This is a genomic window from Stenotrophomonas sp. FR024 (genome assembly GCF_047500745.2).
Lineage (GTDB): Bacteria > Pseudomonadota > Gammaproteobacteria > Xanthomonadales > Xanthomonadaceae > Stenotrophomonas > Stenotrophomonas maltophilia_A.
Genome location: NZ_JAXAXM020000011.1, coordinates 1 through 57,671 on the forward strand (window position 1 = coordinate 1; position 57,671 = coordinate 57,671).

A 57,671-nucleotide genomic window follows, 5' to 3' on the forward strand; every position below is an offset into this window, starting at 1 on the left:
GCGTGGGTCCACTGCCGAGCCTGCCCGCCGGGTGCGCTCCTGCACCCGGCGGCGCTGTGTCGGTGGTCCTCACCGCTGATGGCCGCTCCCTGCCCTCCGTGCCGTCCTGGCTGGGGCCGCTGCCGTTCCGTGGCGGCTGGCCCGATGCTGTCGGTTCCTGCGGGCGAACTGCATCCACGCATGGCGTGGATCTACTACCGGCCACGTTCGGCAACATTGCGTGCCGACCAAGGTCGGCACCTACCGGGGCGTGCTATGCCTATCGGCGCTGCGTGCCTTCGTCGCGGCTTGCCTGCGGGAACTGGAAGGCGCTGTTGGCGTCGTAGCCGCTGCTGGCGGTCGTGCCGCGCGCCGGCGGCGCAATGCTGCTGGTGCCGCTGCCGAAGCCGAGAATCTGCACGCTGATCACCGAGGGCTGGTTGCGCCGTGCGTCGTCCTGGCTCTTGCGCATCACGTCCTGTGCCGCCTGGCTGGCACTGTTCGCTACCGCACTGGCCGAAGCCAGCGCATTGACGTTCACCGTGGCCAGCACCGGCAGGCCCTTGCTCTCACCCTGCACCTGGATGTTGGCCGCGTTGAGCACCTGCAGTGCGGCGAGGTTGATGTTGCCCGAGACACGGATGCCCGCTTCGCCCGCATCGATGGTGCCCAGCGGCGCGATCAGGTCGACGTCGCCCGGCGGCACTTCGGCGATGGGGTTCAAGGTCGCAATGCCTGCGCCACTGGCGGGAGCCTGCGGCGACAGGATCACATTGCCCCAGCCGTCATAGAGGCGACGCGGTGGCGTGTACAGCAGCGTCGTCTGCGAACCGCGACCGGCATTGATGTCACCCTGCTCCGACCAGGCCAGGATGTCGCCGCCGAACGTGGTCATCACCCGCGACAGGCCCAGCAGGACGCTGTCCTGGCTGAACAGGCGGATATCGCCCTGCCCCTGGGTGACGAGGCCGGCGCTGGCAGGCGGCACCACGCCCTGTACGCCGACCACGATCTGTCCGCCCGGTGCCATCAGTTCGACGTTGCCGCCCGCCTCGGTGCGCACGCCGGAACCGCCGTACATCACGATATCGCCGGTACGGTCGATCGTCGCACCGGCCGCATTCCTGTCCGGCATCAGCGTGGCAATGGCTTCGCGCCCGCGCAGGTAGGAGCCGAAGCGGGGCCCTTCTGCATCGGTGTACTCACGCCCACCTTCGCGCAGTTCGGCGTAGTACACCTGACGCAGGAAGATGCGCTGCTGTTCCTGCGGCAGTGCGTCGAATGCAGCCAGCGCCCCGTCGCCGTCGGCAGCCACGCCGAAGCGCTGCTGCAGCCACTGCTTCAGCTCCTGGTTGTAGACCTTGACTGCCTTGCCCGGCTGCGACGCGAGCGATTGCGCGGGATCGGCAAGGTTGACTGGGTCCAGATAGCGGGCACGCAGGGCCGCGAAATCGATCTGCTGGTTGCCGGCCGTCAACGCGATGCTGGCGCCGGGACGGGCATCGCCCTGCACGATGCCACCGAGGCTGACGATGCTGCCCGCATCCTCCTGGCGCAGCTGGCGGCCGGCACTGACCTCGGTGTCGCCGGGGCCGGCGATGGTCGCGTTCAGATGCACGATGTCGCGGCCCGCCGCCACCACCGTGATGTCGGTGGGCGCGGTGTTCAAAGCGGTCATCGACACCCCGAGGATGTCCCGGCCTGCCCGCAGTTGCACGGCGCCGGCGGCCTCGAACCAGTTCAGCTGCGTGCGCCGCCCCCCGTTGGCATCCAGCGTGCGTTGGGCGCCGGTGGCCAGACCGATGATGTCGCCCTGCACCGCGTAGAAGCGGCTCGGTGCCAGTGCCGCAGAGACCGTGGACAGCGGTGTACCGGGGCCGAAGGCGAACAGCGGAAGCGATGCCTGCGGCGATGCAATGTTGCCGTCCACCGACAGGTTGTGACGCGAGCGGGTCACATTGCCGCTGGAATCCCCCTGCTCGGCCATGAATGCAGGGTCGAAGGGTCCCGGCAGGCGCGCGTCGCTGGCGGAGCGCGCGATCTGGGTCGCGCCACGCTGGGCGAAGATGCCGCCACCGGCCAGGACGTCCAGCCGTCCTGTCGCCGAGGGTGCCAGCAGGATCACATCCTGCGTCCCCGGCGTGGTGCTGATCCGGTGCAGCTTGACGTCGCCCTGCGCAGCAATGGCGCTGAAGCGCGAAGGATAGAGCCAGTAGTTCAGCAGCTCCTCCCGGCTCCCCGGTGCCAGCGCAACCTGCTCGGGCCACAGATTGCTGCCGGTCACGTTATCCGGCCCGGCCAGGCCCGGCGCCAGGTCGCCACCGGCACTGAACAGGTCCACGGCGGTCGTGTCGGTCCACAGGGAGAACCAGGTGCTGCCTGCAGCGCGGCTGCCGTTGTCGTGCACCACCGCGCTGTAGTTGGCCAGTGGAACCCGACCGGCATCGGCGACGCCGCCGAGCACGACGTCACCCCGCGCCTGCAGCTGCGCGACCGCATCGCCCAGCACCAGCACCGGCCCGCCCATCGGGCGAGCGGCGTCGGCGGCGAACAGATCGGCCGCACGCAGCTGGCCCAGCGTCGCGTAGCTTTCCAGGGTGACGCCCATTGCACCGATGCGTCCCGCATCCAGCTGCAGGCTGCCACGCAGATTGCTGAAGGTACCGTTGAGGTCGAGATTCTGTCCCGCCCTGGAGGCATTGAGGCTGGAGAACGTCGCCCGCAGATTCGGATTCAGTGCGCCACCGATACGCAGTTGCAGGTCGCCGCCGCCGGTCAGGTGCAGCTGGCCATCGCTGACCCGGCCGGTCGATCCCACCGCCGCGATGATCGCACCCGAGCGCGGTGCGATCGTCGAGTCCAGCGCGTCACCTATCGCATCGCGCACGCCGGCGTCACGCCCGGCCTCCAGCGTCAAGTTGCCGCCGCCCAATGTACCGAAGCCGGTGAAGCCGACCATCCGCGGAGAGGCGCCAGCAGCAGCGGACACGTTGGTGTAGGCGCCAAAGTTCACCCACCAGCTGGTCGGCACCGGCTCCACGCCGGTGGTGCTGCCGGTTCCCTGCCGCCACAGCCAATTGCCGACCGCGGCACTGGAGTACAGCGCCCAGTCACGCTCGCTGGTGCCCGACTCTGCGCGCCCGGTCCAGACGTCACCGACGATATCTCGCCCGGCTTCGACGCGCAGGTTGCCGCCATGATCGGGATACCAGGCCTGATAGCCGGCCAACGCGGCATCATAGCTGCCCGGCACCAGGTTCGGACCCAGCAGTGCGGTGTTCCTGGGGGCTGCTGCACGGGGCGAATTGAAGGCAGCGTCGCGGCCCTCGCCCAGCGTGGTGGGAGTGCCCGCCGTGTACACACCGAAGCCGGACTTCATCACGACATCACCGGCAGCGAGCAGTTCCAGGTCCCCCTTGCCGGTGCGCAGCACGCTCCAGGCCGGCGTGCCCGCGCGCTTGCCGTAGGTGGTCACTTCGGTCTGCGTGCCACCGCCGGCGCAGTAGCTGGGTGCGGTGCTGCAGAACTCGTCTTCGGTCATGCCGAACATCGCCGCGAAGTCCTTCGCAGGGGTGCCCACGTAGGACTCATCGCCCCAGTAATCCAGCGAGCCCTGCGCGGCCACCTGGCGGGGGGCCGGGCCGCAGTAGTCAGCCGACATCGCACAGAACTCATCTTCGGTGAAGCCGTACATGTCGGCCAGCTCCGCGATCGGACGGCCCGCATAGGAGGTGTCGCCGATCCAGTCCAGCGATGCCCGCTCAGTCAACGCACGATCACCCACCCAAATGATTTCGGTCTTGACCGTACCGATTGAGCCCTGGTGGGTGTCGGCCAGCACCACGCTGCCTTCGGCGCCCCAGCGCCGGCTGCGTGGATCGGCCGCCCCGGAATCGGCACCGGCAACCACGGTCAGGTCCCAAGATGTGGTGCCCTCGGCCAGCATCGGCGCCAGCGCCCAGTTGCGCCCCTGGTTGCCGTTGGCATCGGCCGGCCGCAGATTCACCGGCCCGTTGCCGGGCAGCTCCACCTTGGTCAACGATGGGATGTAGGCGCCCACCTTGAGCTCGACTTCGCGTGCCAGGCGCAGCGCAACCGGCAGCACCGCGCCGGCGGGCCACTCCTGTGCCGCCATCTGTACGGCGCTGCGCAGGCGGAAGCCGGCCCCCAGGCGCGCACCGGCCGCCAGCACCAGCGGCTTCTGCAGCACGGTGCCCGCCGCCAGCGTCTGCCCGGAGTCGGTGGTCACCGCCGCACCCAGCACCGTGCCCGCAGGCAGGCGCAGGGTCTGCGAGATCACCATCGGCGCGGGCAGCACGGTACCGACCGGAAGCGTTACCGATTCGACCGGCACGTCATAGTTCAGGCGGGTGCCGGCCTGGAACTCGGTGCCGGGCTGCAGCTTCACTCCGTCCACCGGCACCACCAGGTCGCCACCGAAGGGGGTGTGCCCGGCGCTGCCATTGCGAGCCTCATACAACTGCCAACCGCCCTCGTCCGGCGTGGACGGCGGCGGTGCGAAACCATCGTTGATGCTGCCATGGACGTTGATGTTGCCTTCGGCGCGCAGTACCAGCGAAGCCGATTCACCGAAGCCACGCCGCGATGGATCGGCGCGGTTGGCTTCGGGCCCGTAGCGGTAGCCGGACAGATCGATGTCGCCGGCAATGGTCAGGTCGCCCTCGGGATTGGCCTCGCTGCGCCGCGCCACCACCTGCACGCCGGGACGCAGGCGGACGTCGCCCAGCGCGGCGGTGCGCTGCTGCAGATCCGGATTGCCCAGCGCGCCATCGATCCAGGCCACGCTGTGCGGATCGACCACCTGGTCCAGCCACTGCTGGGTGACCAGCTGCGCGCGGTTGCCGCGCACATCAGCGGTGCTGGCCAGGGGCGCATCGTCGTAGCGACGGACACCATTGAGCTGGATGTCGGCCGCGCCATCGATGCGCAGGCCGCTGGCCGCAGCAATCGCCGCGTCGTTGCTGCCCAGCCGCGGCACATCGATCTTCAGCGAGCCCCGCGCCATGCCGTCGTTCTGTCCAGGGCCGTCACCGAGGGCAACGTCGCTGCCTGCACGCATGTCCAGGTGCGCCGCGCTGCCCAGACCAACGGCGCCTTCGGCGCTGCCCAGCGTGATGGTGGCCCGGTTCGGACTGTCGATGATCTTGCCATGGCTGTCCACGCGCAGGCCGGTACCGTGCGCGTCCAGCGTGCCGTCCACCTGCAACTGATCACGGGCGTACAGGCGGATGCTGCCGACCTGCTCGCCGCTGGCGTCGATGCGGCCGGCCACGGTCATGCTGCCCGCGTCGACACTGATGTCGACCCGGCGCGCCTTCACTTCGTCGCCGATCCGCAGATCGCCTTCACCGATCTGGAAGCTGCGACCACCGACGACGCCGCCGGCGGTCAATCGCTGGTTGAGGCCGGTGAAGTCTTGCAACTGGCGTGCCCGCACCACAAGTTCACCACCGTCGTAGGGCACCAGCGTGCCACCGGCATCGTAGCGGCCACTGGCGGTGCCCTGCAGATCACCCGCCAGATCGGCTCGGCCGGCCATTGCGGTGACCGTCATGCGCCCGCCGCGGTTGTTGCGGGCGGAAACATCGATGCGGGAGGCCGCATCGGTGCGGATGTCCCCCGTGTCGCTGGACAGCAGGACATCACCGCCCCAGCTGAACTTGTCCACGTCGTACAGCGAGACCTTGCGCCCGGCAAGGTCCAGCGCCGCCCGGCTGCCAAGCGTGATGCCCTCGCGCGCGTTCGCAGACAGCCGTCCTGAAGCCAGCGCGATCGTGCTGTCCAGCGTGATCCGGTTGGCGTCGATGCTCAGCTCACTGCCCAGTGCATCGCCACCCGCCTTACCGGTGCCCCCCTGCAGGCGGAAGTCGCCGCCGGTGCGCACGCGCAGCTGCGCGGCGGGATCGGCGGTCAACAGCGGTGTATCGATACCCAGGCTGCCTCCGCTGTACTGCCAGCCCTTGTCGGCCAGATAGTCGCCGCGCTGCTGGAACACGTCCAGCGTGCCCTGCGCGGAGAACGACAGCTGCTCCGAAGCACTCAGGTTCAGCGCACTAAATCCGAGTACCTGACGGTTGGCAGGCACCTCGGAGCTGGGACGGCTGAACGGGGCGCGCGCCAGCTGCAGGTTGCGGGTGACGATGTCCAGCTGCCCCGCGCCGAGCCGGTCCACCATCGGATCGGCCGGCGGCACCGACGCATCGCTGCCCGGCGCCTGCGTCGCCGCCAGCGAACCGTCCCAGACCAGTGTGTCCACCAGGATGCGCGCACGGTCGCTCGCCGCACCATAGCCATGGATGGCCTGCGCGCCCAGTACCAGCGTCTGCAGGCCACCGCGGCCGGTGGCACTGTCGCGCGCATCCAGGTCGACGCTGCCGAAGACGTTGACCGAATCCCGTGCGACCAGGCTCAGCGTATCCAGCGCCGGTGCGCCGGTGGCATCATTGCCGCGCAGCAGCTGCTGCAGCACGGACTGGTTCATGGTCATGCCATTTGGCAACGCCCCTGCGGCCGCCGCCTGCGCGATCGCCTCGGCGGTGCCGAGGTTGAGCGCCGCCATGCTCACGCCAAGCTGACGCGTGCCGTAACGGGCGGAATCGCGCATCTGCAGCACACCATCGGTGGCCACCCCGATGCTGCCATCGGACACCAGCCGTGCCTCGCCTTCGCAGTCGTTCTGGCAGCCGCCGATGTCGATCGCGACCGGCCCGGCCGCCACACCGGTCGTACCGGTGATCAGGTTCAGGCGCTGGTTCGAGACGGCCAGCAGGCCGCCATTGACCTGATAGGGCACGGTCGGCGCGGACGCGCTGTCGCGTGCGAAAGACAAGGTGTCGAGTGTCGCCCCGGCTTCGACCAGGATGCCGCTGCCACCGGACGCCGCAGCCACCAGTATCTCCGGTGCCTGCAGGGTCGCACCGGAGCGGATCGCCACATCGCGCACCGAGCCGGACACCGCCACCAGCGAAGCCGACTCGTTGAACTGTCCGCCGATCACCATGCGTTCCGGCCACAGCGCATTGAGTGCGTCGTCGGTGAAGGTTGCGCCGCGATCGTGCGCCTGCGACGGACTGCCGGCAGCAGCGACCTCCAGCGAACCCACGGCCGGGCTGGCGAGCGTGGCGACCAAGGTACCGCCGCGTCCCTTTTCATTGGCCGCGGAGAAACGCGCCGTGCCGGCGAAGTCGATGGCCGCGGTTCCCTCGCGACCAGCGCCTTCACCCAGTGCCAGGGTCAGGCCCAGCGCATCGATGGTCTGCCAGCCGCGCGCCTCGCCACGACGGTCGGCGGTGGCCTGCACGAAGCTGTTGTAGCTGGTTTCGTTGTAGCCGGAATGCCGGCGTACCACCGCCGCCGGCGTCAGCAGGATATCGGTGAGCAGCGGCGACGCCACCCCGCCCAGTGCCGATCCCTGCCGGCCGGACACGCGCCAGGTACCGGTGCCGGTCTGGATCGGCTGTGGCACGCCGGAGGTCCCCGTCGCGCCCAGCTCGACGCGGAATGCACCCGGCTGCAGCGCGAAGCTCGCCGGCAGCAATGTGTAGGTGCCCGCAGGCAGGCCGGGAACGCCGGCGGGTACGGTGATCTGCTGGCCCACCGCTGGAGCAGCGAAGCCATCATCACTGCTGGGTGCGAAGCTGCCGGCACGTCCCGGCACGATCGCGTACACCGGGTTGCCGGAGGCACTGAACGCATAGCGCGGGTTGGCATCGGCCAACGCGGTGCGCAGCACGTCGACGGAGCCACCGCGGCCTGAGACGAATGCCGCGCCGGTCAGTTCGCCGCCACCTGACACGTCCAGCAGCGCACCGGCATGCACATCCACGTCGTTGGCGGTAAGGGTCACGCCCTTGGACGCAATGCCGGCCGGCGTCAGTGACTCCAGGCTGCTGCTGCCCCTTCTCCACGACACACCGTCCACGGTACCGCCGTAGGGCAGCGCCAGACCTGCGCCACTGGTGGAGGTGATGCTGCTCGGCAGCAGCTCCACCCGGCTGGCGCGTGTGCCGCCCAGGACCAGGCCGCCCAGCTGCAGCGCCCCCATCGGCGCCTGCACGTTGCCGCCCTGCTGCACGGTGGCTGCCACCAGCTGCAACGCGCCCAGCGCTGACTCGGGCGGAGTGGTCGCCGCCGTACCCGTACCCCGGATGCGCAGCACCGCATCCGGATCTGACCAGTATCCGGGCGTCGCCACGGTCGCCGCAGACGCACCCGCGACCAGATAGCCCGTCGCACCGGAGGTGGGGTACAGCCGGGCGGCACTCACGTCCATCGACCCGCTCGCCATCAACGCACTGATCGATCCGCCGTTGGACACCGCGTTGAGCAGCCGCACGTCGCTGCGGCTGTCGAGCACGACCTGGTTGAAGCCGGGCAGCCAGGTGACATCACGGATGTCGATCAGATCAGCCCTCGCCGACAGCACGTGGTCGCCTTCCGCAGCCGACGCCACGGTATCGGTGACCACCAGGTTCTCACCCGGCAGCGACTGCCAGTGCGACTGTGCCAGCAGCAGGTGCGGAGCACTCAGCGAAATGCCGCTGGACTGCGGTGCTGCCACGGCCATGCCGAGGCTTGACTGCCCCTGTCCGTAGATGCGCAGGCTCTGGCCCATGCGCAGGTCGACATCGCCCTCCGCGCGGACGTCACCGAATACGGACAGGGTGTCGAAGCCACCGGCCTGGATCTGCTCCACCGACAGCGCCGCGTGCCCATACTCCAGCCGGTCCGGCAGCACCGCGTCGGCCGGGCTGCGCTGGCTGAGCGTAATGCCGCGCGCGCGCAGCACCTCCTTGCTCGCGCCGCGCGCATGAACACTGCCACCAAAGGCCACGCCCAAGGTGCCGCCATGCGCGCCACTGCCGCCGGCAGAGGCATCCATTGCGCCGTCCAGGTACAGAGCGTTGGCCGAACGCAGCACGATCTGCCCGCCGTCGCTGTCTACCCGGGTGCGCCCCTTCCCGTCGACATCCAACGGCGCCGAGGCGCCCGCTGCCCGCAGCTGCGCGCCACGCTCGAGCACGACGAAGGCTTCAGGCGGACGGTTGTCCACCGACGCGGAGCTCTCCCAGTCGAGCGCGCCGCCGATCTCGATGCGCCCCCCCGCCCGCACCTGTCCCTGCAGGCGGCCACCGGCGTCGGCCAGTGACACCGCATCCGCACTGGCATCCAGCAGCGCACCGTCGGCGAACCGCCAGGTCCGCTCGCTCCGCTGCCCGGCATAGAGCGTGGTCGGCAGGCGCACATCGTCGATGCTGATGCGTCCTCCCTGCGCACGCAGCGTGCCTTCCACATCGATGTTGCCGGCGCCGAGCAGGGAGATCGCCTGCCCCGGGTCGACCTCGATCAGTGCGGCCTTGCCCACCCGCAGGTCGCCGCCGACGCTGTTGCGATCCGAGCGCAGGCTCACGCTGGCACCGCTGCGCTGGCGGACCAGCCCGCTCATCGGATCGGCACTGTAGAGCGGTGCCAGCCAGCTCTCCAGTGCCTCCTTCCGGTCCGTCGCGACGCGCGCGTCTGCGGTCATCCGAAGGCCCGGCATGCGCGCTGCCAGCTGCGTGCCATCGGCAACCTCCAGCCCTTGATGGCCATTGATGTCGTACTGGGCAAAGCCACTGCCGAACAGGCCGGCATCCACCTGCAGCGCTGCTGGGTCCGCCGGATCCGCATCGCCCACCCGCACCCGGCCACCGGTGCCCAGCGAGAACGTGCCGCTGCCCTGGCCACGGCCACTGAACCGGCTCCCCTCGCCCAGCTGCACCCGGCCACTGCCGTCGGTCGCAACTGTGCTGCTGTTCGCCTGCAGGCTGACGCTGCCCCCTTTGCCGATGCGGCCCTTGCCGCGCAGGTCCAACGCGGCGCCGGCCTCCACGTCAACCGTTGCCTCGGCGCCCACGACCACGTCATGACTGTTGCTCAGGCTCAGGCGACCACCATCCGTCCAGGCACCGCTGGCGTCGAGCGGCATCGCCAGTGACGCATTGCTCCATTCACCGGAGAGATCGATCCGCGTGCCGTCGGCAATGGCGGTGCGGGCGCGGCCATCGTGCAGCAGCGCCGTCGGCCGGCCCTGGACATCCAGCAGGTTGCCCGCCGACAGCTGGCCGCCGGCAATGCCGATGTCGCCTGCCAGTTCCACCTCGCTGCCGGTCAGATTGAGCTGTCCGCCTGCCTGAAGGCGAAGGCTGCCATCGATGCGGATGCGATCGGCGGTCGCCAGGTCGATCCGTCCCCACTGCTGGGCACTCAGCTCTGCGGTATCCAGCCACACTGTGTCACGCCGCTCCTCGTTGACCGGCGCCAGCAGCGACCACGCCGCCTTCGTCGGAGCCTTGTCATCCAGGCGCACCTCCGAGCCGAACACACCGCTGCGGCCCTGGCCGTCGTAGCGCCCCAAGTACAGCTGCGCGTTGCGTGCGGCCGCCGTCTGCGCCTGCGCATAGCCCTCCAGCGCGGAATCCGGCCTGCGGTTCTGCTGCGCGCCTTGGAAGGTGGCAGTCTCAACCTGCCCATCCAGCACCGCGGTCGGTGCGGAGACGATCAGGCGTCCTGCGTCGCGGCCGACCGTGTACCCGTTATCGACACGCTGCGCCGCGAATACGATCGGATCACGGAAGGTCTCGGTGATGCCCCAGCGCTCCTGCTTTACTTCGTGGCCCCTGTACAACCCATCGAACAGCATCTCCGCCGGCGCATCATCGAGGCGGTAGACCTGGCCATCGACGCCGCGCACCCAGCTCTGCCGGATCACGCCGCTCTGCACATCCAGGCTGCCGCCGGCAAGGTTGATGCGTGAGCCGCCATGCGTGATCACTTCCCTGCCGCCCAGCAGGACGGTGCCTCCCTGCGCGGCCCATTCGCCGATCGAGTGCCCCTGGTTGTCGAGGTAGCCGCCCACTTCCAGCAGGCCACCCGCCGCGTACCAGCGCTCACCCTCGTAGCCCCCGGTACCGGCCGGAACGTGGACCAGCCTGCGGCGGTCGACCCAGATCTCGCTGCTGGTCAGCTTGCCGCTGTCGCGGTTGTCCAGGGCGTCGCGCAGTTCGTTGCCCTGCACCTTGACCTGGACATTGTTGCTCTCCATCGACACCTGTACGCCCACTGCGCCGGACACGTCCACGCGCGCGGCGTCGCCTACGTAGCTGCGGGCCGCCGCATCGGCGATGATCTGGCCGCCCGTGGCAACCGTCAGCGAATCCGCACTGAAATGGATGTTGCCACCCGAAACGATCTCCACCCGCGACTGGTCCCGGCGATCATTGTGCTGGGACAGATTGTCGAAGGTTGCCGAGCGCGCGCCGGCGCGGATCGCGTCCTGCTCTGCCGACTCCTTGATGAGGCTGTTGCGCTGGGTATCCAGCACCGTGGCCTTGCCATCGTCCTCGATCAGCACCGCCGTGGTGGCTCCATCGGCAAGCGTGACGCTGCTGCCGGCATCACTGGCCGAAGCCAGAAGATGCACGGTGCCGCGCTGCGCAAGCGTGGTGCTGGCCACGGCCACACCGGCCTGCTCGACGCTGCGCCCGGCCAAGGTCACGTCACCCTCGCGGGCGCGCAGCAGGCCGGTGTTGCGCACGCTGCCAGCCGTGCTGCCAGCGATGAAGCGCGGCGCGATTTCATTGCCGCGGGTGGTGGAGCTGGTATTGGTCGCCGTACCCACGCCGCGCCGGATCACGAAACTGTCACCGGCAGCGAGCTGCACCTGGCCTTTGCGCGCCTCGATCTGGCCGGCGTTCTCCACGCTGTGTCCCGCCAGCAGCACGTAGCCACCGCCGCGCGTCGCACTGGTCGGCTCATGGGTCGCGATGCGGGCGCCCTGCTCCACCATCACCTTGCCGAATGCATCGCTGAGCGCGCTGCTGCTGGCGTCGGGGCTGTACAGGCCGTTGTCGCGGAACTGCGCATCGCTGATCCGCGCTGCGGCTGCCAGCAGGTTGCGTACATTGACCTGGCTGTTGTTGCCGAACACCACGCCATTGCGGTTGGCCAGGAACACCGTGCCGTTGGCGTTGAGCTGCCCCAGGATCTGGCTGGGCCGCGCAGCCGGGTCGTTGACCCGGTTCAGCACGGCCCAGTCAGGGTTCTGCAGGAAGTTCAGCGTGGTGTTACCGCCGATGTTGAAGGTCTCCCAGTTCAGGATCGCCTTGTCCGCGGTCTGCTCGACCGTGACCTGCACCCGTCCGTCGCTGCCCTGCGACTGGATCGCCTCGCGCGCGTTGAGCCAGCCACGGGTCAGCGGGTTCTGGTCGACGCTCAGGCCGTCCTTGCCGAGGCCATCGGCAACGATGAAGCCAGCCTCGCGGCGCGCCTGCCGCGCCTGTTCCTGCAGTCGCTGCTGCAGGGCAATCGCCTGCGCTGCGGTGCCGAGATTGTCGATCGACTGCTGCAGCTTCTGCCGTGCTGCATCCTGCTGCTGGGCCGGCAACTGGAACTGGATCGGCACGCCGTTGGGCATGCGGCCACTCTGTGCCGCGCTGCCCTGGGCCGCACCGCGGTCGGCGAACCAGCCCGGGCTGAACGCCTGCTGCGCTTGGCTGGCCGGGGCCACCATGCTGCCCAGTGCGACCGCGATGGCCCACGCCATCGGATGATTGCGGCGCATCGGCGCGGCCGGATGAAAAGCGGACGGGAGCGGGTGCGACATCGGAACCTCATCAACCTGGTGGGCCGCGGCTGCGGCGACGATCGGGGAGGCACGCGCAACGCATGCCCTGCCACTGATAGACGGTTCACGTGACACGAAGCCGACAGCGAAGCGCTGCGGCGGCGGGACCGTCGCGGAAATGGCGACGCCGGCCCAGGGGGCCGGCGTCGGGTCAAACAGAGTTCAACCGGTGTTGCGGATTACAGCGGACGGCCGATGCCCGAGCAGGTGCTCGGATTGTTCAGGCCGGCTGTGCTGCTGGCCAGCACGAAACGGTTGCGGATCGCATCGCGCCACATCTTGGGCAACGGGGCGAAGCCATGGCCGGTGATCGATGCCTCGTAGGCTGCCGGGTAGGCCGCCGAATAGTGGCGAGCCAGGAAACCCCTCAGCTTATTGGCAACCGTCTGATCCTTGTAGCACTGACCAATCAAGAGGTACGTGTAGCCGATGATGGGGTAGATGACTGAAGGATTGCCCATGTAGGGAGCCCAGTTGGCAGGGTCCTGAGCAGCGATGCCGGACGGAGGATCGAAAACAGTCAGGATGAATTCCCATTGCGCCCGATCCGGCGAGAAGCCTCTGACCTTTGCGACCTTGGTCGCATCGGTCAGGCTCGGGATCACGTCCGGCCCGGCGTAGCCGATACGGCCTTCAAACGCGTAGACAGCGTTGTACAGCGAGGTGTCCCCGGTGGCCGGGGCGGCCACCAGGAACCCCGGCAGGCTGCCGTTGGCATCGCGCTTGTAAAGGTCGGCGAAGGTCGACTTGATGGCGAACGTGCCGCCCACCAGGTTCGAGGTCTCAGCCCGCTCACGGGCGCAGTTAGTGGCAAGGAATCGGGTGAGAATCTCGCTGGTTCCGCTGCTTTCCGGACGGTACACGACCTGGATCGGGCCGCTGCGGTCGGTGTCGATGGTCGACCAGTCGCTGATCGCACCCGAGAACACGCCGCAGATCTGCGCCACGCTCAGGTCCACCGCCGAACCGGCCTTGTTGAACGGGATGGTGACCGAGGTGGCCACCGACGGCACCTGGATCAGCGCGCCGTAGCGGTTGGCGTTGGTCGGCCGGTTGAAGTTGGTGGTGTAGGTACTCAGCTCGGCGCTGCTCAGCACCGAATCGCTGCCAGCGAAATGGACGGTGCCGGTGGTCGAGAACAGCGCCGAATTGTTTTCCAGAAACGCCTTCTTGCCGGTACCCGATCCGGTCACGGCGTAGCTGAAGTTCGCCGGCAGGATGCTGTCGGCCGAACCCTTGTAGAGGTCGGCGGGCAGCGAGGCACCGCCGCCGGTAACGGTCTGCGCCGAGGCGGCGCCCACGGTAGCGAGCAGCATGGTGGCAACCAGCGCGGCGAGAGTCTTGTACTTGTACATGATCTTCTCCTGAAGGGTTTACTGCGAAGGGAAACGCCAAGGGAGGTACCGTTACTGCACGCCCACTGTCATCTCCCAGCCCGCTGCATGAGGACACGTCCATCCTCATTCGTGCCTACGCGAGCTCTGCAGCGCAGCCCCGTGTTGCCGGACCACCAACCGCAGCTGGAGGCGTCCGACGCCGTGCATTCGCCTGATGCGAGTGACCGCGCACTGGACCGCACCGGCGGCGGTGATCGGAGACACGCGCAACGCATGCCCTGCCACTGATAGACGGTTCGCGTGACATGAAGCCGACAGCGTGCAGCGGACCATGACGTTGCACGCCGCACGGCGGAAATGGCGACGCCGGCCATAGGGGCCGGCGCCGGGTCAAGCTGGGTTCACGCGGTGCTGCGGATTACAGCGGACGGCCGATGCCCGAGCAGGTGCTCGGATTGTTCAGGCCGGCCGCGCTGCTGGCCAGCACGAAGCGGTTGCGGATCGCATCGCGCCAGGCCTTGGTCAGCGGGATGAAACCATGGCCGGTGATCGACGCCTCGTAGGCCGCCGGGTAGGTCGCCGGATAGTGACGGGCCAGGAAGCCGCGCAGGCTGGTGGCAACCGCCGAATCCTTGTAGCACTGGCCGATCACCAGGTTGGTGTAGCCGGCAATCGGATAGCCGGCCGACGGGTTGCCGAACACCGGCACCCAGTTGGCGGGGTTCTCGGCAGCGGTGCCGGTCGGCGGAGCGACAGTATCCAGGGTGGCCTGCACGCTCACCTGGTCAGGCGAGAAGCCCTTGACCTTGGCAACCTTGGTCGCATCGGTCAGGCTCGGGATCACGTCCGGGCCGACGTAGCCGATGCGGCCATCCGCCGCATAGACAGCGTTGTACAGCGAGGTGCCGCCCGTGGCCGGCGCGGCAACCAGGAAGGCCGGCAGATTGTTGTTGGCATCGCGCTTGTACAGGTCGGCGAAGGTCGACTTCACGGCGAACGTGCCGCCGACCAGGTTCGAGGTCGCAGCCGGCTCGGCGGCGCAGGCGGCAGCCAGGAAGCGGGTGAACATTTCGCTGGTTCCGCTGCTCTCGGTGCGGTAGACCACACGGATCGGACCGCTGCGGTTGGCGTCGATGGTCGACCAGTCGCTGATCGCGCCCGAGAACACGCCGCAGATCTGCGCCACGCTCAGGTTGACGGCCGAACCCGGCTTGTTGAACGGGATGGTCACCGAGGTGGCCACCGACGGCACCTGGATCAGCGCGCCGTAGCGGTTGGCATTGGTCGACTGGTTGTAGTTGGTGGTGTAGGTGCTCAGTTCGGTCGCGCTCAGCACCGAGTCGCTGCCAGCGAAATGGACGGTGCCGGTGGTCGAGAACAGCGCCGAATTGTTCTCCAGGAACGCCTTCTTGCCGGTGCCCGAACCGGTCACGGCGTAGCTGAAGTTGGCCGGCAGGATGCTGTCAGCCTGGCCCTTGTAGAGGTCGGCCGGCAGCGATGCACCGCCGCCGGTAACGGTCTGCGCCGACGCGGCGCCCACGGTAGCGAGCAGCGCGGTGGCAACCAGCGCGGCCAGGGTCTTGTACTTGGTCATGATCTTCTCCTGAAGGGTTTACTGCGAAGGGAAACGCCAAGGGAGGAACGGTCATTGCACGCCTGCTGTCGCCAGGGGCCTCCCAGCCCGCTCTGCGACGACGTGACTATGCTGGTCCGTGCCGATGACAGGCCGCTTAAGAAACCTGTGGAAGATCGAAAAAAGGTGTGGAGGATTGTGTGGAGAAATCCAGGCACCAGTAGATCCACGCCATGCGTGGATGTGCCGCCCATGTCGCGCGTCGGTTGATCCATCCACGCATGGCGTGGATCTACTGCACCAGCTGATTCATTTCCATGATCGGCATCAGCACGGCCAGCACGATGGTCAGCACCACGCCGCCCATCACCAGGATCATGGTCGGCTCCAGCAACGCGGTCAGTGCCATCGCGCGGCGCTCGATCTCGCGCGAGATCGTCTGTGCCGCGCGATCCAGCAGTGGCGCCAATGCGCCGGTCTTCTCGCCACTGGCTACCAGATGCACGAGAATCGGCGGATACACCTTCTGCACCTTCAGCGCAGAGCCAAGCGCGGCACCTTCGCGTACGCGCGCGGACACGTCATCAGCGCAACGCGCCAGCAGCGCATTGCCAAGCGTCTGCCGCGCCGCTTCCAGTGCACGCAGCAGCGGCACGCCGGCATCCAGCAGGATCGCTAGGGTCGAGGCAAAGCGCGCACTGTTCACACCCAGTACGAAACGACCGACCATCGGCACCCGCAGCAACATCGCGTCCCAGCGCAGGCGCAGCTCGGGCCTGCGCAGAGCCAACCGCCATGCCACCACCAACGCAGCGATGCCGAGCCCCGCCCACACTCCCCAGATGCGAACGAATGCACTGGCCGCCAGCATCACCTGGGTCAGCATCGGCAGCGTCTGCCGTGCCTGCACGAACGCGGTCACCACCTGCGGCACTACGTAGCTGAGCAGGAAGATCACGATCGCCACCGACACCAGGCTGATTGCCGCTGGGTAGATGAAGGCGGTCAGTACTTTGGCCTGCAGCGCGTTGCGTTCTTCGATGTAGTCGGCAAGGCGCTCCATCACCCGCGCCAGGTCACCGGAGTCTTCACCTGCGCCCACCAGCGCCCGATAGATCGGCGGGAAATCGCGCGGCCGCGCGGCCAGCGCAACGGTCAGGCGCTGGCCGGCACGCACGTCGGCGCGTACGGCGGTGAGTGCCTGGGCCACATGCGGGCGCTCGGCCTGTTCGATCACCGCAGTCAATGCGGCTTCCAACGGCAGGCTCGCGGCCAGCAGGCTGGCCAGCTGGCGCGTGGCCCAGGCCAGCTCGCTGGCAGACAGCCGGCGGGCGCCCCAGCCACTGCCCGCACCGCGCGCCGCGCTGACCTGCACGGGTGTCAGCCCGCGACCGCGCAGCAGCTGGCGTGCGCCGCGCGGGCTGTCGGCGTCCAGCTGACCCTTCTCGATGCGGCCCTGCGCGTTGGCAGCCTGGTAGTCGAACAGTGCCATGCAGGCCTCAGTCGTCGCCGGTGACGCGCAGGATCTCTTCCAGCGTGGTCACCCCGCTGTCGACCCAACGCTGGCCGTCCTGGCGCAAGGTCCGCATGCCGGCACGCCGCGCAGCCTCGCGCAGCGCAGGTTCACCCTGCCCTTCATGGATCAGCGCACGCACGCGATCGTCGACCACGAACAGCTCGTGGATGCCGGTACGCCCCCGGTAGCCGCTGTTGGCACAGGCCGCGCAGCCCACCGCGCGCCACACGGTACGGCCCTCGCCGTCCACCTCGGCGCGCCGGCACTGCGTGCACAGCCGCCGCACCAGCCGCTGCGCCAGCACGCCGCGCAGCGACGAGGCCAGCAGGAACGGTTCCACGCCCATGTCGGCCAGGCGGGTCACCGCCGAGATCGCGTCGTTGGTGTGCAGGGACGCCAGCACGCCATGGCCGGTCAGCGACGACTGCACCGCAATCTGTGCGGTTTCCAGGTCGCGGATCTCACCGATCATGATGGTGTCCGGGTCCTGGCGCAGAATCGCGCGCAGCGCCGTGCCGAAGCTCATGCCGATACGCGCGTTGACCTGGATCTGGCCGATGCCGGCGAAGTCATACTCCACCGGGTCCTCCACGGTGAGGATGTTGCTGGTGCTGCTGTCGAGCTGGCCCAGCGCCGCATACAACGAGGTGGTCTTGCCGCTGCCGGTCGGGCCGGTGACCAGCACGATGCCGTGCGGCTGCCGGATCAATCCGGTGAACGTAGCCAGGGTGTCATCGGCCATGCCCAGGCGCTGCAGCTGCAGACGGCCGGCATCCTTCTCCAGCAGGCGCAGCACAGCACGCTCGCCATGCCCGGTCGGTACCGTGGAGACGCGGATATCCAGCGGCCGCCCCCCCACCCGGATCGCGATGCGCCCGTCCTGCGGCAGGCGCTTCTCGGCAATATCGAGGTGGGCCATGATCTTGATGCGCGACACCAGCGCCGCGTGCAGTGCGCGCCGCGGCTGCACCATGTCGCGCAGGGTGCCGTCCACGCGGTAACGCACCACCGAGTGGGTCTCGAATGGCTCGATGTGCAGGTCGCTGGCGCCATCGCGTGCGGCCTGTGCCAGCAGCGCGTTGATCATGCGGATCACCGGCGCATCGTCCTGCGCGTCCAGCAGGTCGGTGACTTCCGGCATGTCCTGCATCAGCCGGTCCAGATCCACTTCACTTTCAGCAGCCCCGACCAGGGCAGCGGCATCGCCGCCGTCACGGTACTGCTCACCCAGCCGCTGCTGCCAGGTCGCTGCATCCAGCGCCTGGAACGGCAGCGGGCCATGCCGTCGGCGCAGTTCGGCCACAGCCCACGCCGCGGTGTCGGCGGTGCCCAGCAGCACCGACTCGCCGCCAACTTCGGACAGCATCACGCCATGGCTGCGCACCCAGGCGTACGGCAGTGGTGCGGCGGCGCTCACGGCCCGATCACCAGTTCCGGCGTGTAGCCCAGCCCGCGCAGCTGCTGCAGCGCCGGGTCCAGCGTCGCCGGATCGCGCGGCAATCGCACGCGCAGGCGTTGCCCGCTCTCGCCGGGCGTCGCTTCGGCATAGGCCTGCAGGCCCAGTGCCCGCACCTGCGCCACGCCCTGGCTGGCACGCGCCGGGTCCAGCCCCTGCGCGAACTGCACCAGCTGCGCATCGCCGTCACCAGACGGGTACAGCGCCGCCAGGCTGCTGTTCTGCAGCGGCTGGCCCTGGCCATCGCGTGCATTGCCCTGGCCGAGTACAGACAGGTCCTGCGGTGGCAGCTGCGGTGCCGACAGCGCCGGCAAGGCCCAGCTCTGTACCGGCTGCGCGCCGGCCTGCGCGTTGCGCATGTAGTCGTAGCGGTCGCGGGTCAGGCGCTGGCCGGCGGCCGGGTCACGCACCACGTGCGGGCGCAGGAACACCATCAGGTTGGTCTTGGCGCGCTTGCGCGTGTCGCTGCGGAACAAGGCACCCAGCACCGGGATCTTTCCCAGCCCCGGCACCGCATCACGGCCATGGCTGACGCTGTCTTCCAGCAGGCCACCCAGCACCATGATCTGGCCATCGTCCAGCAGCACGCTGGTATCCAGGGCGCGCTTGTTGGTGATGATGCCGGCCGTGCTGTTCGCGCTCTGCGCGTCGATGCTGCTGACTTCCTGGTAGATGTCCAGCTTCACCGTGCCGCCCTCGGAGATCTGCGGGCGCACCCGCAGCTTCAGGCCCACGTCCTCGCGCACGATGGTCTGGAACGGGTTGTTGCTGCCGCCGCCACCGTCAGTCACGTAGCGACCGCTGACGAACGGCACGGTCTGGCCGACCATGATGCTGGCCGCCTCGTTGTCCAGCGTCATCAGGTTCGGCGTGGACAGGATGTTGGCACCACCCTTGCTCTGCAGTGCGTTGGCCAGCGCCTTCATGTTGAGGATCTGGCCGACACCGGGCAGATTGATGGTGCCGTCGATCACCCCGATCTTCAGACCGTCCTTGGGCAGCACGTCCAGGGTGGTGCGCGCGGCGGTGTTCAGGCCGCTGCCGCCGGTGACACCACCGAAATGGGTGCCGCCGAAGGTGCGGCCATTGCCCAGCATCCACTGCACGCCCAGTTCGGCCGCGTCGGTCTGGTTGACCTCCACGATGAGGCTTTCCACCAGCACCTGTGCACGGCGCTGGTCGAGCTGGTCGATCACCCGCCGAAGGTTGCGGTAGACCGGCTCCGGCGCCGAGATCAGCAGCGTGTTGGTGGCCACGTCGGCCTGCACCGAAATGCCGTTCTGGCTGAAGCCCGTGCTTCCGGCGTCGATCGGGTCGCGGCGGTTCGGGTCCAGCCGCTGCGATTCCAGCGCATTGCCACCGGTCTTGGCCTGCTGTGGCTGCGACGGCTGCGCGGGTGTGGAACGGTTTGCATCGCCGGGCAGTGGCGTGATGCCTTCGTTGCTGCCCATTGCCGGTGCATCGCTCTGCCCGGCCACCACGCCGCGCAGCACACCGGCGAGCTGGTTGGCCTGGGCATTGCGCAGGTAGACCACATGCAGGTTGCCGGACTCGTCCTGGGCACGGTCCAGCTTCTCCACCAACTGCCGCGCCAGGCGCGTTCGGCCCGGGCTGCTGGAGCGCAGCAGCACGCTGTTGCTGCGGGGGTCGGCCATCACCACCACCTTCTGGCTGGGCTCGGCGCCCTGCGCATCCAGCAACGGCGCGACCATCGCCGCTACGTCAACGGCAATGCCCTGCTGCAGCTTCACCACATCGGTGTCCATGCCGGCCGGTGTATCGACGCTGGCGATCACGCGCGCGATGCGCTCCAGGTTGTCGGCATAGTCGGTGATCACCAGGGTGTTGTTGCCCGGGTTGGCGGTGATCGGATTGTCCGGGCTGATCATCGGCCGCAGCACCGCCACCAGCGCGGCCGCGTTCTCGTAGCGCAGCGCGAAGGTACGCGTGGCCACCTCGCCGCCGGCCCCGCCCGCGCCCACACGGCCACCGAGCAGCTTGGCCTCGGCCTGCGGCACCACCCGGCTGACACCGCCGTTCTCGACCACGGCAAAGCCACGCATGCGCAGTGCGCCCAGCAGCAACTGGTACGCCTGGGTACGGCTGACCGGGCCATCAGAGACCACGTTCATCTTGCCCGTCACCCGCGGGTCGACCAGGAACTGGCGACCGGTGAAGCGCGCCGCCATGCGCAGTACGCCGCCGATATCGGTATCCACCAGGTTCAACTGCACCGGTTCATCGGGGGCCTCCTGCGCCTGTGCCGGTGCAACAACGTGAGCGCCACCCACGATCAGGGCCAGTACAGTGCTGCAGGCAAGGCTGCGCATCGCCCTCATGAATGGCCACCCGCAGTGAGTGCCATCACGATGTTTCCGGATATCCGTGCCGCCGGCATGTTCGCATCCCCTGTGCGTGTCAGTTGCAGTTGCTGCAGTTCGATGGCCGGATCGGCCAGCACGGGCAGCAGCCAGTTCCACAGTGCGTCAGCAGGTACGGCCTGCACCTGCAGGTGCCAACGCCCGTCGCGTGCTTCGACATGCAGTCCATCGGCGAGGCCGGCGGACTTGATTCCATTACGCAGCGCGGCCAGCGTCGGGCGCTGCCCCTGCACCTGCTGCTGGCGTTCGCGTGCACGCAGCAGCGGCGCCAGTGCGCGCGCCTGCGCCTGCAGCCGCGGCAGCTCAGCCTGCCAGTGCGCACGCTGTTTCAGCAGCGGCTCCAGCCAGAATGACCACAGCCCCGCTGCCAGCAGCGCCAGCACCATCACCCACAGCATCCAGCGGTCGCGCGGCGGCAGGTGCTGCCAGCGTCGCTGCAGGCCGGCCACACCCTCGCCCAGGCGCACGGCTCTGGCGGTCACTGTCCGCCCCCGCTCACGCGCAGGCGTCCACCGGCCTCGCGCGCCATCTGCAGGCCCTGCGCCTGCGCCGCCTGCTGCCACTGCTCCAGCCGCTGCGCGTCATCGGCTACCGCCTGCGCATCGGCGTCCAGCTCCAGTTCCAGCTGGCCGGGTTGATAGCGCAGGCCGCGCACCTGGCCGCCCAACTCCGGAATCGCCTGCAGCGTCGTTGCGACCTGCCGCTGTACCGGTGGCAACGGCGGCGCCGGCAACGGCACGGCCAGCGCGCGCCGCGCCTGCAGCACCGGGTCCACCACATCGGTGATCTCCGGAAAGTGCGAGCTGAACTGCCGCGCCATGTCCTGCTGCAACGCCTCGCCCTCGCTGCGCCAGCGCGAGACCTGCAGCTGCAGCCCAAGCGCAGCCAGCAACACCGCCGCTAATGCGAGGCCGATCGCCACGCGGGGTGCCTGCCTGCTGCGACCCGGCAGTGGCAACGACCACGCTGGCACGGGTCCGCATGCATGCCGTTCATGCGCGACCACGGTGGCCGGCAGGTTCTCCGGCCACGCCGACGGCACGCTATCGATCCACTGCACGGCCTGCACCCCGGATTGCTGAAGACGCGCCGCGAGCGACTGCAGTACCGCCGCTGTGTCGCGCCCACCGCACCACTGCACAAACCCACGATCGCGCCCGCAGCGCACCAGCAGATGCTCACCGGCAGCCTGCAGCGTTGCCTGACCGTTCTGCCACGGCAGCAGCAGCGGGGTCGGGTACAGTGCCTGCAGCTGCAGTGCACATGAAGCCAGCAGCTGTTGCGCCTGCAGGACGGCCTGCTGGCCAAGCCACGCCACAGGAACCGTGCCGTCCGCCGCCTGCACACCGTGTGCCAACGCGACCTCCTGCAGGTCATCCAGCAGCATCGCCTCTACTTCGCCCTGCAATGCGGCCTGCAGCCTGCGGCCCGACAGTGGCGGCAGCTGCAGTTCCAGCAGGATCAGGTCCTGCGGATCGAGACAGGCCAGCACCTCGGCCTGCGGATGACGTTGCCCGAGCACGGCCAAGCCCTCGCGGCCATGGGCCAGCACCCCACCCTTGTGCATCTGCGCCCACTCGACCGTACTGTCGGCGCGCAGGTGTTCCAGCGCCGGCAGGCGCACCCTCAGCTGCACGCTCATGTTCCAATCCTCGTCCACACACGCTGCACGCGCACACTGTCATCGCGATACTCGCGCCAGATCAGGGCCCTGAAGTCGACCGCATTGCCATCGGCCTGTACCTGGCCGACGGCAAGGAACCACTCGCTATGAATGCCAAGCGGCACCACGGCCATCTGCGCGTTGCTCAGTTGCAGTCGATTGGCGATATCGCCGCGGTTGAGCAGCCAATGGCCACCATCGCGCTCACCGAGCAGCGCCTGCAGGCGCCCGGGTTCGACACTGGGTACGACCGCCTGCAGGACGCTGAGATCGCTGGTGTTGGCGTTGACCAGGGTCTGCGCAGGCAGGACCACGGTGCGCCGTGCCAACGCCTGCACGGCCATTGGATCGGAACCCGCGAAGGCCTGCTCGATCAGTGATTCACGCGGCAGCGGGGCCTGCGCCTGGACATCGCCATCGCGCAGGCGCGCCTGGATGTGATCCGCCGCAGACGCACAGGCACCCTGCCCCAGGCCCTGCCCGGAGCACAACGCGATGAACGCGCGCCGCGCTTCCGGGTCCGGCTTGCCGTAGGCCAGCAGGTTGCGCAGGTTGAACATGGACTGCGCATCGACCAGCTGCAGCTGCACTGGCAACGGCGCCTGCAGCTGCAATGGCCGCGCCCAGCGCCCGTTGCTGACCGTCGTCAACTGTTCCCGCACGTCCTCACGCAGCTGCTGCGCGGCACGCTCCAGCGTCGCATCCACGGCCATGCGCACCTGGGCGCGCAGCTGGTCGCCACGCAGCGCGCGCAGCTGCGCCGACTGCCGGGTCAGCAGCGCTGTGGCGATCACGGCCACCAGCGCCACCACCAGCATCGCCACGATCACCGCCATGCCACGCTGGCGGGCGCAGGAAACCGAACACTTCCGGGCTGCCATCGGCGCGCCTCAGAGCTGCCAGGAACCGACGTCCGCGTTCCCGGCGTCACCGCCGGGCTTGCTGTCCGCGCCCAGCGAGAACACATCAATGTCGCCATGGGTGCCGGGAATCTGGTACTGGTACGGGTGACCCCATGGGTCATTCGGCAGCCGGTCCAGGTACGGCGTGACCGGCATGGTGCCGCTGCCCTGTGGCGGCTTCACCAGTGCCTGCAGGCCCTGCTCGGCACTGGGGTAGCGGCCATTGTCCAGCTTGAACAGCTTCAAGGCCTGCATCAGCGCGGCAATATCCTGGCGCGCAGCAACCACCCGCGCCTGGTCCGGGCGATCCATCAAACGCGGCACGATCAATGCGGCAAGGATGCCGATGATCACTACCACCACCATGATCTCGATCAGGCTGAAACCCTGCTGCCGAGCCCTGCGACCACCCACCTGCCTTGCCATTGTTCCGCCCTCATCATCCTGGAAGAGACCGCTGCGCCATGGTCAGCGGTGCATGTGTCAGTACGATAAACATCCGCCTGCTATTCGCTGCGGCTGTGCCTGCAGCGGTGCAGCACGTACCGCTGGCGCACACGCCGCTTCAAGCAACGGAGATGGAAGGCTGCCCAGCGTGTCGTCGATACAGGCCCGCAGCAGTGGATGTGCGCAGGCCTGCAACAGGCGTACGCACTGCATCGGCGACCAGGCCGTGCCGTGGTCGAGGCCGATGAACTGCCGGTAGGCCTGGTGGTAGCGCAGGTCGTCGTACACGCGCTGCGCGCTGTTCAGGCCGCGCATCACCACCAGCAATGCCGCGCGTTGCAGCACGCGCACATCACCGGCCTCAAGCGGCAGCAGCGCCGCCGCACATTCGGGCCAGGGCCGCAGTTGCGGGTCGAGCGCCCTGCGCAATGCCAGCAGCGGATGCGACGAACTGTCCAGTGCAGCCCAGCGCGCGGCGTCGGCCCAGGCGTCGCTGGACAGAACCCAGACCCATGAATGCCCGTAGCGCTGCACGTTCAAGGGTGCATGCCGCGCCTGTTCCAGCGACTGGCTCAGGTGGCGATCCAGTTCCAGCATGTTGATCCTGCGACTGTCTGCCATCAGCGCCGCCTGTGCTCCGCGACGCGTGGTGCGCCGTACTCTGCAGAAGACGTCGACAAGGCAGGTGAAGCGACAACGCGAATGCATCTCTGTGCACTGGGTGGCGCTTCATCCGCAGCGTCACAGCAACGTCATCCGCCTGCAGGTTTCGCGATCCAGCCGTGGTGCGTCGCCACCGCATCGCCGCGCCAGCACCGCCACGTCGCTGCGCTGCGCGAACGCCGCCAGCACATCGGTCATGCCTGCGTCATCCAGCCATGACGCCATCGCGACACGCAGCGCTGGCAGCTGCCAGCCGTCCATCACGCCATGGCCGCCGGCCACAAACCAGTGCCACAGGCGCTGCTGCTGAACCTGCTCGTGCAGCTGCGGAAGATCATCGATGCCATGCATGTCTGCCAGCAGCAGCGCACGGGCGATCGCCGCCGGCGGCAACACGCCACTTTCGGGCAACGGCACAGCCTGCTGTTGCAGGCGCAGCAGCATCGCCAACGGGTGTGACTGCGGATCGAACTCAAGCAGCACTGCTTGTTGTTGCCATTGCGCATCGGATACCACGCACACCCACGGCGATCCATAGCGATGCACCATCAAAGGCCGTCGCTGCGTGGTTTCCAGCAGCGCCGACAGATTGCGGCGCAGATCCAGCACACCGATCGTCTCGTTGCGCATCCTTGGCGTCTCCCTGCTTGCAACAGCCCTGCGCGGCGCGCACGGCCAGCGTCTTCACCTAACCAAGGACGGCAATGCCACCCGGAAAGCGACGCAGATCCAGCGACATCGTCAGTCGCAGCTGCTCCAGCGCCGCGTCCGGATCATCGATGCGGAAGCGACCGCTGACCGGGGCCCGCGCCAACGCCGATTCGCCCAGCAGCACCTTGCCGCGGCGGTAGCGGTTGATTTCATCCACCACCTCGCGCAATGGAGCGCGACGGAACACCAGCATACCCTCGGTCCAGGCGCTCACTTCCGAGGCCAGGGCTTCGGCCACCACGCCACTGAGGCGCTCGTCGTATTGGGTCTGCTGGCCCGCCTGCAGCTGCAGGCGGCCCTGCGGGTGCTCGATGCGGGCGCTGCCCTGCAGGCAGGTCACCCGTACCTGGCCGTGGGTGTTGCGGACGTCCAGGCGCACCGCACCTTCATCGGCGATCACGCAGCCCGGCCCCGCGAACAGGGCGAGGCGCAGGCCTGCCTGGGTTTCGATCGCGGCCTGGCCCTGCACCAGCTCGAAGCCTTCGCCCTGCGTGTCCGAACGACGGCGCAGGCTGCTCTGCGTATCCAGTTCGATCTTCAGCTGCGGCAAGGGCGCGATCTGCAGCCGTTCACCGGTGCCGGTGTGGAAATCGGCCGCCATCGCCGTCACCGAGGGCCACAGCCCCAGCGGCGGGCGGATCGCCGCCACCACCACCAGACTGGCCGGTGCGGCAATCGCGGCGCCCAGGAAGGCGCGCCGGCTCCAGCGCTGGGCCGGCGTCGGCGCGACCGGCTGGCGCACAGCGGCGGGCAGCTGTTCGCCGGCCAGGCGTACCTGTTCCCATTGCCGGCGCGCACGGCCGAATGCTTCGCGATGGCGCGGGTCAGCCTCGCACCACTCACGGAACCTGCGCCCATCGGCGGCGGTGGCCTCGCCCGAGGTCAGCCGCACCACCCACGCGTGGGCCTGACGCTCGACGGCATCCAGCGGGCGTTGCGGGCGATCGTCAGGATCCATGGGGGCTCATGCCGGACCCGCACGCTGCGGGGTTCTGCTCGGCGTCAAAGTGTAGACGGATGCCGCCGCTCAGAACCGCACCTGACGCCCCTGTCCGCTGCGCTCGGCCAGGTAGTCCTGGGCCGCTTTCAGCTCGCGCTGCACAAGCCGCAGCGACACGCCCAGCTGGTCGGCGACGTCGCGCTGCTGCAGGCCATCGACGCGGATCGCCAGCAGGATGCGGCGTCGGCGCTCGGGCATGCGCTGCAGCAGGCCGACCATGTCCTCCAGCGCGAAATCCAGTTCGGCCGCCTGCGCCGGGCCCGGTGCAGGGTCGGCCATCTCCATCAGCGTATCCACCTCTTCCAGGCTCAGCAGGCGGTGGTCGGCACGCTGGCGGTCGATCACCGTGTTCATCGCCATGCGCAACAGGTAGGCCGCGGGGTTCTGCACGGCATCCAGGCGGTCACGGCGCGCACTCAGGCGCATCCAGGTGTCCTGCAGCGCATCGCCGGCCAGCTCCTCCGAGCCCAGCTTGCGCACCAGGCGGCGCTTCAGCTCGTCGTAGGCCCCCAGAAGGTGGTCCATCAGGTCAACTGCCCCAGCCGTACCGTTGCTCATGTTCGAATCCTTGAAGTCATGGAAGGGGCGCGCGCCGGCCACAGTCGTGGTCGGTGCCGGAAGGTCGGATCTGCAGCGTCACCGGCTGCGGCAGCGCGGCGGCCTCGGGCGCCAGCACCAGGCTCTGCAGCGCCTGCAACAGGCGCGCATCGCGGGGGGCACTGCCACTGCCCGACAGCAGCTCGGGCTGCTGCACCCGGCCCTCGCCGTCGACGCGGAAGCGCAGCGTTGCGGCATAGCGGCCGGGCGCGATCTCGGGGTCGTCACAGAACGCCGCACGCAGCCGCTGCTGCAGGCCGCCATAGCGACGCCGACGCTCGGCCTCGGGAAGGCCGGTGCCAACATCCGCCTCGGCCGCCGACTGCCCGCCCCGGCGCAGCACCACGCGCTGCTCACCGATCACCTCGGCCTCGATACCGGTGTCCTGCAGCAGCATCTGCAGCGCAGGAAGCGGCGCAAGGTTGGCGCGCAGCGCATGGCTGTTGCGGCCTGCGGCAAGGTCGCCCGGGTACATCACCGACCACCCGCTGATGACACTGAAACGCTCGACCGCCTGTTCCAGCGGTTGCGCGGGGATGTCGTAGGCATGAACACCGTCCTGCGCCACAGCGGCAAAGGACAGCAGCAGCCATGCGGCGATGGCCACCTTCCAAGTTCTGACCGCATGGTGTCCATTCAGCCCCCTGACGTAGAACACATGACCCTCGGCAGCGACAGCAGCTGCAGTGGACGCGCGCCACGACCGGACCCCCGGCCCGCGCGCGACCAGCAAGCGGGCTCAAACCGTACCGGGGGCACATGTCATTGCGATGACCGCCGCCCACGGCCGACCGTCGGGTCAGCCTTCCTGGAGCCAGTCACGGATCAGGCATCAACGAATCGAACAGACCACGCTATCTACGCACGGGGGTCAGAGCCCGTTGCACAGCAACGGGATCCGACCCCAACAGGTCGCGGGGAACTGTCAGGCGCGGGGCGGTGTGGGCAGGCAGGACCGTTGGCGCCATGGATGGCGCCATCGAGCCCCCATGGATGGGTCTACGGCGTGTCCTGCCTGGCCACACCGCCACGCCGCCCTGGGAACATCGCCGTTGCGGTTGCTGTTGCTCCTGAGGTTGCCGGCCAGCGGCCGGCACTACCGCGGGTGCCGGGTGCAACCCGGCCGCAAACCCCATCCCTCAAAGCGGCAGCTGGGTGGTCTGCTTGATCCGCTGCATCGGAATCTCGGTCTTCGTGTTCTGCACCCCGGCAATCCGGTTCAGGTGCTGCATCTGGAACTGCCGGTAGGCATCAAGATCCGCCACCGCCACCCGCAGCAGGAAATCGCAGTCGCCCGCCATCAGATGGCATTCAAGCACTTCCGGGAAAGACTTGATGCTGTTGATGAAGTGATTGGTGGTGTCCTCGTCCTGCCCGCGCAGCCAGACCCGCACGAACACCGTGAAGCCACGCCCCACCTTGGCCTCATTCAGCAGGGCAACGTAGCGGTCGATGTAGCCGCCTTCCTCCAGCAGCCGCACCCGCCGCAGGCAGGCCGAGGGCGAAAGGCCCACCTGCCGGGCCAGCTCCAGGTTCTGCAGGCGTCCGTCACGCTGCAGGGCGTCGAGAATGCGGCGATCAAGGTTGTCGAGCTGGTACTGCACGGAATTTCACCTTTGGCGACCTTGGCCGCATGGAATCTCAATATTCCCGAATTGAATGGCATCAACGCAACCCGATTTCGCGATCGGACCGCTAGCATGGGCCACCCCCACCTCGTTGTGCCGTTCCATGGACGCCCGTACCACCCTCCCCTTGCCCGATACCTGCGATACCGCCCCGCGCGCCGAATTCCTGCGCGGCCTGCGCGCCGCCGTACCGGTGATGATCGGCTTCATTCCCTTCGCCCTGGTGCTCGGCGCCCAGGCCGCCCAGAAAGGCCTCAGCGCCCTGGAAGTGCCGCTGATGACCGGCCTCAACTTCGCCGGCGGCTCGGAGTTCGCCGCCGTCGAACTGTGGACCTCGCCGCCGCATATCGCGCTGATCGTGGCGATCACCGCGCTGGTCAACAGCCGCCACCTGCTGATGGGCGCCAGCCTGGCCCCGCTGCTGCAGCACCTGCCGCGCCGCCGCGTGCTGCCGGCGCTGTTCTTCATGTGCGACGAGAGCTGGGCGATGGGCGTGGCCGACGCGCGCCGCCGTGCGCTCGGCTTCAGCCTGGCCTATTACCTGGGCGTATCGGCAGGCCTGTACACGGTCTGGGTCGCCTGCACCGCGCTGGGCGCGATCGTTGGGCCGATGCTGGGCGACATCCACGCCTACGGCTTCGACATGGCCTTCCCGGCCGTGTTCCTGGTGCTGCTGCGCGGCATGTGGCAGGGCATGAAAGCAGCGCGTCCGTGGCTGGTCAGCCTGGTGGTGGCCGCGGCCACCTACCTGCTGGTTCCCGGCGCCTGGTACGTGGCCAGCGGCGCGCTGGCCGGCCTGGCCGCAGCCTGGCTGCTGGCGGAGGACGCGGCATGATCTTCAACGGACTGATCCACTGGACCTCGGTGCTGACCATCGTGCTGATGGCCGCTGCCACCTACCTGACCCGCATCATCGGCTTCCTCGCACTGCGCAACCGCACACTGAGCAAGCGCGCAGTGACGGTGATGGAAGCCGCACCCGGCTGCGTGCTGATCTCGGTGATCGCGCCCGACTTCGTCGCCGACAAGCCCGCCGACCTCGCCGCGCTGGCGATCACCCTGCTGGCCGCCACGCGGTTGTCGATGCTGCCGACCGTGCTGATCGGCGTGGTATCGGCCGGTGTGTTGCGCTATCTGATGGGCTGACGCACGCGCGAGGTCCCCACGCGGTGTGACTGGCGGCGCGACGGTCGCTATCAGCTCGACCTGCACATTTGCGTGCCGCCTCAAACGTGGCCCGGAGCCACCTACTGGAGGTTTTTGAAAAAATTCCGATTGCCTGATCGAGCCTGAGCCGGTACGGATCGACTGCCGAATCAGCGGGTTGAGCTGATCGATCAATCGACGTCCAACGTGGAGAGTACCAATGAGCAATCTGCGAGTTGTCGTGGCAGCAATCGGTATCACCCTCACATCTACTCGCGGGCTGCCCCTCTGATGCAGCGCCGTCAGTCCAGGCGTGCCCAACCGGGCCTCCCCCTCGGGCTCTATGCTGGGCTGGCGGCAATCCTTCTGGCCACAAGTGCGTGCCAATCCATCCAGCTGCCTCCCCGAAACCTGGTCAGTACCAATGGAGGGTATGCCACCCTGCTGCGAGGCCCTTCCTTACATCTGAAGATCAGCACAGTGTCGATGCTTCCCGGCCCGGAAAGCTCGGAGTTCCCCAATCGGTCCATCGAGTGCAGGTGGTCATCCGTCGCAACTCGAGTTCTCTGGGCAGATCGAGCGCTTTCGGCCATGCAGGCGTCACGGCTCTGCGAGGCCGCCGCACGATCCGCTGGATTGCCGCTCCAGGCCAATGGGCAGGAACGGACACCAATGCGCTATCAGCTCACGATCGTAAGTGACGGAGGCGGCATCTGGCGACAGCTGCCGGGACCAGAGCCGCAGGGTCAGATGGTCAGCTTCTGGTTTCCCTCCGGTCCCGACACCGACTCGCTGCGCAGGCGCGTGATCGCCACCACCGCCCATGAGTTCCAGCATATCGCCACCGCATTGGCAGGACAGCCTCGGCGCGGCGCGCAGCGCGAACCAGACGCCTATCTGGCAGGCGCATGTGCCCAGCTGATGATCGAAGGCGCCGTTGCACGTACGGATCTGCCTGGCGGACACGATCCGCGAGCTGATCCGTTTCTGCCATCGGCAGCCAGGCGCTCCGCGCATGCAGGCAGTACGACCGGGGGAGCGCTGCTGCGGTTCTTCGGTGACGCGGACACCTTGCACATCAATGAGGGAGGCCGCCACCTGATGCGGCATTGCCACGAGACGATCGGCTTTCCCCTGCAGCAGTGAACGCGCCCTGCGACACCCAGTCGCAGCCGATCCCGCCACCCACTTGATCAATGTCAAACCGCCCGCCGCCGTGCGGGCGTATCTCTATGCAGGACCCGAACACGCCGGCGTTACCGGCATCCACAAGGACCCTGCGATGAGCTACACCCCCGACAACGCCCAGCTGCTGAATGCCATGCAGAACGTCATGGTGATCTCCACCACCGACCTGCAGGGCAACATCACCTACGCCAACGACCTGTTCTGCACGCTCACCGGGTTCGCCCGCGAGGAGCTGATCGGCCAGCCGCACAGCATCGTGCGCCATCCGGATGTGCCCAAGGCGGTCTACAAGGACATGTGGGACACCATCAAGGCCGGCAAGACCTGGACCGGCATCGTTCCCAACCTTGGCAAGGGTGGCGTGCTCTACGTGGTCGACACCACCGTGCAACCGCTGTTCGACGCCGACGGCAACATCACCTCGTACATCAGCATCCGCCGCGTGGTGAACGACCTGATGCAGAACTACGACCTGGTCGAGTTCAGCAAGGAAAAGTTCGACGACTTCTACGAGGCCGCGTGAACGCCCTCCCGACCAGTACGCCCTTCAGCCGCCTGCTGGTGGGTTTCGCGTCCGAGTCGGGCAATGCCCGCGCCCTGGCCCAGCGCCTGGGCGCGGACCTGCAGCCGCACAGGCCGCAGGTGCTTCCGTTCAACGATATCGACGTGGCCAGTCTCGGCCAAGGCGATGTACTGCTGGCGATTTCCAGTTCCTTCGGTGACGGCGAACCGCCAGCCAACGGCGAACAATTCTTTGAAACCCTGCGCCAGACTCCGACACTGAGCGGCCTGCGCTATGCAGTATTCGGCCTTGGTGACACCGGCTACCCGAGTTTCTGCGGATTCACCAAGGCGCTGGATGCCGCGCTGAGCGAGCGCCAGGCGCAGCCGCTGCTGCACCGCGTGGATGCCGACCTGGGTTACGAGCAGTTCTTCCAGCAATGGCAGCCGGTGCTGGGCCAGGTTCTGGATGGCGACCTCAACGCTGGCCAGGACCTGCACCTGCAGGTCACCGCCTATGGCGAAGACAATGCCTTTGCCGCCCGCATTCTCGAACGCCGCCGCTTGAACAGCAGCGACCCGGCCGCCTGGCACCTGCAACTGGACATTGCCGGCAGTGGCATGGCCTACCGCGCCGGCGACACCCTGCACGTGGTACCCGAGAACGACCCTGCCCTGCTGCAGGCATTGGCCACCTGGTACGGCGACACCGCCGCTGTGGCTGCGCTGCATGACCGGGAGCTGCGCCTGCTGAGCAAGGGCATGCTGCGCGAGCTGGCCAAGCTAGGTGGCAGCGAGGTACTGAAGGGCCTGTTGAAGGTCAGCCAGAAGCGCGAGCTGGAAGCCTACCTGCACGGGCTGGACCTGCTGGACGTGCTGCAGGACCATGCCACGCCGGCCAGCGTGCCGCTGGCCCGCCTGCGCGAGCTGCTGTCACCGCGCCTGCCGCGCGCCTACTCGATCGCCTCGCACCCCTGCAACGACCAGCTAAGCCTGTGCGTGCGCGAAGTACGCTACACCCTGCGCGGTCGCGAGCGCTTCGGCACCGCAACAGGCAGTCTGCTGCACGGCGGCGATACCGCTCGGGTGTACTGCCGCTCCAATCCCGGCTTCCACCTGCCCGATACCGGCGAGGCACCGCTGCTGCTGGTCGGCACCGGCACCGGCATCGCACCGTTGATGGGCCTGATGCAGGAGCTGCAGGCCAGCGCCTGCGCGCGCGAAGTGCACCTGGTGTTCGGCGAGAAGCACAGCCAGCACGATTACCTGTACCGCGAACAGCTGCAGGACTGGCACGCGCGTGGCGTGCTGGCCGGCCTGCATACCGCGTTCTCGCGCGATGGCGCCGAAAAGGTCTATGTGCAGCATGTGCTGCAGCAGCGCGCCGCCGAAGTGCGCGATGTATTGGCCCGCGGTGGGCATCTCTACCTGTGCGGCAACAAGAGCCACCTGGAAGGCGCGGTGCGCGAGGCCATCGATGCCATCGGTGGCGAAGGGCACTGGAACGCACTGCGGAGCGAAGGCCGCACGCACTGCGAATTGTATTGATCCATCACCACTGGACCGCACGAACCCTGGAACGGTAGAGCCGGCCGCTGGCCGGCTGCTCCGGATTCCATGGTTGCCGGCCAGCGGCCGGCACTACCACCAGATGCAACCATTCATCACCTGAGCGTCGCGGAACCCCCGAACCGGTAGGGCCGGCCCTTGGCCGGCTGCTCCGGATTCCACGGTTGCCGGCCAGCGGCCGGCACTACCATCAGATGTAGCCATCCATCGCCCGTGCGTCCATCGCGGGTCAACCTCCGACGATGCGGCCGTCAACCACGCGTGCCACCTGCTGGCCGAACATGGCCACATCCTGCGGGTCGTGGCTGATCAACAGCAACGGAATACCAGTCTTGTCCAGCACGGTCTCAAGCTCCTGGCGCAGGTGCTGGCGCAGATCATGGTCCAGCGCGGAGAACGGCTCATCCAGCAGCAGCGCCTGCGGCTGCGTCACCAGGGCGCGTGCCAGTGCAGTGCGCTGGCGCTGGCCACCGGAGACCTGCGACGGTAGAAGATCACCGACCGTGTCGATGCGGAATGCGTGCAGCCACTGCTCCACCGCATCGAAGCGCTGGCCAGCCCGCGGATTCAACCAGCCCTTCTGCAGACCGAACGCCACGTTCTGGCGTACGCTCAGGTGCGGGAACAGCGCGTAATCCTGGAACACGTAGCCCAGCCGGCGGCGCTGCGGCGGCAGGTCCACGCCGGTCGCCGCGTCAAACAAGGTCTGCCCTTGCAGTCGCACATGGCCCTGGCCCGGACGCAGCAGCCCGGCCACCGCCTTCAGCGTCAGGCTCTTGCCCGCGCCCGAGGGGCCGAACAGCACTACCTGCCGCTGCGTGCACTGCAGCGATACGTCCAACACGAAATCCTGGCCGGCCGCCTGCAGTCGGCGCTGCACCTGCAGGTCAAGCCACATCACGCAGCTCCCGGCGACGCCCGCCCACCAGCCGTGCGGCCAGCAGCAGGATCACGATGCACACCACCGAGGTCAGGATCACCAGTGCGTTGGCCTTGCCGTCCTGACCGGCCTGCACCGCTTCGTAGATGGCGATCGACAATGTCTGCGTGCGGCCCGGAATGCTGCCAGCCACCATCAAAGTGGCGCCGAACTCGCCCATCGCACGTGCAAACGCCAGCAGCAGGCCGGCGAGGATGCCACGCCAGGCCAGCGGCAACGTGATGCGGAAGAACACCGCCGCTTCGGACACACCAAGCGTGCGTGCGGCCTGCTCCAGCTGTCCGTCCACTTCCTCGAACGCCGCGCGTGCCGGCTTGAACACCAGCGGCAGCGAGGCCACCGCCGCAGCGATCACGGCAGCCTGCCAGGTGAACACCAGGTTGATGCCGAACCACGACTGCAGCCACGCGCCGATCGGTCCGTTGCGGCCGATCAGCACCAGCAGGTAGTACCCCAGCACCGTTGGCGGCAACACCATCGGCAGGGTCAGCAGCGAATCCAGCAGCTCACGGCCGGGAAATCGCCGCCGCGCCAACAGCGCGCCCAGTGCCACGCCCACTACAAGATTGATCGCGGTGGCCCAACCGGCCACCTTCAGCGACAACCCCAGCGCGCTCCAGTCGAGATCCATGCCTCAGGGCTTGCCGAACCCGTGCCTGGCCAGGATCGCCTGACCCTGTGCCGAACGCACGAAGGCGGCAAACCGCTTGGCTTCGGCCGGCTGCGCACTGGCCTTGGTCACCGCCAGCGGGTAGGCGATGCGCCCGGACACCGGCACCGCGAAGGCACGGCGCACGCGGTCGGGCATCGCCTGCGCATCGGTGGCATAGACGAAGCCGGCATCCACTTCACCGCGCGCCACGTAATCCAGTGACTGGCGCACGTTCTGCGTGGTGATGATCCTGCCCTGCACCGACGGCCACAGGCCCGCCGCCTCCAGCGCGCCCTTGGCATAGCGGCCGACCGGCACGCTGTCCGGGTTGCCCAGTGCGATGCGCTGCACGCCGGCACCGGCCAGGTCCTTCAAGCTACGCGGCGCGGCCTTGGCCTGCGGCGGCACCACCACCCACAGCGCGTTCACCGCGAACACCTCGCGGGTGCCGGCAGCCAGCAGGTCCTGCTGCTGGGCCTGGTCCATCGTGGTTTCATCGGCCGACGCAAACACATCCACCGGCGCGCCACGGCTGATCTGCTGCAGCAGCACGCCGGACGCGGCGAAGTTGAAATCGACCTTGGTCCCCGGGTGCGCCTTCTCATAGGCGGCGCCCAGTTCGCGGAAGCTCTCGGTCAGGCTCGACGCCGCCGACACCGTCAGCTCGGCCGCCCAGGCCGGCATCGCAGCCAGCAGTCCTAGCAACAACAGTCCAGCTCGCTTCATCGTCGGCTCCCGGCCAGGTTCAGTTCGGATCGGATTCGTCGGCCACCGCGAGCGCCGCCAGGCGCTCGGGCTGCAACAGCAGGATCTCGCGCTGCTTCACCGCGATGATCCCATCATCGCTCAGGCGGCGCAGCACGCGGCTGGCGGTTTCCGGCGCCATCCGCAGGTAGTTGGCAATCTCGGTACGCGCCATCGTCAGGTTGAAGCGCGTGGCGGAAAAACCACGCCGCGCGTAACGCTCGGACATGTCGAGCAGGAACGCAGCCATGCGCTCTTCGGTACGGTGGTTGGCAGCCAGCGTGGCGACCTTGCCGATCTCCGCACTGAGCAGGCTGAACAGCTTGGCCTGCAGCCCCGGCATGCGCGTGGCCAGCAGGCTCAGCTTGGGGAACGAGATGCGGCACAGGTGCACGGTGTCCAGCGCCACCGCATTGCAGGGGAAGCGCGAACCGTGGATCGCATTGAGGCCGATCACTTCGCCGGGCAGGCTGAAGCCCAGCACCTGCTCGTTGCCCTGGCTGTCATCGACGAAGGTCTTGACCATGCCGGCGCGTACCGCGGCGATCGAATCGAACGATTCGCCGGCGCGGAAGATGTAGTCACCCGCATGGAACGGGCCGACGTGGTCGACCAGCACGTGCAGGTCGCCCAGCGCGGTCTTGTCATAACCCTGCGACATGCAGGCATCGGAAAACGCACAGGTGCTGCAGAAGTGCAGCGCGTCGCCATCATCGGCGGCGGCGGGGTTCGGCGTGGCCCGGCCGAGGCGGCCCTGGGAAGGCGGAGTTGAAGACATCGGTGCAGGACTCAAGCGATGGCGGCCGCCGGCCGGAAGCATGCGGCCATCATACGCCACAGCAACCGCCCTTCTTCGGCCAGCCGCAGCACGCGTGCATCCCACTGCGCCCAGCCGCGCGCCAGCAACGGCGACAGCGCCGGCAGCTGTTCGGCGAAGCATTCCTCGAATGGTTCATCATTACGCCACTCGAAGGCGGCCGCATCGAGGGCATGGTCGCAGGCGATGCTCTGTGCCACCTCGGCCGCCATCCGCTCGTCCTCGGACAGGATCAGGCCCGCGGCCACGCCCATGTGACCGGACTGCAATCGCGCCCGCCATTCGCCCAGCTCGTCCTCCAGGCGGTAGAACACCTCGCCGATCTGGCTGCAGGCGGACAGGCCAAGCCCGATGAAATCGCTGCGGTCGCGGCGTGGCACGCCGGCCAGGTCACAATGACGCTGGCCATCGCCCGGGCCATGCGGGTTCGGCAGGTCGCCGCGCTGGTAGTGGTCACCACCGATCGGTTCGTAGCCTGCTGCGCGCAGCAGGCGCCAGGCCTCCAGCCAGTGGGCCGCCGAGGGATCCCGTGGCAATGCGCACGGCGCTGGCAACAGGATGCGCTCGGGTGCTTCGGCCAGCACCTCATGCAGACGCTCGATGAAACCGGTGTCCTCACTGGCGGGCACGCGCAGCTGGTAGTAGCGCGCAGTGAAGCCGACCTGCCGCGCCTGTGCCAGCAGGGTCGGCCCCGGCGCATCGGCACGGTCGATCACGTTCAGGCGGGTGCACCCCACCGCGCGCAGCTGCGCCGGTGACAGCGCGCTGCCGGCGTCCAGCCGCACTTCCACCTGCGGCCGCGCCACCGTGCGCAGGTGCTGCGGCACGGCGTCCAGCAGCTGGCCCAGCTGCGGCGGCGGCAATGTCTCGGCCAAGCCCAGCTGCAGCACCATCGCCACCACTTCGCGGTCCTCGGCCAGGGCATCGGCCTGCAGCTGCAGGGCCAGCAGCAAGGTGTCCAGATACGCCTGTGGCGGCACATCGCGACCACCACGACCGGCCTGGAAGCCGAGCGTCAAGCCACGCGGGATCAGGTGCTCATTGCTGGCGCGCACGGCGGCGCGCCAGCCGCTTTCGCCAAAGCCGGTGCTGAACTGGTCAGCCGGCGGAAACAGCACGTGCCGGGGCTGCCGCAGCAATGCCGCCTGCAGCGCAGTGTCCTCACTCTCATCAACGTGGAAGCTCATGGCACACATCTTCGGGCGTTCCTCTTCGCGTGGCCCTGATTGAAATCAAGCGTGGCGCATCGGTGGGTTCATGCCGGCCAGCGGCCGGCAACCCCCCTCACCCGCCGCGCGCCACCCCGGTAGTGCCGCCCACTGGCCGGCAACCCCCTTCACCTGCCGCGCACCCGCTCGGCGGCGGCCGCATCGATGGCTTCGGGCAGGTCGGTCTCGCGATCGATCTGCGGGAAGTGACGGCGTTCCATGCGACGGATCGCAAAGTGCATCCACGCCAGTGCAGCCGCCACCAGCACGAACAGCAGCATGAAACAACTGCTCCAGATGCCCACGGCATCGTTCAATGCCCCGAACACGATCGGCAGGATGAAGCCACCCAGGCCGCCGATCATGCCGACCACACCGCCCACTGCACCCACGTGCTTGGGGTAATACACCGGAATGTGCTTGTAGACCGCGGCCTTGCCCAGCGACATGAAGAAGCCCAGCACGAACACCAGCACGGTGAACATCACCACGCCGATGGCCAGATGGAAGTGGATCGGGCCGTGGATGCCCTTCACCACGTACTCGGTATCCGGGTAGGCCAGCAGGAAGGTGCAGATGGCCGACACGCCGAAGGTCCAGTACATCACCCGGCGCGCGCCCATCCGGTCCGACATCCAGCCACCGACCACGCGGAACAGGCTGGCCGGGATCGAATAGCACGCCGCCAGCATGCCGGCATGACCCACGTCCATGCCGTAGGCGCCCACCAGGTAGTGCGGCAGCCACAGCGCCAACGCCACGAAACCGCCGAACACGAAGAAGTAGTACAGCGAGAACCGCCACACCTGCAGGTTCTTCAGCGGCGCCATCTGCTCGGCGAACGGCACCGGCTTCACGCCCTCGCGGCGACGCTGCTCCAGCGAGGGGTCTTCCTTGCTGAAGAGGAAGAAGAGCACCGCCGTGACCGCCAGCGCGACCGCCCAGACCTTGGCAACCATGGTCCAGCCGGCGGCCACCATCACCAGCGGCGCCAACAGCTTGGTCACCGCCGAGCCGATGTTGCCGGCACCGAAGATGCCCAGCGCAGTGCCCTGCTTGCTGGCCGGGAACCACTTCGACACGTAGGCCACGCCCACCGAGAAGTTGCCGCCGGCGATGCCCACGCACAGCGCGGCAATCAGGAACTGGGTGTAGGTCTGCGCGTAGGTCAGCATCCAGGTGGCCACGGCGCCACACAGCATCACCAGCACCATCACCTTGCGGCCACCGAACTGGTCGGACCAGATGCCGAGGAAGACGCGGCTGACCGAGCCGGTCAGCACCGGCGTGGCGATCAACAGGCCGAACTGGGTGTCGTTCAAACCGAGCTGTTGGCTGATCTGGATGCCGATGATTGAAAAGATCATCCACACCGCGAAGCATACGGTGAAGGCGAACGTGCTCAGCCACAGCGCACGCTGCTGCTGCCCGGCACTGGCGGGGGCAAGGGCCTGGTTCATGGGGTCTCCTCGTTCAATGGGGGTCAGCCGATATCCGCTTCGGCTTCGATCTCGTCCAGCCCGCGCACGGGGTAGCGTTCCTGCAGCTGCAGCAGGTAGGCCTGCACCTCGCGCTGGCGTACCTGCAGCTCCAGGTACTCACGCAGCTGCGGCAGCACCGCCTCGAACGGCTGTGGCTGGCCTTCCTCGCGGGCATCGACGCAGACCACGTGGTAGCCCCAGCGCGATTCCACCGGGAAACCGGCCAGGCCCTCGCGCAGGCGGAACACCTGGCGGTCGAACTCCGGCGTGGTCTGCCCACGCTGCAACCAGCCCAGGTCGCCGCCTTCGCTGCTGGACGGGCAGCGCGAATGGCGCAGGGCGAAATCGGCGAACAGGTGCGGCGACTCCTTCAGCAGTCCGACCAGCCGCTCGCCTTCGGTGCGTGCGGCGAAGCGCCCGGCCACGTCGTCGGCCGGCGCAGCCAGCAGGATATGGCGCAGGCGCACGCGATCGGGCGAGCGGAAGCGCTCCGGGTTCTGCTCGAAGTAGCGGCGGCAGTCCTCGTCGGTCGGCACGCGGTCTTCGATAGCGTCTTCCAGCAGTTGCTGGATCAGCACTTCCTCGTCGCTGACCCGGTTGCCCTCCGGTGCCTGCAGGCCCAGCCGCTGCGCTTCCAGGCGCAGCAGCTCGCGTACGACCAGTGCACGCGCCGCTTCGGCGCGTGACTGTTCCGGGCGCATCGACCGATGGTGCTGCATCTCGCGAGCGATGTCGGCCTCGCTGATCGCGGTCTCGTCCACGAACAGCCGGCACGGTGCCGGCTGCCCGAGCGAGCGCGGCCCCTGCTCCGCCGCGTCGTGGTGATGCGAATGCGCCTCGGCAGGCACCGGTGCGGCGGAGTCGATCACGGTGATCGGCAGGAATTTCGGCAGGTTGCCCATGGCTTACTCCCGCGGACCGTAGCGCAGCGTGGCCTGGCGGCGGCGCACCACCTGGTACGGCCTCCACAGGTAACTGATCGGAATGCTCCACACGTGCACCAGGCGGGTGAACGGCGCGATCAGGAACAGGGTCAGGCCCAGGAAGATGTGCATCTTGTAGACCCAGCTGACGCCCTCGATGTAGTCGGCGGCACCGGCGCGGAAGGTCACGATGTGCTGCGCCCATTCGGCCAGCTGCACCATCACCCCGCCGTCCAGGTGGCCGGACGAGACGCGGATGCTGTACAGGCCCAGGCACAGCTGTGCGAACAGCAGCACCAGCACCAGGGTGTCACCGAAACTGCCGGTGGCCCGTACCCGCGCATTGAACAAGCGGCGTACCAACAGGATGCTGATGCCGATGAAGCACAGCGCGCCGAACACGCCGCCCACCACCATCGCCAGCATCTGCTTCTGCGACGAGGTGATGAAGTGCTCGTACACCGCATGCGGGGTCAGCAGGCCGACCAGATGGCCACCGAGGATGGCCAGGATGCCGATGTGGAAGCAGTTGCTGCCGATCCGCATGCCCTTGTCCGACAGCATCTGGCTGGAGCCGGTGCGCCAGGTATACATGGCCTTGTCGTAGCGGGCCCAGCTGCCGATCAGCAGCACCGCCACGGCGATGTACGGGTAGTACTGGAAGGCGAATTGATGCAGGGAGTAACTCATGGCTGGACCTCTCGATGCGAAGGACGGGCCGGCGAACGCACGGGCGGCTTGCAGTCTTCGGCGGGGGCTTCGGCGCCGAAGCGCACCGCCTCCTCCTCCCACAAGCGGTCCATGGCCTCGGCGGTATCGTCGCGGACTTCTTCGCTGGCACGCTGGCGCAGCGCCTGCAGATCGGCCTTGCCGTCACCGGCTTCGACCAGGATCTCGAACAGCACCCGGTGCGGCAGCTCACGCTCGGCGGCACGCGCCGCCAGCATCCCGGCGATATGGCCGATGTGGTGCAGCCACTCGCGGGCCTCACTGCCGGGGCGATGGGCCAGGAACTCCAGCAGCAGCGGCAGGTAGTCCGGCAGCTCGCGTGCATCCAGTTCGAAGCCGTTGCGGCGGTAGGTCTCGACCAGATCGACCATGGCCTGGCCGCGGTCGCGCGACTCGCCATGGATGTGTTCGAACAGCAGCAGGCTCATCGAGCGGCCGCGGTCGAAACTGGCCAGCCACGCCGCCTGCGCATCCAGCGCATCGGTGTCCAGCAGCTGCTGCACGAAGCTGCGCAGCTGCTGGCGGCGGGCGGTGTTCAGCGCCGGGTCGTCGCAGGCGGCGAGCAGTTCCTCGCCGTGCTGCCACAGTTCTTCGCGGGGGTAATCCAGCAGCACCCCAATCAGCTTGAGCACGCTCATCACACCACCTCCTTGCGGCGATGGTTCGGACCCTTGTCTACCACGAAGGTGGTGCTCTTGCGCTGGCCGAACAGATCGGCCGGGCTGTCACCGTTGCAGCCGTTGCCGAAGGTGAAGCCGCAGCCGCCGCGCTCGCCGAAGGCATCGTTGGCGTACTCGCGGTGGCCGGTCGGAATCACGAAACGGTCCTCGTAGTTGGCAATGGCCAGGTAGCGGTACATCTCTTCCACCTGGGCGATGCTCAGCCCGGTCTGTTCCAGCACGGCGGTGTCTTCCACGCCATTCACGTTCTTGGCCCGGCGCCAGGCACGCATCGCCATCAGACGCTCCAGTGCGCGTACCACCGGCGCTTCGTCACCCCCCGTCAGCAGGTTGGCCAGGTAGCGCATCGGAATACGCAGCGAAGCCACGTCCGGCAGCTCGCCGCTCATGCCCACGCGGCCACGCTCGGCGGCGGACTGGATCGGCGACAGCGGCGGTACGTACCAGACCATCGGCAACGTGCGGTATTCCGGGTGCAGCGGCAGCGCCAGCTTCCAGTCGATCGCCAGCTTGTACACCGGCGACTGTTTGGCCGCGTCCAGCCAGCTGTCCGGGATGCCCTCCTTGCGCGCGGCGGCGATCACCGCCGGGTCGTTCGGGTCCAGGAAGATGTCCAGGTGGGCCTGGTACAGGTCCTTCTCGGCGGCCACCGAAGCAGCCTCGGCAATGCGGTCGGCGTCGTACAGCATCACACCCAGGTAGCGGATGCGGCCCACGCAGGTTTCCGAACACACGGTCGGCTCACCCATCTCGATGCGCGGGTAGCAGAAGATGCACTTCTCCGACTTGCCGCTCTTCCAGTTGTAGTAGATCTTCTTGTACGGGCACGCCGACACGCACATGCGCCAGCCGCGGCACTTGTCCTGGTCGATCAGCACGATGCCATCTTCCTCGCGCTTGTAGATCGCGCCCGACGGGCACGCCGATACGCACGCCGGGTTCAGGCAGTGCTCGCACAGGCGCGGCAGGTACATCATGAAGGTCTTCTCGAAGGCGCCGTAGATCTCCTTCTGCACCTGGTCGAAGTTGTAGTCGCGCGAGCGCTTGCTGAACTCCGAACCCAGGATCTCCTCCCAGTTGGGGCCCCACTCGATCTTCTGCATGCGTTCGCCGCTGATCAGCGAACGCGGCCGCGCGGTGGGCTGGTGCTGGCTGTCCTTGGCGGTGTGCAGGTTCTGGTAGTCGAAATCGAACGGCTCGTAGTAGTCGTCGATCTGCGGCAGATCCGGATTGGCGAAGATCTTCGCCAGCATGCGCCAGCGGCCGCCAGCACGCGGCACCAGCTTGCCGGCGCGGGTGCGCACCCAGCCGCCGTTCCACTTGTCCTGGTTTTCCCATTCCTTCGGGTAGCCGATGCCCGGCTTGGTTTCCACGTTATTGAACCAGGCGTATTCGACGCCCTCGCGCGAGGTCCAGACGTTCTTGCAGGTGATCGAGCAGGTATGGCAGCCGATGCACTTGTCCAGGTTCAGCACCATCGCGATCTGTGCACGGACCTTCATCACACCACCTCCTTGCTGGCCGATGCCGAAGCACCAGCAGGCTGCTCATCGGTCGCTCCTGCGCGTCCTGCGCCCGCGACACTCGAACTTCCTTGTTCATCGTCCAACCAATCGATCTTGTCCATCTTGCGCACGATCACGAACTCGTCGCGGTTGGTGCCGCAGGTGCCGTAGTAGTTGAAACCGTAGGCCAGCTGCGCGTAGCCGCCGATCATGTGGGTGGGCTTGAGCACAATGCGGGTCACCGAGTTGTGGATGCCGCCGCGGGTCCCGGAAATCTCCGAGCCCGGCACGTTGATGATGCGTTCCTGGGCGTGGTACATCATCGCCATGCCCGGCATCACGCGCTGGCTGACCACCGCACGCGCGGCAATCGCACCGTTGACGTTGAACAACTCGATCCAGTCGTTGTCGACGATGCCGGCACTGCGCGCGTCGTCCTCGCTCAGCCACACGATCGGGCCACCGCGCGACAGCGTCTGCATGATCAGGTTGTCGCTGTAGGTGCTGTGGATGCCCCACTTCTGATGTGGCGTGATCCAGTTCAGCACGATCTCCTTGTTGCCGTTCGGGCGCTGGTTCAGCAGCGGCTCCACCGTGCGCGTGTTGACCGGCGGCCGGTAGCCCATGAAGGCCTCGCCGAAGTCGATCATCCACTCGTGGTCCTGGTAGAACTGCTGGCGACCGGTCACCGTGCGCCACGGAATCAGCTCGTGCACGTTGGTATAGCCGGCGTTGTAGCTGACGTTGTCGTCTTCCAGGCCCGACCAGATCGGCGAGGAGATGATCTTGCGCGGCTGCGCCTGGATGTCACGGAAGCGGATCGCCTCGTGCTCCTTGCCCACCGCCAGGTGGGTGTGCTCGCGGCCGGTGAACGTGCCCAGCGATTCCCACGCCTTCACTGCCACGTGGCCGTTGGTTTCCGGTGCCAGGTGCAGGATCACCTCGGCCGCGTCGATCGCGGTCGAAATGGCCGGACGGCCCTGGCTCACGCCCGCGTCGTGCACGGTGTGGTTGAGTTTGCCGAGGAATTCGACTTCGTGCTTCGTGTCCCAGCTCATGCCCTTGCCGCCGTTGCCCAGCTTGTCCAGCAGCGGGCCCAGCGAGGTGAACTTGCGGTACAGGTTCGGGTAGTCGCGCTCCACCACCGTCATCGACGGCATGGTCTGGCCCGGGATGGCCTCGCACTCGCCCTTCTTCCAATCAGCCACGCCGAACGGCATGCCCAGCTCGTTCGGGGTGTCATGCAGGGTCGGTACCAGCACCAGATCCTTCTCCACGCCCAGCACACCCGGCGCCATTTCGCTTACGGTGCGGGCGACCTCCTTGAAGATCTCCCAGTCGCTGCGCGATTCCCAGGCCGGGTCCACCGCCTTCGACAGCGGGTGGATGAACGGGTGCATGTCCGACGTGTTGAGATCGTCCTTCTCGTACCAGGTGGCCGTGGGCAGCACGATGTCCGAGTACAGTGCGGTGGTGCACATGCGGAAGTCCAGCGTCACCAGCAGGTCGAGCTTTCCTTCCGGCGCTTCGTCACGCCACTTCACCTCCTCCGGCTTGACCGCGCCCATCTCGCCAAGGTCCTTGCCCTGCAGGCCATGACGCGTGCCGAGCAGGTGCCGCAGCATGTACTCGTGGCCCTTGCCCGACGAACCCAACAGGTTCGAGCGCCAGATGAACATCATCCGCGGATGGTTCTGCTGTGCATCCGGATCGGCGAAGGCGAAGTCCAGCGAGCCGTCCTTGAACTTGCCCAGCGCGTAGTCGGCCGGGGCAACACCCGCCGCTTCGGCCTCGCGTACCAGCTGCAGCGGGTTGCGGTCCAGCTGCGGCGCACACGGCAGCCAGCCCATGCGCACCGCGCGCAGGTTGAGGTCGGCCAGGCTGCCGCTGTACTTGCTCGCATCCGCCAGCGGCGACAGCAGCTCGTCCACCTGCAGCTTCTCGTAGCGCCATTGCCCGGTGTTGAAGTAGAAGAACGAGGTGCCGTTCATGTGGCGCGGCGGGCGGCTCCAGTCCAGGCCGAAGGCCAGCGGCTGCCAGCCGGTCTGCGGGCGCAGCTTTTCCTGGCCCACGTAATGCGCCCAGCCGCCACCGGTCTGGCCCACGCAACCGCACATGATCAGCATGTTGATCAGGCCGCGGTAGTTCATATCGTTGTGGAACCAATGGTTCATCCCGGCGCCGACGATGATCATCGAACGGCCATGGGTCTTGTCGGCGGTACGCGCGAACTCGCGGGCGATCTCGATCACCTCGGCACGCGACACGCCAGTGATGCGTTCCTGCCAGGCAGGCGTGCCCGGCACCATGTCGTCGAAGCTCGATGCCACGTTGCCGCCGCCAAAGCCACGGTCCACGCCGTACTGGGCCAGCAGCAGGTCGTAGACCGTGGCCACCAGGGTGTCGCCGCCGTCGGCCAGGGCCAGGCGGCGCACCGGGATGTTGCGCTCAAGCACGTCGTCGGCCGGTGCGGCGGTCCAGCCGTCGGTCTCGATGCCACCGAAGTACGGGAAGCTCACCGCCTCGATGCCCTCATGGCCATCGGCCAGGCTCAGGCGCAGGCGCGTATCGGCGCCGTTGCTTTCCTTTTCCTCGATGTTCCACTTGCCCTTCTCGCCCCAGCGGAAGCCGATCGAGCCGTTGGGCACCACGATCTGGCCGCTGGTCTCGTCATAGGCCAGCGTCTTCCAGTCCGGGTTGTTGGCTTCGCCCAGCCCGCCCAGTTCACTGGCGCGCAGGAAGCGGCCCGGCACCAGGCGGCCGTCGTCGCGGCGTTCCAGGCGCACCAGCATCGGCATGTCCGAGTACTGGCGGCAGTAGTCCTGGAAATACTGCGAGGGCGAATCGACGTGGAACTCGCGCAGGATCACATGGCCGAAGGCGAAGGCCAGCGCCGCATCGGTGCCCTGCTTGGGGTGCAGCCAGTGGTCGGTCAGCTTGGCCAGCTCGGAATAGTCCGGGCAGATCGCCACCGTCTTGGTGCCGTTGTAGCGCGCCTCGGTGAAGAAGTGTGCGTCGGGCGTGCGCGTCTGCGGCACGTTCGAGCCCCAGGCGATGATGTAGCGGCTGTTGTACCAGTCGGCCGATTCGGGCACGTCGGTCTGCTCGCCCCAGATCTGCGGCGAGGCCGGCGGCAGATCGCAGTACCAGTCGTAGAAGGACAGGCAGGCGCCGCCCAGCAGCGACAGGTAGCGTGCACCGGCCGCGTAGGACACCATCGACATCGCCGGGATCGGCGAGAACCCGACCACGCGGTCCGGGCCGTACTGCTTCACCGTGTACAGGTTGGAGGCGGCGATGATCTCGTTGGCCTCTTCCCACTGCAGGCGCACGAAGCCGCCCATGCCGCGGCGGGTCTTGTACGAACGCGCCTTCTCCTTGTCCTCCACGATGCTGGCCCAGGCATCGACCGGGGCCTTGCTCTTCCGTGCTTCGCGCCACAGGCGCAGCAGCGTACCGCGGATCAGCGGGTACTTCAGCCGGTTGGCGCTGTACAGGTACCAGGAATAGCTGGCGCCACGCGGGCAGCCACGCGGTTCGTGGTTGGGCAGGTCCGGGCGCGTACGCGGGTAGTCGGTCTGCTGGGTTTCCCAGGTGACCAGGCCGTTCTTGACGTAGATCTTCCAGCTGCACGAACCGGTGCAGTTCACGCCGTGGGTGGAACGCACGATCTTGTCGTACTGCCAGCGGGCGCGGTAGCTGTTTTCCCAGTCACGGCCCTCGCTCTTGGCGAATCCGTGGCCATCGGCAAAGGTCTGGGGGTCACGCTTGAAGAACTGCAAGCGATCGAGGAAATAACTCATCGGGGGTCTCCCTTTGCGGACATCGGCATCGTGGCTGTGTGTGTCATCTGGCTGCGGTGCGTTTTCATGTCGTCAGCAGGGTGTCTCGGCACCGCGCCGGTAGTACCACCACCAGGTCACGGCCAGGCAGGTGACATAGAAAACAACGAATCCGTACAGCGCCATGTCGGGGCTGCCGGTCAAGGTGATGGACGAGCCGTAGCTCTTGGGAATGAAGAAACCGCCATAGGCACCGATCGCACCGGAGAAACCGACCACCGCGGCCGACTCGATGCTGGCCTGGTGCGCGGCCGTGGCCTTGCCTTCGGCGTTGTCGTTGGCCGACCAGCGCTCATGCAGGGTGCGGAAGATCACCGGAATCATGCGGAAGGTGGTGCCGTTGCCGATGCCACTGAGCACGAACAGCGCCATGAAGCTGAGCAGGAAGCCATGGAAGTTGCCGCCCTGGCCGTGACTGGGCAGGAAGTGCAGTACGCCGAACACGGCGGCGATCATCAGCGCGAACACCCAGAAAGTCAGGCGTGCGCCGCCCCAGCGGTCGGCCATGCTGCCACCCACCGAGCGCATCAATGCGCCCAGCAGCGGGCCGATGAAGGCGTAGGCCAGCGGGTTCACGTCCGGGAACTGGCTCTTCACCAGCATCGGGAAGCCGGCCGAGAAACCGATGTAGGAACCGAAGGTGCCGATGTACAACCAGCACATCAGCCAGTTGTGCTTGCGGCGGAAGATCACCGCCTGCTCGGAGAACGACGAGCGGGCGCTGGTCAGGTCGTTCATGCCGAACCAGGCCGCGATGGCGCACAGCGCAATCGCCGGCACCCAGATGAAGCCGGCGTTCTGCAGGAACAACGGCGCCCCACCCTCCATCGTGGGCTGCGGTGCACCACCCAGCGCACCGAACACGCCCACGGTGATGACCAGCGGGATCACCGCCTGCGCCACCGACACGCCCACATTGCCCAGGCCGGCGTTCAGGCCCAGCGCAAGGCCCTGCTTCTGCTTGGGGTAGAAGAAGGAGATGTTGGACATCGACGACGAGAAGTTCGCGCCACCGAACCCACACAGGATCGCAATGGCCACGAACACCCAGTACGGCGTGGCCGGGTTCTGTACCGCAAAGCCGAGCCAGAGCGTCGGCGCCAGCAGCGAGGCCGTGGACAGCGCGGTCCAGCGGCGGCCGCCGAAGATCGGGATCACGAACGAATAGAAGATGCGCAGCGTGGCGCCGGACAGGCTGGGCAGCGCCACCAGCCAGAACAGCTGGTCGGTGCTGAAGTTGAAGCCGATTTTCGGCAGGCTGATCGACACCGCCGAGAACAGCACCCATACCGAGAAGGCCAGCAGCAGCGAGGGGATCGAGATGACCAGGTTGCGGGTAGCGACCCGCTTGCCGGTGCGCTCCCAGTAGCCGGGATCTTCCGGCGTCCAGTCGCTGATGACGCGACCCGGACGGGCAGTGCTGCGGACAACAGGATCGCTACCGACGGTCATACATGGCTCCAAGGCTGTGGAATGACGTGGGTACTGCGTTTCAAGTTGTGACCCGTCGTCATGCAGCCATTAGGCCGCGCAGCAACAACGATGGGGTTGATCTGGATCAATCAGGGGCCGGTTTCCGCCGTGCCCCTGACAAATGTCAAACCGAGGGCGCGGTGGTGCGGCGGGTCACCCCGCGCTGGCGCACGCTGTCGCGCACGTCCACATCGAACTGCAGCTGAAGCTGGCTGCCATCTTCCAGGGCAATGTCGAAGGGCAGGCCCTCCCGGCACGGCAACCGCGCCGCCAAGGCCTCGACGGCCGGGCGCGGCAGTACCAGGCGGCAGAAGGTGCCGCCATCGAGCAGCACCGGTTGATCGCCGCCATGCAGCGACACCGCCATGCCCCAACCTTCAATACCGCCGAAGCGGGTCATGTTCTCGACCGACTCACCGGCCAGCAGGCGCGCCAGTTCGGCCTCGTCCAGGCGAAGCCGTACCGATTGGTCCTGCAACTGCACTTTCATGACGCAACATCCTCCCATTGTTCGGGGGTATTGCAGTTGACCAGGCAGGCTTCGTCAACGCTTTCCAGCAGCAGCGCGTGCATCTGCAGGCGGCGCTGGAAGGCCTGTACCGAGCGCGGCCCGTCCGCATCATCCAGCATCGCGGCCAGCACGCTACGAGTGGCATTGTCCACATTCAACCGCATGGGAAAGGGATGCCCGTCAAAGATCGTGCATGCGCCCTGCCCCTCGGCAGCCAGCCGTTGCAGCAGCCGTGGCGCCAGCAACGGCGTATCCACCGCTACCACCCAGGCCGGGCTGTCGGGCATCTGCTGCATCACGCTGTGCAGTCCACCCAGGGGGCCGCAGCGCGCTACCTGATCGGGGATGCCGCCGAAGGCCGGATAGTCACCGCTCACCCAGACCCGACCGGCGCCAGCCTGCAGCAGCAGGCCACGCATGTGTTCCAGCAGGGTGCGCCCCTTCCACGGCAGCAGCGCCTTGTCGCGCCCCATCCGGCTGGACAGGCCACCGGCCAGCACGATGCCGTTGATGCTCATCGCAGTAGTGCCACGCCATGCGTGGCTGCGTCGGCCGGATTCATCGGGAAGGCCGCATCCACGCATGGCGTGGATCTACTGAACCCCACGGCCATCCAGATATTCGGTGGTAGAGCCACGCCATGCGTGGCTGCAGCGGGCTCAATGCTGGTGGTCGTGCGCATGGTCATGGGCATGTGCGGGCTCGCTGTCCGCATGGCACAGGCTGCAACCCTCGCTCCACTCGCTGTCGCCGTCCTCGTAATGCTCCTGCTTCCAGATCGGGCACTGGTGCTTCACCACCTCGATCAACTGGCGGCAGGCACGGAACGCCTCGTCCCGGTGCGGGCTGCCCGCAGCCACCACCACCGCCACATCGCCAATGCCCAACCGGCCCTTGGCATGGGCCACATACAGCTTCAGCTTCGGACCGAACGTCGCCTCGACCTCCGCGGCCAAGCGCTTGAACTCGTTCAACACCAGCGGCTCGAACAGGTCGTAGGTGATCCCGGTCACCGGTCGGCCGATATTGACGTCGCGCACCTTGCCGATGAACACATCGATGCCACCGAAACCCGGATCGGACACCGCAGCGATGCCCTCGGCCGGATCGATCGCCGCCTGCGCGCGGTCCACCACCTTGGCGATGATCTTCTCGCTCATCGCTCAGCCCCCGCTTACCGGCGGCAGGATCGCCACCCGGCCATCGTCGGGCAGCGCTTCGTGGTCACGCAGCACGCGTTGCTGGTCGGCGAACGCCGAGTAGTCCAGCAGGCCAGCGCGGAAACCCGGCCAACGCGTCGGCAGCAGCTCGCGCAGCGCCTGGCGCAGATCGGCCACGGTGCCACCGGCCACCTCCACCGCGATCTCGCGGCTGGCATCCAGATCGGAAAACGCACCAAACAACTGCAGATTCACCTGTTTCATCATGACTCCTGGCTCGCCAGCTGCACCGGGTCATGGTGACCCCAGCCCTGCACACGCACGTAGGTGCCAGCGTTGGCCAGGTCTCCCTCGGCCTCCAGCACCACCCAGGCGTTGGCCTGCAGCATGGACATCAAACGGAACGACTCCTGCCCGGACAGCACGCGCGCACTCAGGCGCCCCTGCGCGTCCACTTCCACCCGCGCACGCGCATGGAAGCGCAGGCCCGGCGGCTTGCGCACGTCGGCCTGCAGCGGCAGCTGCAACACGGTTTCCGGTGCCAACCCCAGCAGGCGGCGCAGCACCGGCTCCACGAAGAAGCGCTGGCCCACAGCGGCCGAGACCGGGTTGCCGGGCAGACCGAAATACAGCGCACCATTGGGCAGCACCGCGAACAGCAACGGCTTGCCCGGGCGGATCGCCACCTTGTGGAACACGATGCGCGCACCACGGCCACGCAGTGCATCGGGAACGAAATCGTAGCGGCCGGCCGACACCGCGCCGGTGCTGATCAGCAGCTGCGCGCCGGCAGCCAGCGCGTCGTCCAGCACCGCATTGAACGCCGCCACATCGTCACCCACCGTGCCCTGCCACACCACTTCGGCACCGGCCGCCTGCAGGCGACCCACCAGATACGGCCGGTTGCTGTCACGGATCTGGCCGGATTCCAGCGTCTGCGCCGCCTCGGTCACCAACTCCTTGCCGGTAGCGATCACTGCCGCCTTCGGCCGCGCCACCACCGCCACCTGGCCCACGCCGATGGCATGCAGCAGGGTGCGCGCATTGATGTCCAGCACCTGCCCAGCCTGCAGCACACGCTCGCCGTCGCTCACATCCTGGCCGCGCAGGCGCACGTTCTGGCCCGGCTTCACCGTGCCCTTCAGGGCAATGCGGGTCGGGCGTCCTTCCTCGCTGGCGAGGATCTCCACGTTCTCGACCGGCACCACCGTATCCAGGCCAACCGGCATGCGCGCTCCGGTCATGATTTCCCAGGCACCCTCGCCGCCCTCGGCACCGGCATCGCCGGCCGCCTGCCAGCCCTGCACCGCGAATTCGGTACCGGCTTCGAACGTCGCGCCGTTGGCGCGCAGCGCGAAACCGTCCATCGCCGAATTGTCGAACGGCGGCAGCGACTGCCCACTGATGATGTCACTGGCCAGGGTACGGCCGCCGGCCTCATGCAGCGGCAGGCGCTCGGCCGGCAGCGGCGTGGCCGCATCCAGCAGGCGCTGCAGGGCTTCGCTATAGGCAATCATCAGTGGCCACCACCCTCGACCATCGCCAGGGCGTGGCCCAGTACCGGCGCCAGAATATCGAGGCACTGCGCTGCTGCCTTCGGGCTGCCCGGCAACGCAAACACCAGCATGCCGCCCAACTGCACCACCTCGGCGCGGCTCAACCAGGCCATCGGCGTGTGCTGTGCACTCAGTGCCCGCACCATCTGCGCCAGGCCATGCACCGGCCGCGCGTTCAAGGAACGCAGCGCCTCGGGGGTCAGGTCACGCGGGCCCAGCCCGGTACCGCCGGTGCACAGGCACAGGCGCACGCCATCGGCAGCCAACGCCTGCAGGCGGCCCGCCAATGGCTCGATGCCATCGGGCAAGATCTCGGCGGCCACGACCTCACCGCCCAGCTTTTTCAGGCCGCTTACCAGGGTTGGGCCGGACACATCTTCATAGGTGCCCTCGCTGGCGCGATCGCTCAGCGTGATCACCGCGCAGGCCGCGCCCTCCAGGCCCTTCGGCGCACGCGGCTTGAAGCGCGCGCGCTCGGCATCGTCCATGCCATCCGGGTGCAGCCACACGCCGCGCTTGCCACCTTCCTTGAACAGCAGGCGGATGCCCTCGATGCGCAGTGCCGGTTCCACCGGCTTGCTCAGGTCGTACAGGGTCAGCAGCGCCGCGTTGACGCCGGCCAGTGCCTCCATCTCCACGCCGGTGCGCGCCTCGCTGGCGCACTCGCACCACACGCGGATCGCCTGCCGTTCCGGTACCGGCGCGCAGAACACCTGCACCAGTTCCAGCGGCAGCGGGTGGCACAGCGGCATCAGCATCGAGGCCATCTTGGCGCCCTGCAGGCCGGCAATCTCGGCCATCACCAGCGCATCGCCCTTGGGCAGGCGGCGCTCGACGATCAGCGGATAGGCCACCGGACCGGCATGCAGCTCGCCCACCGCCACCGCACGGCGGCGGGTGATGCGCTTGTCGCGGACATCGGCCATATGGAAGGCCGCATTCAATTCCCCACTCATCGTGTTGCTCATCCTCCGATGGAGGCCAGGTGCGGGGTCAGCCCGGTCTGGCCCTGGTGCAGTCCATGCCCGGCCGCTTTCAGGCCAAGCTGTGTGGTGATGCGTGCCAGCAGCGCGTCGTGGTCATCGTCGCTCTGCAGCAGCGGGCGCAGCGGCACGCCGAACTCGCCGAACAGGCACAGCCGCAGGTCGCCCTTGGCGGTCACCCGCAGGCGGTTGCAGCCCTTGCAGAAGTCACGCGAATACGGGGCGATGATGCCGATGCTGCCGCGATGGTCGGGGTGGCCGAACTCACGCGCCGGGCCGGCATCGGCCGCGCGTGGACGCTCGTGCCAGCCTGCGGCAAGCAGCTGCTCGATCACCACGTCGGCACGCAGGTGGTGGCGCTGGAAATAGGCTTCGTTGTCGCCGGTGCGCATCAGCTCGATGAAGCGCACGCTGAAAGGACGGTCACGCAGGTAGTCCATCCACTGCGGCAGCTCGTCGTCATTCAAGCCGCGCAGCAGCACCGCGTTGAGCTTGATCGCCGGCAGTCCCAACGCCTGCGCCAGGGCCAGGCCCTGTTCGATCTCCGGCAGGCGGTCATGCCCGGTGATGGTCCTGAAGCGTTCGCGCTGCAGGCTGTCCATGCTCACGTTCAGCGCGGTCAGGCCGGCGCGGTGCCAGCCCGGCAGGCGACGCGGCAGCAACGTGCCATTGGTGGTGATGGCCACCTTGCGGATGCCCGGCGCCGCCGCCACGGTGGCGATGATCTCGTCCAGATCCTTGCGCAGGCTGGGCTCCCCACCGGTCAGGCGGATCTTGCTCATGCCCAGCGCGGCAAACGCACGCACCAGGCGCGCGATTTCATCCACCTGCAGGAAGCGCGGGCGGCCATCGGCCTGGTAACCGTCGGGCAGGCAGTAGCTGCAACGGAAGTTGCAGGCTTCGGTCAACGACAGGCGCAGGTATGGAAAGCTGCGTCCAAAACCGTCGGTGAGTTGGCTCATGGCTGGTCCACCTTGTTGCTCCACCGTCTTGCCTGTGCCCGGAACGGCCCGGAAACCCTCGTCTGCTGGAACGATTGCCAGAGTACGCGGCAGTCAGTTCCATGGGCATGACTTAAATCAATCGCCTTCGGCCCCGCGCGGCAGGCGTTGTGGCAGCATGCGGCTTTCCGTGCAGCGGGCGTGTGACAACCCTCATGATGATGAACGATTTCCAGCAGCTGCTGCACGCCGCAGGCCAGCAGGCTGAACCGCAACGCTTGTTGTTCGTATTCGTGCGCGCCGAGCTGCCCGAATCGCCCACCAGCGACCAGCGCGACCGGCATGACCGCCGCGAGGGCGGCACCCTGTCGCCGGTGCTGTGCGTGGACAAGCTGCCGGCCGAGGTGCCCAGCTTCCAGGCGCTGGCTACGGAATCGACCACCACCGGCATCGACTGGGACCTGGTCTTCGTGGCGGCGCTGGACGGCCGTGGCGGTTTCGCGCCCAACAGCGACGAAGCCGCGCGCCCGCTGCAGCTGATGGTCAACGCCATCCATGACGGTCAGATCGGCCGCTTCGCCGCCTTCGACCGGGGCGGCGAGCCTGTTCAGTTCTATTGAGCCACCAGCTGCAGGGTCAGGAAGAAGATCACCAGCACGGTGTTCAGCCCCCAGGCCACGGTCAGCCCGCGCGCGGCCACGCCCAGGTTGGGGTTGTGCGCAGTGGGCGCCGCCCGCCACACCGCCGGGATGATCCAGCCGGTATAGAGCAGCAGCACGGCAAATACCCCCAGCAGCAGCGTGGTGCGCTGATTGGCCAGGGCCCAGAGGGCTACCGCCCACAGAATGTTGCTGGGAATCACGCCCTGCAGCCAGAACACACTCCAGAGGCGCGAACGGCCTTGGGTGGCGGGGGTTGGGTGCAGCGAAGCGGTCGCGGTCATAAGTCTCCTTCTGGTCAGGAAACGTGCCGGACCAGCCTGCGCTTGGTGGCTGGGAACGTCAACCCGAGTCGCACGTCACGCTTTGGCGCCGGGGGGGGGAGCCAGCGACGCTCGACTCAGGCCCTTGCGGAGCCTGTCGCCATCGCCCCGCCACACCCGTGCCCTTCCCTCCCCCAGCCTCGACACCTGTCGCAGATTGCACGGTGTGGACGGATCACCACGCCAGCCAGCGCTGGCAGTGCTTAACAGCGTGGGAGAATGCCGAAAGCGTCTCCAATCGAGTGATGTTTGCAACTCTTCTGATTGGCATTGCACAGCGCCAGGGGCTCAGATGGCGTGCCACCGGAAAAGGGTGGCCGGGCTTCGAATCCCGTGTTGGCTTTGAGTAAGTGCGCTTGCCAGCCGGCGTCACCATGCGTGGCGCCGGCTGGCAATCCGTCTGCCGGCTATGGCGGGCGGTGCGTTGGGGGCGTTCGCGCCCGCCGGCTTGAAGCCAACCCGGATTCGAACCACGTACCGCCCGCCACCTTTCGGGTGGCGGCTACCGATTGCCCTGCACGGAGCTCTGCCATGAACGAATCGGACTTCCCCCATCTGCACGCCTATCGCAGTACCGCCCACGACGACGGTTCGCCACAGGCTGCGCCCGCAGTGGACAGGAACACCTTCATTGCCAATCTCAACCGCATCGGCTCCGGTGCGGTGGCCGGAGCGGCATCAACTCCCCGGCCGCTGCCTGGCCCTGGCCGATGCCGATTGCGCGTTGAGCGGATTGCGGGTGGTGCTGGAAATGCTATTGGCGGCGGAGCGCACCCGCCAGAACGGCGAACCGGAAGAGTACGTGGGCGACCGGGTGATGGAGGGGTTGGTACTGGCCAGCCAGTCATTGTGCGCGCAGGCGGTGGGGCGGTTGCAGCCTGAAGGGTGAATGCCATGCGCCACGGCCTTCAGCGAGGACCGCTTTCAGCAGGCGTCAGTGCTCGCTGAAAGCGCTTCTCAGATCGACGCCGATGATCGAAGAGAAGTCCACCTTCCACAGCTCCAGCTCGAAGAGCTGATCGTGATTATCCAGGCACAGGGTGACTCTCACCGGCACGCCGTCAGCATCGGCAAGCATGGCCGTAGCAATGTCACTGCCGAAAAGCTGGGTCGTGCTGGACAGGAACACCACGCCCCCGAATCCGACGACACCCACATCCTCCACCTGAGCGAGCGCCAGATCCTTCAACAACCGTTCGGACAGCTCGGTCGTCTCCGGCAGCAGCCTGTGGATGAGGGAGACCTCGTCGGGGGTGAGGAACCTGGGCATGGGATGTCCTTCAGGGCACCGCGTCCGCCATCGGCTGATTCTCGATCCGCCATGTCTTAGCGTAGATGAGAATGACGCTTCCGGTCGAGCTGGTCTCGATACGAAAACACTTCAGACCGGACAGCGGATAGCCGACCGCCTTCCAACGATCAAGAAGATCAGCGAGTCCCGGCTCGTCATCATCCACCATGGCGAACTCAATTCCCTCGTCACCCAGTACGCCGAAGTTCATGAGCGCCGAGCACCCGTAGGCTTCCGAAAAGCAAACGGTTGCCTGCCGGCCGTCCGGCCAGCGCACCTGAACCTTTACCTCATCGCATACGCCTGGATTGCTTCTGTCAATGTTGATAGCCAGCAACGTGGCATCACACCATTCAAGGGAGTTGAAATCTTCATTCATAAGCTAGAATCCTGGATCACGGTCCCCAGGCGCAGGACTGAAATGTTCACGTTTCTGGTCCAAGTGGTAGTGGGAGTAGTTCGGCCCTTTGGTACCCGGCGGCGTTGCCGGATCAATACGCAGTCGCTCTTGATACTTGCCACCCACCATCTCACCGAAGCTTCCAGGCCTATGCGGATTTTGAACATAGTGACTTGGAATCGCGTACTTACCACCAGGAGGAAGAGCAACCCCCGATTTTGTAACGTGAATGACCGCGCTGGACTTCCGTGCAGCAGACGCGGCTCTTATCCCCACCCTTCCAACTTTCGAAGAGATCTTGCCAAGAGGTCCGAGTGCTCCGCTGGCCAATGATACAAAGTTTCCAATGCTGGGGGACTCGCAGAATTCATCAAGTGCGCGCAGGTCACCCAATATTGGCGTGATGTCTGCAAGAAGCGGGAGCACGTCCCTTGCCTGCTGCTCGGTAGTGGGATTCATCATCTCCCGCGGACTTCCCATCACCTGAAGTCCGTAGGGATCGGACAGTGAAAGGGAATTCGCTTCAGCGTAGCCGTAGGTGCTAATACCGGCGTCCAACCCCAGCGGATCACTCTGCGAGTACCGCCCAACTACCGGGTCATACTCCCGCTGATTGTTGTAGAACAGCCCACTCGCATCCGTCGCCTGTTGGCCCGGGAATCGCAGCGCCAACTCGAATGCCACGCCATCGCCGTCCGGGTCGGTACTCGGAATCTGGTTGCCGAACACCTCGCTCTTGTTGCTCCACTCCCAGATCGCCACATCGCGCGCCGGGTCGATCACCACGCGCGGCGTACCCAGATGGTCCGGCTGGATGTAGGCCAACTCCGGCACACCTGCGCTTGGCACGCTGATCAGCGCCACCGGGTAGTTGTCCAGCCAGATGGCCTGCTGCTGCGCCTGGCCCGTGGCCGAGTAGTTGCCCAGCCACTGCCCTGCTTCGTTATACAGAGTGATCTGTGCAGCGCCACCAGCCGGGGTGCGCAGCACGCGCTCGCCGCGATGGTTGTAGGCGTAGCTTTCCAGTACGGCGTTGCCTTGCTTCACCGCGTTCATGCGGTTGGCATCGTTGTAGATGAACGTCTTGCCGCCGATGCTGGTGGTGTTGCCCACCGCGTCATGGTTGCGCGCTTCACCATCCACCGCAGTCAGGCGATGACTGGTTGCGGGATAGGTGTAGCTGGCAGTGCCCGCCGAAGTGGTCAGCGCGGTGCGATTGCCGGTGGCGTCGTAGGCATAGGTTTCAATCGGCGTGCCGGTCGCACCGTCCTGGGTCTGGGTCAGGCGACCCAGCGCGTCGTAGGCGTACTTGGCCAGTACCGTCGAGCCAGTGCCGTTCTTCAGCTCGGTGATCGAACCGACCGGATCATAGCCGTAGCCCAGCGACAGGCCACCTGCAGCCGGGTCATGTACCGCCTGCGGGCGGTAGTCCAGATCCAGCGGACGCTGCAGCTGGCGGCCATTGCCGTAGGTCCAGCCGGTCGCCGGACCGAAGGCTGCATAGCTCACGTTGTTCACCACGATCTGGCGCGCCTGGCCGGGCCGGGTCAGGCCGATCTGGCTGATGCGGCCCTGGATATCACGCACGTAGTCGGCCACGCTGCCGTCGGGGTAGGTCAACGCAGTCAGACGGCCCGACTTGCTGTAGGCGTAGCGCAGCGTGCTGGCCACACCATTGACGGTCTGCACCTTGCGGGTGACCTGACCGAAGCGGTCATGGCAGTACTGGGTGCTGCCGTTGGCATGCAGCACCTGCCCCAGCCGCCCCTTGGCGAAGCGCTCGTCGGCGGCGCAGGCAGCCGGCGCCACGTCATAGCTGTAGCCTACGTCCAGATTGGGGTCCGGATAGGCGACTCCGATCAAACGGTTCAGCGCATCGTAGTGATAGGTGGCGGTGACGCCGCGCGCGTC

At 67.4% G+C, this 57,671-nt stretch carries 45 protein-coding genes and 1 pseudogene (1 of these 46 running past the window's edge); 7 read left to right on the forward strand and 39 right to left on the reverse strand.

Annotated elements, in window-relative coordinates:
- Positions 1 to 259: 259 nt before the first annotated feature.
- The 16 genes from ACMZ91_RS13060 to ACMZ91_RS13135 all read right to left on the reverse strand — a co-directional run bounded on the left by ACMZ91_RS13060 (position 260) and on the right by ACMZ91_RS13135 (position 28,514).
- Positions 260 to 12,643 (reverse strand): putative filamentous hemagglutinin family protein, encoded by a 12,384-nt coding sequence (locus ACMZ91_RS13060; RefSeq protein ID WP_414576791.1) that lies wholly within the window; start codon positions 12,641 to 12,643, stop codon positions 260 to 262.
- A gap of 200 nt (positions 12,644 to 12,843) precedes the next feature.
- Positions 12,844 to 14,019, reverse strand: a complete 1,176-nt coding sequence (locus ACMZ91_RS13065; protein ID WP_049463623.1) for a substrate-binding domain-containing protein — start codon at positions 14,017 to 14,019, stop codon at positions 12,844 to 12,846.
- A gap of 400 nt (positions 14,020 to 14,419) precedes the next feature.
- A complete protein-coding gene (locus ACMZ91_RS13070) occupies positions 14,420 to 15,595 on the reverse strand; it encodes a substrate-binding domain-containing protein (RefSeq protein WP_049463074.1) in 1,176 nt (391 codons plus the stop codon).
- Between the two features lie 271 nt (positions 15,596 to 15,866).
- Positions 15,867 to 17,066: a type II secretion system inner membrane protein GspF gene (gene gspF, locus ACMZ91_RS13075; protein WP_049463073.1), complete on the reverse strand. Its 1,200-nt coding sequence runs from the start codon at positions 17,064 to 17,066 to the stop codon at positions 15,867 to 15,869.
- 7 nt (positions 17,067 to 17,073) lie between these two features.
- On the reverse strand, positions 17,074 to 18,507 hold the full coding sequence (gene gspE / locus ACMZ91_RS13080) for a type II secretion system ATPase GspE (RefSeq protein WP_049463072.1): 1,434 nt from the start codon (positions 18,505 to 18,507) through the stop codon (positions 17,074 to 17,076).
- The gene (gspD, locus tag ACMZ91_RS13085; RefSeq protein WP_414576793.1) at positions 18,504 to 20,885 is read right to left on the reverse strand and encodes a type II secretion system secretin GspD; all 2,382 of its coding nucleotides are present in this window, start codon (positions 20,883 to 20,885) and stop codon (positions 18,504 to 18,506) included. The genes gspE and gspD overlap by 4 nt, the downstream gene beginning before the upstream one ends.
- The gene (locus ACMZ91_RS13090) at positions 20,882 to 21,409 is read right to left on the reverse strand and encodes a type II secretion system protein M (protein ID WP_032128120.1); all 528 of its coding nucleotides are present in this window, start codon (positions 21,407 to 21,409) and stop codon (positions 20,882 to 20,884) included. The genes gspD and ACMZ91_RS13090 overlap by 4 nt, the downstream gene beginning before the upstream one ends.
- Complete coding sequence (gene gspL, locus ACMZ91_RS13095) at positions 21,406 to 22,569, reverse strand: type II secretion system protein GspL (protein ID WP_414576795.1); 1,164 nt, start codon at positions 22,567 to 22,569, stop codon at positions 21,406 to 21,408. Before gspL ends, ACMZ91_RS13090 begins: the two co-directional genes overlap by 4 nt.
- Positions 22,566 to 23,471, reverse strand: coding sequence for a type II secretion system minor pseudopilin GspK (gene gspK, locus ACMZ91_RS13100; RefSeq protein WP_134952121.1), 906 nt, complete (start codon positions 23,469 to 23,471; stop codon positions 22,566 to 22,568). The genes gspL and gspK overlap by 4 nt, the downstream gene beginning before the upstream one ends.
- Before the next feature lie 9 nt (positions 23,472 to 23,480).
- A complete protein-coding gene (gene gspG / locus ACMZ91_RS13105) occupies positions 23,481 to 23,918 on the reverse strand; it encodes a type II secretion system major pseudopilin GspG (protein ID WP_006370834.1) in 438 nt (145 codons plus the stop codon).
- 57 nt (positions 23,919 to 23,975) lie between these two features.
- Entirely contained in the window at positions 23,976 to 24,560 is a 585-nt protein-coding gene (locus ACMZ91_RS13110; RefSeq protein ID WP_012511258.1) for a hypothetical protein, read from the reverse strand.
- Between the two features lie 120 nt (positions 24,561 to 24,680).
- Positions 24,681 to 25,232, reverse strand: coding sequence for a hypothetical protein (locus tag ACMZ91_RS13115; protein WP_134952120.1), 552 nt, complete (start codon positions 25,230 to 25,232; stop codon positions 24,681 to 24,683).
- 58 nt (positions 25,233 to 25,290) lie between these two features.
- Positions 25,291 to 26,271: a FecR family protein gene (locus ACMZ91_RS13120; protein ID WP_049400274.1), complete on the reverse strand. Its 981-nt coding sequence runs from the start codon at positions 26,269 to 26,271 to the stop codon at positions 25,291 to 25,293.
- Positions 26,272 to 26,340: 69 nt separating this feature from the next.
- Positions 26,341 to 26,871: an RNA polymerase sigma factor gene (locus tag ACMZ91_RS13125; protein WP_032128154.1), complete on the reverse strand. Its 531-nt coding sequence runs from the start codon at positions 26,869 to 26,871 to the stop codon at positions 26,341 to 26,343.
- Positions 26,872 to 26,887: 16 nt separating this feature from the next.
- The gene (locus ACMZ91_RS13130) at positions 26,888 to 27,568 is read right to left on the reverse strand and encodes a TonB C-terminal domain-containing protein (RefSeq protein WP_414576799.1); all 681 of its coding nucleotides are present in this window, start codon (positions 27,566 to 27,568) and stop codon (positions 26,888 to 26,890) included.
- A gap of 481 nt (positions 27,569 to 28,049) precedes the next feature.
- Positions 28,050 to 28,514 carry an Lrp/AsnC family transcriptional regulator gene (locus ACMZ91_RS13135; protein WP_005409896.1) on the reverse strand — a complete coding sequence of 155 codons (465 nt, stop codon included), beginning with the start codon at positions 28,512 to 28,514 and terminating at the stop codon, positions 28,050 to 28,052.
- Between the two features lie 127 nt (positions 28,515 to 28,641).
- Between ACMZ91_RS13135 and ACMZ91_RS13140 the strand changes: the two genes are divergently transcribed.
- The 5 genes from ACMZ91_RS13140 (at position 28,642) to ACMZ91_RS13160 (ending at position 32,921) form a co-directional block, all read left to right on the forward strand.
- Positions 28,642 to 29,373, forward strand: a complete 732-nt coding sequence (locus ACMZ91_RS13140) for an AzlC family ABC transporter permease (protein ID WP_014037422.1) — start codon at positions 28,642 to 28,644, stop codon at positions 29,371 to 29,373.
- Positions 29,370 to 29,684 (forward strand): AzlD family protein, encoded by a 315-nt coding sequence (locus ACMZ91_RS13145; RefSeq protein ID WP_032128129.1) that lies wholly within the window; start codon positions 29,370 to 29,372, stop codon positions 29,682 to 29,684. The genes ACMZ91_RS13140 and ACMZ91_RS13145 overlap by 4 nt, the downstream gene beginning before the upstream one ends.
- A 672-nt stretch (positions 29,685 to 30,356) precedes the next feature.
- Positions 30,357 to 30,830: a hypothetical protein gene (locus tag ACMZ91_RS13150; protein WP_257472282.1), complete on the forward strand. Its 474-nt coding sequence runs from the start codon at positions 30,357 to 30,359 to the stop codon at positions 30,828 to 30,830.
- Positions 30,831 to 30,966: 136 nt separating this feature from the next.
- Positions 30,967 to 31,395: a PAS domain-containing protein gene (locus ACMZ91_RS13155; protein WP_005409905.1), complete on the forward strand. Its 429-nt coding sequence runs from the start codon at positions 30,967 to 30,969 to the stop codon at positions 31,393 to 31,395.
- Entirely contained in the window at positions 31,392 to 32,921 is a 1,530-nt protein-coding gene (locus ACMZ91_RS13160; RefSeq protein ID WP_414576802.1) for a diflavin oxidoreductase, read from the forward strand. Before ACMZ91_RS13155 ends, ACMZ91_RS13160 begins: the two co-directional genes overlap by 4 nt.
- A 250-nt stretch (positions 32,922 to 33,171) precedes the next feature.
- Here ACMZ91_RS13160 and ACMZ91_RS13165 read toward each other — a convergent pair whose 3' ends face one another.
- From ACMZ91_RS13165 to moaA, 19 genes are all read right to left on the reverse strand, one after another.
- The gene (locus ACMZ91_RS13165; protein ID WP_257472504.1) at positions 33,172 to 33,840 is read right to left on the reverse strand and encodes a sulfate/molybdate ABC transporter ATP-binding protein; all 669 of its coding nucleotides are present in this window, start codon (positions 33,838 to 33,840) and stop codon (positions 33,172 to 33,174) included.
- A complete protein-coding gene (modB, locus tag ACMZ91_RS13170) occupies positions 33,830 to 34,513 on the reverse strand; it encodes a molybdate ABC transporter permease subunit (protein ID WP_049459011.1) in 684 nt (227 codons plus the stop codon). Before modB ends, ACMZ91_RS13165 begins: the two co-directional genes overlap by 11 nt.
- Before the next feature lie 3 nt (positions 34,514 to 34,516).
- A complete protein-coding gene (gene modA, locus ACMZ91_RS13175) occupies positions 34,517 to 35,260 on the reverse strand; it encodes a molybdate ABC transporter substrate-binding protein (protein WP_414576803.1) in 744 nt (247 codons plus the stop codon).
- A gap of 19 nt (positions 35,261 to 35,279) precedes the next feature.
- Complete coding sequence (locus ACMZ91_RS13180) at positions 35,280 to 36,056, reverse strand: helix-turn-helix domain-containing protein (RefSeq protein WP_012511268.1); 777 nt, start codon at positions 36,054 to 36,056, stop codon at positions 35,280 to 35,282.
- Positions 36,057 to 36,067: 11 nt separating this feature from the next.
- Entirely contained in the window at positions 36,068 to 37,282 is a 1,215-nt protein-coding gene (locus ACMZ91_RS13185; RefSeq protein ID WP_414576804.1) for a coproporphyrinogen III oxidase, read from the reverse strand.
- Between the two features lie 149 nt (positions 37,283 to 37,431).
- Entirely contained in the window at positions 37,432 to 38,763 is a 1,332-nt protein-coding gene (locus ACMZ91_RS13190; RefSeq protein WP_106548667.1) for an MFS transporter, read from the reverse strand.
- 23 nt (positions 38,764 to 38,786) lie between these two features.
- Positions 38,787 to 39,686 (reverse strand): peptidylprolyl isomerase, encoded by a 900-nt coding sequence (locus ACMZ91_RS13195; protein WP_414577098.1) that lies wholly within the window; start codon positions 39,684 to 39,686, stop codon positions 38,787 to 38,789.
- Positions 39,687 to 39,689: 3 nt separating this feature from the next.
- Positions 39,690 to 40,397: a respiratory nitrate reductase subunit gamma gene (narI, locus tag ACMZ91_RS13200; RefSeq protein ID WP_099553434.1), complete on the reverse strand. Its 708-nt coding sequence runs from the start codon at positions 40,395 to 40,397 to the stop codon at positions 39,690 to 39,692.
- Positions 40,394 to 41,074, reverse strand: a complete 681-nt coding sequence (narJ, locus tag ACMZ91_RS13205) for a nitrate reductase molybdenum cofactor assembly chaperone (RefSeq protein WP_134950719.1) — start codon at positions 41,072 to 41,074, stop codon at positions 40,394 to 40,396. Before narJ ends, narI begins: the two co-directional genes overlap by 4 nt.
- On the reverse strand, positions 41,074 to 42,618 hold the full coding sequence (narH, locus tag ACMZ91_RS13210; protein WP_414577101.1) for a nitrate reductase subunit beta: 1,545 nt from the start codon (positions 42,616 to 42,618) through the stop codon (positions 41,074 to 41,076). Before narH ends, narJ begins: the two co-directional genes overlap by 1 nt.
- A complete protein-coding gene (locus tag ACMZ91_RS13215; RefSeq protein ID WP_257470779.1) occupies positions 42,618 to 46,424 on the reverse strand; it encodes a nitrate reductase subunit alpha in 3,807 nt (1,268 codons plus the stop codon). The genes narH and ACMZ91_RS13215 overlap by 1 nt, the downstream gene beginning before the upstream one ends.
- A 72-nt stretch (positions 46,425 to 46,496) precedes the next feature.
- The gene (locus ACMZ91_RS13220) at positions 46,497 to 47,915 is read right to left on the reverse strand and encodes a NarK family nitrate/nitrite MFS transporter (RefSeq protein WP_277778466.1); all 1,419 of its coding nucleotides are present in this window, start codon (positions 47,913 to 47,915) and stop codon (positions 46,497 to 46,499) included.
- A gap of 145 nt (positions 47,916 to 48,060) precedes the next feature.
- Entirely contained in the window at positions 48,061 to 48,426 is a 366-nt protein-coding gene (locus tag ACMZ91_RS13225) for a DUF7009 family protein (RefSeq protein ID WP_257470777.1), read from the reverse strand.
- Positions 48,423 to 48,965 carry a molybdenum cofactor guanylyltransferase gene (mobA, locus tag ACMZ91_RS13230; RefSeq protein WP_049462751.1) on the reverse strand — a complete coding sequence of 181 codons (543 nt, stop codon included), beginning with the start codon at positions 48,963 to 48,965 and terminating at the stop codon, positions 48,423 to 48,425. Before mobA ends, ACMZ91_RS13225 begins: the two co-directional genes overlap by 4 nt.
- Before the next feature lie 141 nt (positions 48,966 to 49,106).
- Positions 49,107 to 49,607 (reverse strand): molybdenum cofactor biosynthesis protein MoaE, encoded by a 501-nt coding sequence (locus ACMZ91_RS13235; protein WP_049444673.1) that lies wholly within the window; start codon positions 49,605 to 49,607, stop codon positions 49,107 to 49,109.
- A 3-nt stretch (positions 49,608 to 49,610) separates the two neighbouring features.
- The gene (locus ACMZ91_RS13240) at positions 49,611 to 49,871 is read right to left on the reverse strand and encodes a MoaD/ThiS family protein (protein WP_049462752.1); all 261 of its coding nucleotides are present in this window, start codon (positions 49,869 to 49,871) and stop codon (positions 49,611 to 49,613) included.
- Positions 49,871 to 51,124, reverse strand: a complete 1,254-nt coding sequence (locus ACMZ91_RS13245) for a molybdopterin molybdotransferase MoeA (protein ID WP_257470776.1) — start codon at positions 51,122 to 51,124, stop codon at positions 49,871 to 49,873. The genes ACMZ91_RS13240 and ACMZ91_RS13245 overlap by 1 nt, the downstream gene beginning before the upstream one ends.
- Positions 51,124 to 52,119 carry a bifunctional molybdenum cofactor biosynthesis protein MoaC/MoaB gene (moaCB, locus tag ACMZ91_RS13250; protein ID WP_257470791.1) on the reverse strand — a complete coding sequence of 332 codons (996 nt, stop codon included), beginning with the start codon at positions 52,117 to 52,119 and terminating at the stop codon, positions 51,124 to 51,126. The genes ACMZ91_RS13245 and moaCB overlap by 1 nt, the downstream gene beginning before the upstream one ends.
- Positions 52,120 to 52,127: 8 nt before the next feature.
- Complete coding sequence (gene moaA, locus ACMZ91_RS13255) at positions 52,128 to 53,108, reverse strand: GTP 3',8-cyclase MoaA (protein ID WP_049462755.1); 981 nt, start codon at positions 53,106 to 53,108, stop codon at positions 52,128 to 52,130.
- Positions 53,109 to 53,302: 194 nt separating this feature from the next.
- On the opposite strand from moaA, the gene ACMZ91_RS13260 reads away from it, so the two are divergent.
- Entirely contained in the window at positions 53,303 to 53,707 is a 405-nt protein-coding gene (locus tag ACMZ91_RS13260; RefSeq protein WP_049462756.1) for a hypothetical protein, read from the forward strand.
- Here the strand turns inward: ACMZ91_RS13260 and ACMZ91_RS13265 are convergent.
- Positions 53,701 to 54,030, reverse strand: coding sequence for a hypothetical protein (locus ACMZ91_RS13265; RefSeq protein WP_049462757.1), 330 nt, complete (start codon positions 54,028 to 54,030; stop codon positions 53,701 to 53,703). The two genes, ACMZ91_RS13260 and ACMZ91_RS13265, sit on opposite strands and share 7 nt — an antisense overlap.
- Before the next feature lie 570 nt (positions 54,031 to 54,600).
- On the opposite strand from ACMZ91_RS13265, the pseudogene ACMZ91_RS13270 reads away from it, so the two are divergent.
- Positions 54,601 to 54,958: pseudogene (locus tag ACMZ91_RS13270) on the forward strand (hypothetical protein).
- Between the two features lie 45 nt (positions 54,959 to 55,003).
- On the opposite strand, the gene ACMZ91_RS13275 reads toward ACMZ91_RS13270, so the two are convergent.
- The 3 genes in view from ACMZ91_RS13275 to ACMZ91_RS13285 are tightly spaced (at most 10 nt apart) and all read right to left on the reverse strand, a layout consistent with a single transcriptional unit that may run on beyond the window.
- A complete protein-coding gene (locus ACMZ91_RS13275; RefSeq protein ID WP_049462758.1) occupies positions 55,004 to 55,339 on the reverse strand; it encodes a DUF6984 family protein in 336 nt (111 codons plus the stop codon).
- Positions 55,340 to 55,349: 10 nt separating this feature from the next.
- Complete coding sequence (locus ACMZ91_RS13280) at positions 55,350 to 55,739, reverse strand: hypothetical protein (RefSeq protein ID WP_049462759.1); 390 nt, start codon at positions 55,737 to 55,739, stop codon at positions 55,350 to 55,352.
- A gap of 3 nt (positions 55,740 to 55,742) precedes the next feature.
- Positions 55,743 to 57,671 carry the 3' portion of an RHS repeat-associated core domain-containing protein gene (locus ACMZ91_RS13285; RefSeq protein WP_414577105.1) on the reverse strand. The gene runs 2,859 nt beyond the window's last position, so only the last 1,929 of its 4,788 coding nucleotides appear in the window; its start codon lies beyond the right edge, outside the window; the stop codon is at positions 55,743 to 55,745.

Excerpts from the sequence above, each read along its gene's own strand:
- ACMZ91_RS13060 (WP_414576791.1), bottom strand. The coding sequence starts at position 12,643 with ATGTCGCACCCGCTCCCGTCCGCTTTTCATCCGGCCGCGCCGATGCGC.
- ACMZ91_RS13065 (WP_049463623.1), bottom strand. The coding sequence starts at position 14,019 with ATGTACAAGTACAAGACTCTCGCCGCGCTGGTTGCCACCATGCTGCTC.
- ACMZ91_RS13070 (WP_049463074.1), bottom strand. The coding sequence starts at position 15,595 with ATGACCAAGTACAAGACCCTGGCCGCGCTGGTTGCCACCGCGCTGCTC.
- gspF (WP_049463073.1), bottom strand. The coding sequence starts at position 17,066 with ATGGCACTGTTCGACTACCAGGCTGCCAACGCGCAGGGCCGCATCGAG.
- gspD (WP_414576793.1), bottom strand. The coding sequence starts at position 20,885 with ATGAGGGCGATGCGCAGCCTTGCCTGCAGCACTGTACTGGCCCTGATC.
- gspL (WP_414576795.1), bottom strand. The coding sequence starts at position 22,569 with ATGAGCGTGCAGCTGAGGGTGCGCCTGCCGGCGCTGGAACACCTGCGC.
- gspK (WP_134952121.1), bottom strand. The coding sequence starts at position 23,471 with ATGGCAGCCCGGAAGTGTTCGGTTTCCTGCGCCCGCCAGCGTGGCATG.
- gspG (WP_006370834.1), bottom strand. The coding sequence starts at position 23,918 with ATGGCAAGGCAGGTGGGTGGTCGCAGGGCTCGGCAGCAGGGTTTCAGC.
- ACMZ91_RS13110 (WP_012511258.1), bottom strand. The coding sequence starts at position 24,560 with ATGGCAGACAGTCGCAGGATCAACATGCTGGAACTGGATCGCCACCTG.
- ACMZ91_RS13115 (WP_134952120.1), bottom strand. The coding sequence starts at position 25,232 with ATGCGCAACGAGACGATCGGTGTGCTGGATCTGCGCCGCAATCTGTCG.
- ACMZ91_RS13120 (WP_049400274.1), bottom strand. The coding sequence starts at position 26,271 with ATGGATCCTGACGATCGCCCGCAACGCCCGCTGGATGCCGTCGAGCGT.
- ACMZ91_RS13125 (WP_032128154.1), bottom strand. The coding sequence starts at position 26,871 with ATGAGCAACGGTACGGCTGGGGCAGTTGACCTGATGGACCACCTTCTG.
- ACMZ91_RS13140 (WP_014037422.1), top strand. The coding sequence starts at position 28,642 with ATGGACGCCCGTACCACCCTCCCCTTGCCCGATACCTGCGATACCGCC.
- ACMZ91_RS13145 (WP_032128129.1), top strand. The coding sequence starts at position 29,370 with ATGATCTTCAACGGACTGATCCACTGGACCTCGGTGCTGACCATCGTG.
- ACMZ91_RS13150 (WP_257472282.1), top strand. The coding sequence starts at position 30,357 with ATGCGCTATCAGCTCACGATCGTAAGTGACGGAGGCGGCATCTGGCGA.
- ACMZ91_RS13155 (WP_005409905.1), top strand. The coding sequence starts at position 30,967 with ATGAGCTACACCCCCGACAACGCCCAGCTGCTGAATGCCATGCAGAAC.
- ACMZ91_RS13165 (WP_257472504.1), bottom strand. The coding sequence starts at position 33,840 with ATGTGGCTTGACCTGCAGGTGCAGCGCCGACTGCAGGCGGCCGGCCAG.
- modB (WP_049459011.1), bottom strand. The coding sequence starts at position 34,513 with ATGGATCTCGACTGGAGCGCGCTGGGGTTGTCGCTGAAGGTGGCCGGT.
- modA (WP_414576803.1), bottom strand. The coding sequence starts at position 35,260 with ATGAAGCGAGCTGGACTGTTGTTGCTAGGACTGCTGGCTGCGATGCCG.
- ACMZ91_RS13180 (WP_012511268.1), bottom strand. The coding sequence starts at position 36,056 with ATGTCTTCAACTCCGCCTTCCCAGGGCCGCCTCGGCCGGGCCACGCCG.
- ACMZ91_RS13185 (WP_414576804.1), bottom strand. The coding sequence starts at position 37,282 with ATGAGCTTCCACGTTGATGAGAGTGAGGACACTGCGCTGCAGGCGGCA.
- ACMZ91_RS13190 (WP_106548667.1), bottom strand. The coding sequence starts at position 38,763 with ATGAACCAGGCCCTTGCCCCCGCCAGTGCCGGGCAGCAGCAGCGTGCG.
- ACMZ91_RS13195 (WP_414577098.1), bottom strand. The coding sequence starts at position 39,686 with ATGGGCAACCTGCCGAAATTCCTGCCGATCACCGTGATCGACTCCGCC.
- narI (WP_099553434.1), bottom strand. The coding sequence starts at position 40,397 with ATGAGTTACTCCCTGCATCAATTCGCCTTCCAGTACTACCCGTACATC.
- narJ (WP_134950719.1), bottom strand. The coding sequence starts at position 41,074 with ATGAGCGTGCTCAAGCTGATTGGGGTGCTGCTGGATTACCCCCGCGAA.
- narH (WP_414577101.1), bottom strand. The coding sequence starts at position 42,618 with ATGAAGGTCCGTGCACAGATCGCGATGGTGCTGAACCTGGACAAGTGC.
- ACMZ91_RS13215 (WP_257470779.1), bottom strand. The coding sequence starts at position 46,424 with ATGAGTTATTTCCTCGATCGCTTGCAGTTCTTCAAGCGTGACCCCCAG.
- ACMZ91_RS13220 (WP_277778466.1), bottom strand. The coding sequence starts at position 47,915 with ATGACCGTCGGTAGCGATCCTGTTGTCCGCAGCACTGCCCGTCCGGGT.
- ACMZ91_RS13225 (WP_257470777.1), bottom strand. The coding sequence starts at position 48,426 with ATGAAAGTGCAGTTGCAGGACCAATCGGTACGGCTTCGCCTGGACGAG.
- mobA (WP_049462751.1), bottom strand. The coding sequence starts at position 48,965 with ATGAGCATCAACGGCATCGTGCTGGCCGGTGGCCTGTCCAGCCGGATG.
- ACMZ91_RS13235 (WP_049444673.1), bottom strand. The coding sequence starts at position 49,607 with ATGAGCGAGAAGATCATCGCCAAGGTGGTGGACCGCGCGCAGGCGGCG.
- ACMZ91_RS13240 (WP_049462752.1), bottom strand. The coding sequence starts at position 49,871 with ATGAAACAGGTGAATCTGCAGTTGTTTGGTGCGTTTTCCGATCTGGAT.
- ACMZ91_RS13245 (WP_257470776.1), bottom strand. The coding sequence starts at position 51,124 with ATGATTGCCTATAGCGAAGCCCTGCAGCGCCTGCTGGATGCGGCCACG.
- moaCB (WP_257470791.1), bottom strand. The coding sequence starts at position 52,119 with ATGAGTGGGGAATTGAATGCGGCCTTCCATATGGCCGATGTCCGCGAC.
- moaA (WP_049462755.1), bottom strand. The coding sequence starts at position 53,108 with ATGAGCCAACTCACCGACGGTTTTGGACGCAGCTTTCCATACCTGCGC.
- ACMZ91_RS13260 (WP_049462756.1), top strand. The coding sequence starts at position 53,303 with ATGATGATGAACGATTTCCAGCAGCTGCTGCACGCCGCAGGCCAGCAG.
- ACMZ91_RS13265 (WP_049462757.1), bottom strand. The coding sequence starts at position 54,030 with ATGACCGCGACCGCTTCGCTGCACCCAACCCCCGCCACCCAAGGCCGT.
- ACMZ91_RS13275 (WP_049462758.1), bottom strand. The coding sequence starts at position 55,339 with ATGCCCAGGTTCCTCACCCCCGACGAGGTCTCCCTCATCCACAGGCTG.
- ACMZ91_RS13280 (WP_049462759.1), bottom strand. The coding sequence starts at position 55,739 with ATGAATGAAGATTTCAACTCCCTTGAATGGTGTGATGCCACGTTGCTG.